The following is a 57671-nucleotide window of genomic DNA, read 5'->3' as shown; positions in this document are numbered from 1 at the left end:
GCGCGTTCGCCGCTGCTTACCGATGCCGATCTGGTCGAGCGCGTTGCCAGCGGCCAGAAGGCGACGCAGAAGCTGATCGCCAACCGGCCGGTCGTCTCGATGGCGCTGGCGGCCGCGATCGCCGAGATCGGCGAGCCTGAAGCCTGTGCCGTGTTGGTCGCCAACAGCGGCGCCGAGATCGCCTCGCTGAGCTTTCGCCGCATAGCCGAACGGCACGGCCATCTGGCGCTGGTGCGCGAGGCGCTGATCGCCGATCAGCGTTTGCCCGCCGACTGCCGGCACATGCTGCTGGTCAAGCTCGGCGACACACTGAAAGGCTCGCCGCTGGTGCTGGCGATGATGGGCGCCGCCCGCGCCGACCGCGTGATGCGCGACGCCTGCGTGAAGGCTTCGGTGACGCTGATCGAGGGAACGCGCATGGAGGAACATGCCGCCCTGATCGAGCATCTGAGGCTGCGCGGCGACCTTACCGCCAGCTTCATCATCCGCACGATCGCGCATGGCAAGGTCGACTTCTTCGGCTCGACTCTGGTGGCTTTGGCCCAGCAGTCCGAGCAGCGGGTAACGGCGCTGCTCGCCGGCGGCCACGACGTGGCGCTGCAGGCGCTGTTCCGCAGCGCCGGGCTAGCGCCGGCAACGCATGGCATCATCCTGCGCGCGCTGAAAATCTGGCGCGAGGTGGCCAATGGCCGGCGCGTCGCCGGCGTGCAGGAAGTCAGCTGGCTGATGCTGAAGGAGCTCGGCGGACAGACGGCCGAAGGCGATCTCGCGGGGTTGGTGAAGTCGATCCATCTCGACGCACTGCGCGAGAATGCCCGGGGTCATGCGCTGGCGATCGCAGCGGCATAAGAGCTAGCCGCGTCCCTTCGCAAAGAAATCCGGATGATCTTCCATCGCCGCTGCGATAATGCGCAGCGAGGCGGCGATCTGCAGCATTTCGAACCGGTCGCTGCGCTCGGCAATGGTGGCCGCGTATTGCCTTGCGACGGCGATGGTTGCGGTCTGGGGCTCGCCCGGCCTGCGGAACAGCAATTCGCGGGCCAGGCCGCGCAGGAAGTTGGCGATGGATTCCGCCGTTTCGCGCGGGACAATGGAGTTCAGCTGTGCATTGCGCAGCCTGAGCACTTCCAGTCCGACGGTAACGGCGGCGATGCTGCCGGCCAGCATCGGATCGCCCTTGCGGCCCGTCTGCTGTACCTGGGGCATCAGCTGGTTGATCCGGTCATAGGCCAGGCTTTCGAAGGCGAGGCGGCGCGGTATGCGCTCGTGCAGGCAAAGCCTCGCCAGATCCTCGCGCATCGCCTGGGCGATGCGCTCGACGGTGACCCAGGGATTGGCCGGCAGCACGACGATGAAGACGCCGATGGCGATCAGGATGCCGACCAGGATCGAGGCAGAGCCTGCGAAGAACGGGCCGGGATCGTAGGTCATCTGCTGGTGCGGGCTAAGGAAAGCTAGGAAGTTGATGGCGAAAGCGGTGGCGACGCCGACATAGCGCGGATTGGCCATGCCGAGCGCGGCGGGCACCATGATCGGCACGACGAACAGCATGAACCAGCCGAAGCCGTGCAGCGCCGGCAGCGCGACCTGGCCGACCAGGAAGGCAAAGGGCAGCGCGATCAGCGTTCCGGTGAAGAAACCCCAGGCCGACTGCACCGGATCGGGGCGTGATGCGAAGAGGCTCGAGACAACGGAAACGAGGATGACGGTGCCGGCGGCTTCCGACCATTTGGTCGTCAGCCAGAAGATGGCAACCAAAAGCGTGGCGAGTGCGGCCCGTATGGCGTTGCGCCATGCGGCCCGATGGTCGCGGTGCACGACCAGCGCCGGCTGGCCGCGCTCGCGCGATCGTGCGGACACTGGCGAGCGAAGCGCCTCCAGCCCGCGCATGACCTGCTTCAGCGCTTCGGCGAAGTCGCCGGCGATGGTGAGGCGGGTGATGGTGCCGAGCTTGTCCTCGTCGTCGGGGAGGCTTGGCATTTCCTTTGCCTTGCCGGCGATCGCGTCGAGCCGCGCCACCCAGGGGCCGGTGTCGTCGAGCGCGCCGGGCGTGGCCGCCAATTCTCCAACGAATGCCTTCAGTTCGCTGCGCATCGGGATAAGCGCGGCGTTCTTCGGCCGGCGATGGCTGTGCAGCGCGCGCGCGGCCGAAAGCGCCCACAGAAGCTGGCCGATCGTGCGGCGCACCGGATGGGCGCGGGTGGCGAGGCTCGGCGCCTCCAACCTGGCATAGGTGCGCATCTCGGCAAGTGTCTGCGCATCAGTGATCAGCTTGCGCTGGAGCGTGGCCAGGCTTGCCGGATCGCCGTCGGCAAAGGCCCCGCCGGCATATTCGGCGAGATCGATTATGCTGCGCTTCAGCCGTGAGATGATGGCATCCGCGGCAAGCTTCGGCAGGATCAGGCGGCTGGTGACGCCGGCGCAGACGATGCCGATGACGATCTCGGCGCAGCGCGCGACGGCCAGGTCGACGACGGCATGCGGCTGGCCGAAGGCCGGCAGGGCGATGATCATCGCCGTATAGCCGGCAAGGGCCGCGCCATAGGCTTCCGGGTTGCGCAGCAAGGACGACACCAGCGTGCAGACGCCGATCCACAGCGCCAGGATCGTGACCAGCAGCCACGGATTTGTGCCGAACAACGATGTGATGCCGACCGCCGCGAGGCCGCCGGCCAGCGTGCCGATCAGCCGGTAAAAGCCCTTCGCCAGCACCATGCCGGCGACAGGCTGGGCGACGATGAACACCGTCATCATCGCCCATTGCGGGTGGTCCAGTTTCAGGGCGTAAGCAGCAAGCAGCGCGATCAGTCCGGCCGAAACCGTGCGGAGCGCGAAAATCCAGTCCGAACGGGTCGGCTGCGTCAGACCGCTTAACGGTGTCTCGACAAGCTCTCTCAGGCGCGTCCAGGTCACATTCGTCTCCGTACCGGAGCCTTTATGGACCAGACGGCGATCAGATATCCAGCACGTCCGTCTCGGCGAATTCGGCGCGCTCCTGGATGAAGCGGAAGCGGGCTTCGGGCTTGGTGCCCATCAACGCGTCGACGGCGTCCTTGGTCGCCTGCTCGTGCTCGGCTTCGTTCACGTCGACCCTGAGAAGCGTGCGCTTCTTCTGGTCCATCGTGGTCTCCTTGAGCTGCGAGGCCATCATCTCGCCAAGGCCCTTGAAGCGGCCGATCTCGACCTTGCCGCGGCCGGTAAACTCAGTGCGCAAAAGCTCGTCCTTATGCGCGTCGTCGCGCGCATAGGCGACCTTGCCGCCCTGCCTGATCGAATAGAGCGGCGGCACCGCCATATAGAGATGGCCGCCACGGATCAGGTTCGGCATCTCCTGGTAGAAGAAGGTGATCAAAAGCGAGGCGATGTGGGCGCCGTCGACGTCGGCGTCGGTCATGATGATCACGCGGTCGTAGCGCAAATCCTCGTCGCGGTATTTCGAGCGCGTGCCGCAGCCCAGCGCCTGGATCAGGTCGGAAATCTGCTGGTTGGCGGCCAGCTTGTCGTTGCCGGCGCTGGCGACGTTGAGGATTTTTCCGCGCAGCGGCAGTACCGCCTGGCTGGCGCGGTCGCGCGCCTGCTTGGCCGAGCCGCCGGCCGAGTCGCCCTCGACGATGAACAGTTCGGCGCCGGCGGCCGCGTTCTGCGTGCAGTCGGCGAGCTTGCCCGGAAGGCGCAGCTTGCGCACCGCGCTCTTGCGCGAGACTTCCTTCTCCTGGCGGCGGCGCACGCGCTCGTCGGCGCGCGCGATCACCCATTCGAGCAGCTTCGAAGCCTCCTGCGGATTGTCGGCCAGCCAATGGTCGAACGGATCGCGCAAGGCGGTTTCGACGATGCGCATCGCCTCGATCGTGGCCAGCTTGTCCTTGGTCTGGCCGACGAACTCCGGCTCGCGGATGAACACCGACAGCATGCCGGCGGCCGAGATCATCACGTCGTCGGTGGTGATGATCGAGGCACGTTTGTTGCCGATCAGATCGGCATAGCCACGCAGGCCCCGCGTCAGCACATTGCGGAAGCCGGCCTCGTGCGTGCCTCCTTCGGCCGTCGGAATGGTGTTGCAATAGGAATTCAAGAACCCGTCGCCACCGAACCAGGTGACGGCCCATTCGAGCGATCCATGGCCGCCCTGCTTGTCGCTTTTTCCGGCGAAAACCTCGCGCGTGACCTGGAATTCGTCGCCGAGCGTCGCCTTCAGATAGTCCTTGAGGCCGCCGGGGAAATGGAACTCGGCCTTAGCCGGGGTCGGATCCTTCTCTTTGATCAGCGACGGATCGCAGCTCCAGCGGATCTGCACGCCGCCGAACAGGTAGGCTTTCGAGCGCGCCATGCGGTACAGCCGCGCCGGCTCGAATTTGGCGCCTTTGCCGAAAATCTGCTCGTCGGGATGGAAGCGGGTTTTGGTGCCGCGGCGGTTGTGCACTTCGCCAAGATGCTCCAGGCCGCTGACCGGAACGCCGCGGGAAAACCTTTGACGGTAGAGTTGACGACCCCGCGCGACTTCGACCTCGAGATGGTCCGACAGCGCGTTTACGACCGAAACGCCGACGCCGTGCAAACCGCCGGAGGTCTCGTAGGCCTTGCCATCGAACTTGCCGCCCGAATGCAGCACCGTCATGATGATTTCGAGAGCGGGTTTCTTGTATTTCGGATGCGGATCGATCGGGATGCCGCGGCCATTGTCGGTGACGGTCAGGAAGCCGTCCGCCGAAAGCTCGACATCGATGAAGGTGGCATGGCCGGCGACCGCCTCGTCCATCGAGTTGTCGATGACCTCGGCGAAGAGATGGTGCATCGCCTTGTCGTCGGTGCCGCCGATATACATGCCTGGACGCCGGCGCACCGGCTCCAGCCCTTCCAGCACTTCGATGTCGGCGGCGCTGTAGCCCTCGCTGCCATCGCGGACGGCCGTCGAACGCTTGGCGGCCTGGACGAGCGGATCGGCCGGACGCGAGGATGCGCGCGCCTGCTGGGGCTGCTTTTCCCGGTCGCCGAAAAGATCGCTTGTGTCGTCCATGCTGGCCATTCAGTCCAATAGTGCGAATCAGTGCTCGATACTGCCACGCTTTTGGCGGGCGAACGAGGTTCCTGTTCCGTTCAGGGATCAAACTGTCTCTTAATGCAAAACCATTCGATAACCAAGCCGGCTGAAATAGGGCAACCGGAGCATGCCGGGATTCCTGATTCTTTAACAATGAAGCCTAATGTGAGCCACAACTAACAAAAGACCACGGGCGTCAGGGGTTTCGTTGTGAGGGGCAGGGCCATAACCATGATCGGCATCGCCGCCGTCGTCGGCGCGATCTCGATCTTTGCCGCCGACTTCTGGGTCAAGAGCCAGGCGAAAGCCCAGCCCGAGGTCAAGGTCGTCACTGTCGAAGCGCCGCGGCAGCCCAAAGTCGAGTTCAAGACCATCGTGGTGGCAAGCGCGGCGCTGCGCTACGGGATGGAACTCGACAAGTCGCAGCTCGCCGAAATTCCGTGGCCGCAGGATGCGCTGCCGCAGGGCGCTTTCCCGACCATCGACAAGCTGCTTGGCGATGGCAGCCGGGTGGTGCTGTCGCCGATCGAGGTCAACGAGCCGGTGCTGCTGACCAAGCTGTCGGGGCCGAACGGCCGCGCCACACTTTCCAACAAATTGTCGCCGGGCATGCGCGCCGTCACCATCCGCACCGACGAGATCGCCGGCGTCGGCGGCTTCATCACGCCGGGAGACCGGGTCGATGTCGTCCTGACGCGCGACGCAGGCGATATCCAGGAAGTGGCCAAGAACGCGCAAGGTGCCGCCGGTTCGACGGTCACCTCCGAAGTCGTCGTTTCCGACGCAAAGGTACTTTCGGTCGGGCAGGGCACGGACGAACGCAAGACGGAGCCGCAGGTCGCCAATTCGGTGACCCTCGAGGTGACCAACGAGGGAGCTCAGAAGGTGGCGCTTGCCCGCACCGTCGGCAGCCTGTCGCTGTCGTTGCGCTCGGCGGCCGATGCCAGCGCCAGCAATGGCGGCCTCACGACGATCTCGTCCTTCGGCGGCTCGGTCGCCGCAAACGCGCAGGCGAGCGCCGCCTCGCTGGTCAACGCGGTGACGAAGGAATCCGACGAGCCGAAATTCAAGACAGTGATCGTGACCCGCGGCGAAAAGGTCGAGGAATACAAGGTTCCTTCGCCGGAACCGCCGCAGGAACAGCAGCAATAGCCGGTGGGGACCGGTCGGGGACGGGACAGATGATTGGGCTTAATGCATTTCGCACGACCAGAGGGTGGCGCCTTCTCGGCGCGATCGCGCTGGCGCTGGCCATGCTTGGTTTCGCCGCGCCGGCGAGCGCGGACAACGACATCGTCTATGTTTCGGCGAACAAGAACGCCTCGATCAAGGTGGCCAAGGGCAAGCCGAAGACGATCATGACGAGCGCGGCCTTCTACCAGATCGTCATCGGTGATCCGGAGATCGCCAACGTCAACCCGCTGACCGACAAGTCATTCTATGTGCTCGGCAACAATCTGGGCACAACCGGCATCGCGCTGTTCGACCAGAACAAGCAGCTTGTCGGCACCATCGACATCGAGGTGACGCTGGATACCGACCAGTTGGCCAGCACCATCCGCGCCAGCGTGCCCGACGCCAAGATCAAGGTCGGCTCGGCAAACGGCCGCGTCGTGCTATCGGGCGAGGCCGACGACGCGGTCGCGGCAGACAAGGCGAGCAAGATCGCGTCGCGCTTTTCCGGCAACGAGGAAGTGATCAACTCGGTCAACATCTCGTCCTCGCAGCAGGTGCAGCTCAATGTCCGCTTCGTCGAGATCAACCGCCAGGCGGGTCAGGACCTGGGCGCCAAATACGGCGCCAATTTCGCCTATGGCATCGGCAACCGCAAAGTCGTGCTGAATCCGGATGGCGCAGACGTACCGACCGCCGGGACGGGCGAGATCATCGGCAGCCTGCTGTCGAACGGCGTTTCGATCGACATCGCCATCAAGGCGCTGGAAGAACGCGGCCTGGCGCGGCGACTGGCGGAGCCGAACCTGATCGCACGTTCGGGGCAGACGGCGAGCTTCCTCGCCGGCGGCGAGTTCCCGATCCCGGTTTCGGAAGACAACGGCAAGATCAGTGTCACCTACAAGAAATACGGTGTCGGCCTCGATTTCACGCCGACGGTGCTGAAGGACGGGCTGGTCAGCCTCGACATCGCGCCGGAAGTGTCCTCAATCGACCCGTCCGCTTCCATCCAGGTCAGCAGCGGCATTTCCATTCCGGCCTTCATCGTGCGCCGCGCCAGGACATCGATCGACCTCAAGAACGGCCAGAGCTTCATGATCGCCGGCCTCCTGCAGTCGCAAAACGACATCACGACGTCGCGGGTGCCGGGGATAGGCAAGCTGCCGGTGCTCGGGCCGCTGTTTTCCTCGAAATCCTATCAGCGGCGCGAGACGGACCTGGTCATCATCGTCACGCCCTATCTGGTGAAGCCGGTCGATCCGTCGAAGAAGATGGTCGAGCCGACCGACGGCACGCGCCCGGCCAGCAATGTCGACTATTTCCTCAACAACACAGAGGAAGAGGATGCCTCGGCGGCAAAGCGCCCGGTGTCGGTCGCCGACAGCGGCGCTAGGCCCGTCGCCGCGACGACGTCCGGTCATTTCCTCGATCTGCCGAAGGACTGAGGCCATGCGCATCGCTTCCTGCATCGTTCTCTTGTTGACCGGCTTCGCCGGCGGCTGCACCAGCGACGACTATATCCGCACCGAGGGGGTGACACCGGCGGCAGGCAACGCGCAGGCGTCCAACACCGTCATGCAGATGGTCGACCCCTGGAAATACGGCGTGCAGAACACCCGGCTTCTGGTGCCGGCACAGCGCCCGGGTTCCGAGACCGCTGCCGTCGGTGCGAAGGCCGCCTCTTCGCCGTCGACGACATCATCATCGTCAACGACAACGGACTGATGGGCTGACGGCGATGGCATCTGGCACCAAGACCAAGAAGATCCTGCTTGTCTCCACGGACAGGGCGTTCTTGCAGGAAACGCGGACGGCTTTCGCCGCCTCCGAGATCATCGAGCTTCTGACGCTGGAAAAGAGCATCAACGAGCTTCGCGGCGAAGTTCTCGAAGCGGATTTCGGCGCCCTCATCGTCGACATGGATGCAGCGAAGCTCGAGGAGATCGAGTCGCTGCAGCGCGTCATGCGCCGGCTCGAAGGACGAATTCCTGTGGTTGTCGTCACCCAGGAGTTCAATGCGGCGGCGGTGCGAATCCTGGTGCAGCTCAAGGTCGCCGATTTCCTGGTCAAGCCGATCACAACAGCCGATCTCGTGCGTTCCGTCATCCGTGCGCTGCAAGGTCCGGGGCGCGAAGAGAACACGGAATCGCACATCTATACCTTCATGCCGGCAGCGGGTGGTGTCGGCACCACCACGCTTGCGCTGCAGACCGCCTTTCAACTGCATAATTCGGTGACGCGCGGCGCCTCGACCTGCGTGGTCGACCTCAACTTCCAGCAGGGTGCCTGCGCCGAATATCTCGACCTCGAACCGCGTTTCGACATCACCGAAATCGAGAACCAACCGGAGCGCCTCGACCGGCAGTTGCTGGACGTGATGCTGTCCAAGCATGCGAGCGGGCTCTGCGTGCTCGCCGCGCCAACGCGTCCGTCCGAAATGCGTTCGTTCAAGACCGATGTCGTGGTGCGTATGCTCGACCTCGTCGCGGCCTATTTCGACAATGTCGTCATCGACATGCCGCGCACCTGGTTTCCCTGGACCGAAACGGTGCTGCTCGGCTCCAACAAGCTCTATATCGTGGCCGAGATGACGGTGCCTTGCCTGCGCCACACGCAGCGTCTCATCCAGGCGGTGTATGAGACTGTCGGCAAGGAAGTGAAGCCCAACGTCATCGTCAACCGCTTCGAGCAGAAGATGTTCGACACCGGCATCAAGCAGGCCGATGTCCAGGACATTCTCGGCGAGCATTTCGTCGGCGGCATCTCCAACAACTATAGGCTGGTGCGCGAGGCCGTCGACCGCGGCGTGCCGCTGCACGACATCGATCCGAACGCCAATGTCGTCAACGATCTGAAGAAGATCATCCTGCCCGAGGAAGCCGTCCAGACCACGGTCAAGTCGAAGTCGCTGTTCGGCCTCGGCAAGGGCCTGCTCAAGAGGAAGGCAGGATGAATACCCGCTTCTCCAACCTGCAGAACCGCGACGCGCATCCGCAGCGGGCGCCCGAACCGGCGCCCGTCCAGCATGCCGCCGTGATCATCCCGACCACCCGCAAGCCCACCGCGCCGAAACCCGAGGCCGTGCAGCAGAAAAGTACCAACAAGGTGCTCGACGCGCGCGTGCGAATCCACCGCATGCTGCTCGAGGAGATCAACCTCGTGGCGCTGGAGCGGCTGCCGAGGGACGAGATGCGGCGCCAGGTGCACGACTTCGTCTCGGAAAAGACGCGCGAGGAGCGCATGGCGATCAACATCGCCGAACTCGACGGGCTGGTCGACGATATCGTCGACGAGATGGTCGGCCTGGGCCCGCTCGAGCCGCTGCTCAAGGATCCCGAGATCAACGACATCCTGATCAACGGCCACCGGAACTGCTTCGTCGAAAAGCGCGGCAAGCTGCAGCAGGTCCACATTCCGTTTAAGGACGAGGCGCATCTGTTGCGCATCATCAACAAGATCGTCGCCGCCGTCGGCCGCCGCGTCGATGAATCGCAGCCGATGGTCGACGCCCGCATGCTCGACGGCTCGCGCTTCAACGCCGCCATCCGCCCCGTTGGCGTCGACGGGCCGCTGGTGTCTATCCGCAAATTCTCCAAGAACAAGCTCGGCCTGCACAAGCTGGTCGAATTCGGCGCCATCACGCAGAACATGGCCGAAGTGCTGGCGGCGGCGGTGCATGCGCGCAAGACCACCATCATCTCCGGCGGCACCGGCACCGGCAAGACGACGATGCTGAACGCGCTGTCGGCCTTCATTCCGGAAGACGAACGCCTGATCACCATCGAGGACGCGGCCGAACTGCAGCTACAGCAGCCGCATGTCGCGCGCATGGAAACGCGCCCGGCCAACATCGAGGGCCATGGCGAGCTCAAGCAGCGCGATCTGGTCAAGAACGCGCTGCGCATGCGTCCCGATCGCGTCATCCTCGGCGAGTGCCGCGGCGAAGAAGCCTTCGACATGCTGCAGGCGATGAACACCGGCCATGAAGGCTCGATGGCGACCATCCACGCCAACACGCCGCGCGACGCCATCTCGCGTCTCGAACAGATGCTCGGCATGACCGGCATGCCGATGACGGTGCAGTCGATCCGCAGCCAGATCTCCAGCGCCATCGACATCATCGTGCAGCTGACGCGCCTGTCTGACGGCAAGCGCAAGGTGACCAGTGTCGCCGAAGTGACCGGCATGGAAGGCGACGTCATCCAGATGCAGGAGATATTCCGCTTCGTGCGCACCGGCATGGAGGCGGACGGCAAGATCCTCGGCCATTTCGAGGCGACGGGCATCCGCCCGCGCTTCCTCGAGGACCTGCGCAATATGGGCATCGAATTCCCGGGCAAGTATTTCGAACCCGGCCGGCCGCAGGACTAGGCCGGTGTTCGAGGGATTCAGCCCCGTCTATGTTGTCTACGCCGCAGCGGCGCTCACCGGCATCATGATCGCCGAGGGGCTGTTTCTGCTCTATGCCGGTCGCAGCGACAAACGCACGGCGATCAACCGCCGCATGAAGCTGGCGGAAAACAAGATCAGCCAGGAACAGGTACTGATCCAGCTGCGCAAGGAACGCGGACTGGAAGGCGGCGGCTCGATGTTCTCGCTCGACCGCTTCCGCACGCTGCGAACCCAGTCCGGCATGGTGATGCCGCAGTCCAAGTTCCTGACGATCACCTCGGGCATCGCCGCGGCGATAGCGCTGGCGGCGATCTTCAAGGGCTTGTCGCTGTTGTACGGCCTGGTCCTGTTTCTCGTGCTGGTCCCGGTGCTGCCGGTGATGGCCATGCGCTCGATGCGCAAGCGCCGGCACAAGCGGTTCGGCATGCAATTGCCGGAGGCGCTGGAGTTGATCACGCGCGGCCTCAAGGCCGGCCATCCGGTGCCGGTGGCGATCGCCATGGTCTCGCGCGAAATGGCCGATCCGATCGGCACCGAGTTCGGCGTCGTCGCCGACGAAGTGACCTACGGCTCGGATCTGGTCTCGGCGCTGAACAATCTGTTCGACCGGGTGGGCCATGAGGACCTGCCGCTGTTCGTCACCGCGGTGTCGATCCAGACCAGCTCAGGCGGCAACTTACGCGAAATCCTCGACGGTCTGTCCGTGACGATCCGCGACCGTGGCAAGCTGCGCCGCAAGGTGCGCGCCATCTCGACGGAAGGGCGCATGTCGGCCTACATCCTGACCGCGGTGCCGGTGCTTCTGTTCACCGCCATCATGGTGCTGATGCCGCAGTTCTATCGCGATGTCTGGGACGTGCCGAAGACCTGGTACATGCTGGGCGGCTCCATCTTTTGGCTGATGCTCGGCAACGCCATCATGTTCAAGATGTCGAATTTCAGGTTCTGAGATGGAAGACATCATCCGCTTTCTCGCTTCGCTCGCGCCGACATCGATGATGCCGGTGGCCGTGGTGCTTCTGGTGCTGGGCGGCGGCGCGGTCGCCTGGCCGCTGGTGCTTGCCAGGGGCGACCGCGGCGAGGTCAAGCGCCGGCTGAAGGTCGAGGTGATGCAGCCGGCCGAGCAGGCCGAGCCGGCGCCGAAGAAGAACACCAATGTCGTGCGCGAGAAGGCGTTGAAACGCGCGCAGGAATTCTATGCCAAGAGCGACCCGGAAAATGTCGCAAGGCTGCGCATGAAGCTTATCCAGGCCGGCTATATGGAGCCGCGCGCCGTCGGCATGTTCTTCCTGATCCGTTTCTCAACGCTGATCGGTGCGGCACTTGGGGCGTTCCTCGTCAATCGCTGGGCGGCCAGCGCCGATTCGACCATGACCAGCCGCTGGGCGTTCGTGATCCTTTCGGGGGCCGGCGGCTATTTTCTGCCGGGCCTGGTGCTGACACAGAAGGTGCGGGAGAAGATGCGGGAGTACCGCAACGGCTTTCCCGACTTCATGGATCTGATGATCGTATGCTCCGATGCCGGCATGAGCATGGAGGCCGGCATCGAGCGGGTCTCCAGGGAACTCGCCAGGACATACCCGTCGCTGAGCCAGAACCTCGTGCTGGTGTCGCTGGAATTGCGCGCCGGCCGCAGCCTCGACGACGCGCTGAAGGCGCTTGCCGACCGCCTCAGCCTCGACGAGGTGCGTTCCTTCGCCACGCTCCTGCAGCAGTCCAAGGAGCTAGGCACCAGCCTGTCGGGCTCGCTGCGCGTCTTTTCCGACGAAATGCGGCACAAGCGCATGTCGCTGGCCGAGGAGAAGGCGCATGCCTTGCCGGCCAAGATGTCGGTGCCGGTGACGGTCTGCATCCTGCCGGTGGTGCTGATGGTCGCCATTATTCCGATCATCGTGAAGCTGACGGCGCACTAGGATTCAGGTGAGGCCGGCCTGCAAATGGCGGCTTCCTGCGCTTCCGGTGCTCACGTACTTTAAGTACGCTCCGCTCCGGTTCTCGAAATCCACCCAGTTTGGTCGCTTCGCGCCCGTCTTCGACTCCGACTCGGCCTGACCTGAATCCAAGTATGGCGCTGGTTAATGCATTCTTGGCGCGCAACCGAAATTTAGCTGCATTTCGGCACCGAAGCTTAATCGCTCTCCTGTAGGCTCCTTTCCTGAAGAACGACCCGGCAAATCGGGCGATGGGGCAGGGGCATGCGTCAGAGATTTCCCAAGGCAGCGGTGGCGTTGGCAGCCGTCTTGATGATCACGGGCTGTACGACCAACAACGCCAGCAACAGCGTCGACAACACCAAGACCACCGCGATCCAGCCGGTGGCCAAGGATGTCAGCGCGGACGATCTGACGGAGGGCAAGGCGCAATTCCGCGAAGCGAATTTCGGCCTCGCCGAACAGCATTTCCGCAAGGCGGTCGAGCTCAAATCCGACAATGCCGAGGCCTGGATGGGGCTTGCCGCTTCCTATGACGAACTCGGCCGTTTCGACTTCGCCGACCGCGCCTACGCGCAGTTGCTGAAGGTCGCCGGGCGCAAGCCGCAGATCGTCAACAATATGGGCTATTCGCAGCTCCTGCGCGGCAACAAGAAAAAGGCGCGCGCGCTGCTGCTCGAGGCCAGGGCCGGCATGGCCGACCCGACAGTGGTCAACGCCAATCTGGCGCTGCTCGACAAGGGCTGATCCGTTCGCTTGCGTGCATCGTCGCCGGATTTCAGCGGGCATATCGACGCTTTGTAAACCCTGTGCCGAGGTAGCCCCGGGGCATCTGCCGAAAACGGTTTGCTCAGGCTAGCGGCAGCATACATTGAGCAGACGGCAACTCCCAAGAGGCTGTTCTTAACCGATGTTGGATTTCAGCTCGCTTCTGCTTGCGGCGGCGCTGTCGGGCACATGCCTCAGCGTCACCATGTTTGCGATCTGGTTCACCGCGCCACGCGCACGGTTCGTGCCGACTGTCGCATGCGGCATCCTCGTGCTCGTCGCCCATGTCGTGCTGTTCTGGCGCTACACCAAGGAGGCCAGCCCCTGGCTCTGCCAGATCGTGCTGGCGCTGCTAAGTGTCGGTTTCCTCGTCATTTGCCTGTCGGCAATGCAGTATCTCGGCGTACGCAACTATCGTCGCGCTATCGTGCCGGCGCTGGCGGCAATGGCGCTCTGCGCCCTGGTCACCTATCTCGGTTTTGACGGCGTCGGCTTCCTGATCACCTATTCGACGGTGACGGCACTGCTTGCGGCGATCGGGGCGATGTTCTGGATGGAGGGAGACCACGATCGCCGGATCCTGCTCGTCGTCTCGTTGCTGAGCGGCGTTTGCGGTCTGTCCTTCGCGCTTTGCGGCGCCGTTCTTCTGGTCAACGGGCAGTGGACGATCGGGGGCGCGCCCGACAATTGGGCCGAGCGGCTGAATTCCGTCGTGTCGGTTGCCTGCATGACCGTGCTGGGCGCGCTGACGCTGTCGCTGCATCATCTGCAGGCGCATCTCGAACTCAAGGCCGAGACCATGACCGATCCGCTGACCGGGTTGATGAACCGGCGCGCCTTGACCACGCTATTCGGCGAACGAAGCTTCGGTCCGTTCATGGCGATCGCGATGTTCGATCTCGACCACTTCAAGAGAACCAACGACGTTTACGGGCATCCGGTCGGCGACCTGGTGCTGTGCCGCTTCGCGTCGGTGGTCAAGAAATACGGCCGCACCGGGGTCGACGCGTTCCGGCTGGGGGGCGAAGAGTTCGCGCTCGTCCTATCGCGCATGACGCCGGAGAAAGCGCATGACACCGCAAGCCGGATCGGCGTCGCCTTCGGCACCGAAATCGTCTCCACTCATCTCGGCCCGCTGCGCAGCACCGTCAGCGGCGGCATGGGCTTCGGCAATGCCGCCGGCCGGCCGTTGGATGAGGTGCTGGCGGAAGCGGACGCGGCGCTCTACGAGGCCAAACGCGGTGGGCGCAACCGCGTCATTGTCCAAAACCGGCCCGATGCGGGGCTGGTCCTGAAAACCGCCTGAAGAACGTCAGCGGGATAGAGCGTTTTCACGGAAACGGTCAAACGCTCTATCTCTTTGTCTTACGCAATTCCGGACGGAAGGCTACGGCGAAGTCGCCGAGCCCAACCGCTCACACTTTTCCTGGAATTGCTCTATTCGGCGGCGCCGAGATATTCCGACAGCGGCGGGCAGGAGCAGACCAGGTTGCGGTCGCCAGCGACATTGTCGATGCGCGACACCGGGGGCCAGTATTTTGCCGACAGATCGGCGTCACCCGCCGGGTAGGCTGCTTCAAGCCGCGAATAGGGGTGCTTCCAATCGCCGGCGAGCGTCTCCGCCGCGGTGTGCGGGGCATTGACCAGCGGGTTGTCGGCGAGCGGCCATTCGCCCTTCGCCACCTTCTCGGCCTCGCCGGCAATCGCGATCATCGCCTCGCAGAAGCGGTCGAGCTCGCGCTTGGGTTCGGACTCGGTCGGCTCGACCATCAGCGTGCCGGCGACCGGGAACGACATGGTCGGCGCGTGGAAGCCGTAGTCGATCAGGCGCTTGGCGATGTCGTCGACGCTGATGCCGGCGCTGTCCTTGAGCACGCGGGTGTCGAGGATGCACTCATGCGCGACGCGATCGCTGCGGCCCTTGTAGAGGAGCGGGAAGTGCGGCGCGAGGCGGGTCGCCACATAGTTGGCCGAGACGATCGCCGTTTCGGTCGCCTGCTTCAGGCCGGACCCGCCCATCATGCGGATATACATCCAGGTGATCGGCAGGATGGAGGCGCTGCCGAACGGGGCGGCCGCCACGGCATGGGCCGAGCCCTCGGTGACATGTCCCGGCAGATAAGGCTTCAGATGCGCGCGGACGCCGATCGGTCCGACGCCCGGACCGCCGCCGCCATGCGGGATGCAGAAGGTCTTGTGCAGGTTCATGTGGCAGACGTCGGCGCCGATGTCGCCGGGGCGGGCGAGGCCGACCAGCGCGTTGAGGTTGGCGCCGTCGAAATAGACCTGGCCGCCATGCTCGTGGATGAGTGCGCACAGATGACGCGCGCCTTTCTCATAGACGCCGTGCGTCGAGGGGTAGGTGAACATCAGCGCGGCAAGGTTTTTCGAATGCTCGTTTGCCTTGGCGCGCAGATCGTCCATGTCGATGTTGCCGTCGTCCAGGCATTTCACCACCACGACGCTCATGCCGGCCATCGCCGCGCTTGCCGGATTGGTGCCATGCGCCGAGGACGGGATCAGGCATATGGTGCGATGGCCTTCGCCGCGCGCGCGGTGATAGGCGCGGATGGCGAGCAAGCCGGCATATTCGCCCTGGCTGCCGGCATTCGGTTGCAGGCTCACGGCATCGAAGCCGGTGATCTCCGACAGCCAGGCCTCCAGGTCGTCGACCATTTTGCGGTAGCCGGCCGAGTGGCCGGCCGGCGCGAAGGGGTGGAGATTGGCGACGCTCGGCCAGCTCACCGGCATCATCTCGGCGGCCGCGTTGAGCTTCATGGTGCAGGATCCGAGCGGGATCATGGTGCGATCGAGCGCAAGGTCCTTGTCGGCCAGCCGGCGCAGGAAGCGCATCATCTCGGTTTCGGAGTGGTTTTCGTGGAAAACCGGCTGAGTCAGGAACGTCTTGCCGCGCGGCTTGCCAGGCATGGAGCCGGCTCCCGCCGCGCCAGGCTTGGCGCCGAAAAGGTCGGCGATCGCTTCGAGATCGGCCTCCGTGGAGGTCTCGTCGAAGGCGACGCCGACATGGTCGGCATCGATGACGCGCAGCAGCCGTCCGGTCTTTTCGGCGGCGCCGGCGATCGAAGCCGCTTTGCCCTTCACTTCCGCCGTCACGGTGTCGAAGCGGCCCGCGCCGAGCACCGTGACGCCCGCCGCCTCGAGCCCGGAAGCCAGCCGGTGGGCCAGCCCATGGATCTGCCCGGCAATCGCCTGCAACCCGCTTGGGCCGTGCCAGATCGCATAGGCCGTCGCCATGTTGGCCAAAAGCGCCTGCGCCGTGCAGATGTTGGAGGTGGCCTTGTCGCGGCGGATGTGCTGCTCGCGCGTCTGCAGTGCCAGCCGGTAGCCCGGGCGGCCCTTTGTGTCGGTCGACTGGCCGACGAGGCGGCCGGGCATCAAACGGGTGAGCTTATCCGAGACGGCGCAATAGGCGGCGTGCGGGCCGCCAAAGCCCATCGGCACGCCGAAGCGCTGCATCGGGCCGACGGCGATGTCGGCGCCAAGGGCGGCGGGCGCATCGGTCAGCGTCAGCGCCAGCGGGTCGGCGATGAAGACGACCAGCGCGCCGGTGGCGCGGGCCTTGTCGATCGCCGCCTTGTGGTCGCCATAGACGCCAAAAGTGTCCGGCCAGGAAACCAGCAGGGCTGCGGTGTTTTCGTCGATCGTCTCGCCATCGACCTCGATGCCGAGCGGCTCGGCGCGGGTGCGCACCACGTCCAGCGTCTGCGGATGCGGCGTGCCGGCGATCGCCACCTTGGTGCGCTTGTCGCGGTGATGGCGCAGCGCAATGCCGACGGCTTCGGCGACCGCGGTGGCCTCATCGAGCAGCGAGGCCGACGCCACCGGCAGGCCGGTGAGCTCGGCGACCAGGGTCTGGAAGTTGAACAGCATTTCCAGCCTGCCCTGGCTGATCTCGGCCTGGTAGGGCGTGTAGGCCGTGTACCAGGCCGGGTTCTCGAACAAGTTGCGCTGGATGACCGGCGGCACCAAGACGCCGTGATAGCCGGCGCCGATGAAGCTCTTCATCACGGTGTTCTTGGCCATGATCGCCGACAATTCGCCCAATGCTTCGGCTTCGCTGGCCGCCGCCGGCAGGTTGAGCGGCTGGTCGAGGCGGATCGACCTTGGCACGGCCTGGCTGATCAGCGTCTCGACGGACGGAACGCCGAGCACGGCAAGCATGGCTCTGACATCATTGACGCCCGGGCCGATGTGGCGGGCCGAGAAGGGAGTGAGTGCTGCGGTCATGTCCAAAATCCCGGTGTCAGCCGATATGGGCTTTGTAGGCGGCCTCATCCATGAGGCCATCGAGCTGGCTTTCGTTGGAAAGCTTCATCTTCCAGAGCCAGCCGTCGCCGGTCGCGGCCGAATTGACCAGCGACGGGTCGGCCGACAACGAGCCATTGGCTTCGGTGATTTCGCCGTCGACCGGCGCGTAGACGTCAGAAGCCGCCTTGACGGATTCGACGACGACGGCGGTGTCGCCCTTGGCGAGCTTGCGGCCGATTTCCGGCAGTTCGACGAAGACGAGATCGCCGAGCTGCTCCTGCGCATAATCAGTGATGCCGACGGTGGCGACGCCGCCTTCGACGCGCAGCCATTCATGGTCTTCAGTGAAGTAGGTCTTTGCCATCGGAAATCATCCTTTGCGGTAGCGGTGTGGGGTGAAGGGCAGGGAGACGACGTCGATCGGGATTTTCGTCCCGCGGACGTCGGCGAAGAGTTTTGCGCCGGGCTTGGCGAGCGGGGCGTTGACGTAACCCATGGCGACGGGGTGGCCCGCCGAAGGGCCGAAGCCGCCGGAAGCGACGTGGCCGGCAGGATGGCCGTCGGCATCGACCAGCGCTGCGCCGGCGCGCACCGGCTGGCGGCCCTCGGGCTTCAGGCCGACGCGTTTTTGTGCGGCGCCGCGCTCGAGGATCGAGCGCAACGCATCGGCGCCGATGAAATGGCCGGAAGTGCGGAGCTCCTTGGGGATCGCCCACATCAGTCCGGCGCTAGCCGGGTCGATCTCAGGGGAAAGGTCCTGGCCGTGCAGGCAGAGCCCGGCCTCGAGGCGCAGGCTGTCGCGGGCGGCAAGGCCGATCCACTGCACGCGCTCGTCTTCCAGGAGCTTGGCGACGAGATCGCGGGCGTCCGCTTGCGGCAGGCCGATCTCGAAACCGTCCTCGCCGGTATAGCCTGAGCGGCTCATGAACCAGTTCGGCCGCGGCTCGACACCATGCATGAACAGAAGCGTGCCGGTCTCGATGCCGGCGCGCGCAAGGGCGGCCCAGGCATCCGGCCCCTGGATCGCCAGGAAGACGCGGTCGAGCGGCTCGACCTTGGCGTCGAAATCCGCGGCCAGCGCCGTGAGGTGCTCTTCGTCCTCGACCGCATTGCCGGCATTGGCCACGACCATGAAGCGGTCGTCACCGAGGCGTGTGACGATCAGGTCGTCGATGATTCCGGCGGCCTCGTTGAGGAAGAAGGTGTATTTGGATTGCGAGATATCGAGCGCGCCGGCATCGAGCGGGCAGGCGCGGTCGAGCAGCGCCGCCGCGCCCGGGCCGCTGACGACGAACAGCTTCATATGCGAGATGTCGAACAGGCCGGCATGCTCGCGCGTATGGAGATGCTCCTTCATCACGCCGGCCGGGTAGGTCAGCGGCATCGACCAGCCGGCAAAGGCGCCGAAACGCGCGCCTGCGGCGTTATGCAAATCCTCGAGGGGTAGGTGTTTGGTGTCTTCGCCCGTCATGTCTTCTCCAGAGTCGCACGCAATCGACCGCCACCTGGCGGCCTAGTCGTGCCCCTCTGTCTGAAGCCTGAGAGACTCGCGCAGCCGGAGCTCTGTCAGCGGCGCTTACACCTTCGGCGCGGGAAGATTCCCGACTTTCCAGAGTTGTCTTTCCCGTCCACGGTTCTTTTGCCTGAGAGATTTCGGGCGATTTCCCCTTCGGCGACAGCTTTCGCTGTTCTCTCCCGCAAACAGGTAGGACTCAGTCACCTGAGCCCTCGACGCGCCATCCATAGCCCGTCGGCGACACCTTGTCACCTCCCTGCGACATCAAAGGTGCATCGATATTCAGGTGAGGCCGGCCTGACCTGAATCTCGACGCACCTTGAGGCGCGCGCCGACAAGGCTTCGCTAACCAAGCCATTTGCCGGTTTCTCAAGACAATGCTGATAAACCGGCAGGACAACAAAGGCTCGCCGGCAACAGGCGACAGGGCAGGGACGGCAGATGGGCGAATTGATCATGAGCGCTCCGGTGGCGGGGCTGACCTCGAAGGGTCGAATCACGGCCGAAGATGTGACGATGCTGCGGCGGGAAGTGTTCGCCGACGGCGTGGTGAGCCGCGGCGAGACGGAAGCGCTTTTCGCGCTCGATCAGACGGCGCGCGACAAATGCGAGGAATGGGCGCCGTTCTTCGTCGAGGCGGTGAGCGACTACATCGTCCACCAGGAAAAGCCTGAAGGCTATATTTCGCAGGAGAATGCCGACTGGCTGGTGCGCACCATCTCGCGCGACGGCATGGTCGACAGCCGCACCGAGCTCGAGCTTCTGGTGCATGTGCTGGAGGAAGCCAAATCCTCGCCGAGCCAGCTTTCGGCTTATGCGCTGGAGCAGGTCGCCCATGCGGTGATCGACGGCAAAGGGCCGCTGATGCTCGGCGGCGCGCTGGTGCCGGGGCTGATCGCCAAGGCCGAGGTCGATCTCCTGCGCCGCATCCTCTACGCCTATGGCGGCGAAGGCAACATCGCCATCACCAAGGCCGAGGCGGAAATCCTGTTCGGGATCAACGACCGCACCGCGGCGGCCAGCAACGACCCTTCCTGGAACGACCTCTTCGTCAAGGCGATCGCCAATTACGTCATGTGCTCGGCCGGCTACGAGCCGCCGACGCGCGAGGTCGCTTTGCGCCACGAGAACTTCCTCGACGAGGCGGCGCCGACGCTGGGCGGCTTCTTCAGCCGCATGGTGTCGGGCGGGCTCGCCGGCATCCGCGAAGCCTATCAGTCGCCCGGCGACATCGAAGCCGAATGGGAAGCCAGGAACCGCGCTTCCGAGGCGCTTGCCCGCCGCGCCGAGACTATCGACGCCAGCGAGGCGAAGTGGCTGGCCGAGCGCGTGGGCGACGGCCAACGCCCGCTGCGCGACAACGAGCGCGCGCTGCTGACGCTGATCAAGCACGCTTCGCCGCAGATACATCCGGCGCTGAAGCCGCTGCTGGATAAGGTGGCCTAGGCGTTTCCTGCAAGCGTCTTGCACAGGATGATGTTGGAATGGCCTTCGGGCCATCCCGCCAGTTCGGCCATGCGCTGGAAGCCGGCCCTTTCGTAGAGGTCGGGCGCCTGGAAGTCGTGCGTCCAAACCCAGACGCGCCTTGCGCCTCGATTGGTCGCCTCGGCAACGAAGGCATCGAGAAGGCTCCTGCCATAGCCAAGACCTCGGCAGGCTTCATCGACCCACATCAGCTTGAGCTCGGCGATGCCGGCCCAGGAATAACCGGCGGCGGCGCCGACTACTTGGCCGGCGTCGTCCCGCAGCACATAGACGAGGCTTCGATCATCGTTGCGGGCCGTCAGACGCCGGTTGTCGCTGTTGAGCCGTTCCTCAAGCTCGGCCAGTTCGTCTGAAGCGAGATCGTGCTCGGCCTGCACGCGCGGGGCCATCAGATGCCGCCGTACCAGTCGTAGCCATTGTCTTCCCAGTAGCCGCCGCGGCCGCCGCCGACATTGGCGAAGCTATCGACCAGTTCGATCTTGTAGAGATATTTCGGCATCTTGTAGCCGAGCTGGCGCTCGACGCGAACCCGTAGCGGCGCGCCGTTCTCTACCGGCAACGGCTTGCCGTTGAGCCCATAGGCCAAAATCGTCTGCGGATGGCGGGCGTCAATGAGATCGATCGTCCCGTAATATTTGATGTCGCCGGAAAGACTCTGCTCGATCGTGTCGAGGCAGTGAAACATGACGTAGCGCGCCTGCGGCTTAACCACGGCCTGGTCGAGCACCAGCGACAGCGGCGTGCCGGTCCATTTGGCGATGCAGCTCCAGCCTTCGACGCAGTCGTGGCGGGTGATCTGGGTGCGGCTCGGCATGTTCTGCAACTGCTCGCGGCTGAGCGAGAGAGGCTTTTCGACGAGGCCGGTGACCTCCAGACGCCAATCGGCGAAATTGTTGGCAAGCAGGCCCTTATAGGTGTCGTCGTCAGGCGCGGTGACGCCGTTCGGCCGCTGCGGCTGGCGGATGTCGGCCTCGGTGAATTCGGGTGCCAGCGCGTCGCGGCCGGCGAGCAGGCGCTGAGCGCGGTAAGTCAGCCCATTGGCGTTTTCGAGGAAGCTGCGCAAGCCGCCGCCAATGCCGAGTCCGCTGTCGAAGGCGTCGCAGCCCGACAGCGCGATGCCGGACAGGCCAAGGCTGCTTGCGGTCAAGAATTTGCGGCGGCTGATCTGGAACTTGGCCATGTCAGGCGCTCCTTTCGGTCGGCTGGTCGTGCTTGGCGGGCGGGTCGGTGCGGTACCAGCCGGTGATGATGGAGCGCAGCTCGTTGATCGGGCCGGCGGCGAGGATCATCAGGATGTGGATGATGAAGAAGCCGACAAGCATCAGCATGACGGTAAAGTGGATGGTGCGCGCCGTCTGCCTGCCGCCGAGGATTTCGTTGAGCCAGGGCAGCACCGAATTCATGCTCGGCGACATGGCGAGCCCGGTGATTATCATCAGCGGCAAGAGCACGAAGAGCACGCCGCCATAAGCCATTTTCTGCAGCGTGTTGTATTCGCGGGTGTGGTGGAATTTGAGCTTCGCGTGGTCGACGATGTCGCGCGGCAGCTTGCGCAAATCATCGACGCGCGGCGCCAGATCGCGGCGGATATGGCCGTTGATCAGCCCGGCGATCAGCCAGATCAGCAGGGTCGTGGTCAGCACCCAGGCGAAGAAGAAATGCACGACGCGGGCGGTGCCGAGATCGTAGTAGGACGGGATCGTCAACCAGGAGGGAAAGGCGCGCTGCGTCTCCTGTCCGGGCGGCCCCGACCAGCCGAGCACGCCGGTGGTGTCGAAGCGGTGGCCGAAGATCTCGGTGAAGCCGCGCGGACCGTTCGCGGTGTTTTCGGCGCCAATCTCTAAAATGGTGTTGTGGAATTCGAAGCCGGACTGCTTGCCGATGTAAAGCTGCGGCCGTGCGTTGAAGATCTGCAGGCCGGATAGCAGCATGAAGAACAGCGAGAACGCCCAGAGCCAATGGGTCAAGCGCGTCCAGCCCGACTGCCGGTAGATGAGCGGCCCGTTTTTCGGCACAGGTTTGTTGGTTTCGACTACCGGCTCGTTGCTGGCAATGGCTTCCATCTTCTTCTCCGGCCGTGCATCGCTCGCCGCTTTCCGGCGTCGCGTTCTTCCTCCCAATACGCGGTCAGGCAAAGCGATGTTTCATGCGATCACGTTTTTATTACGGAGCGCCGAGACTGACCGCGAGATTGACCGCCGCCGCGACGATCACCGTGTTGAAAAAGAACGACAGGATGGAATGGACCAGCACGACCATGCGCATATGCGAGGTGGTGATGCCGGTGTCGGCGGTCTGGGCGGTCATGCCGATGACAGTTGCGAAATAGAGGAAATCCCAGCCTTCCGGCCGCTTGTCGCCCGGGAAATCCAGGCCGCCGACCGGTAGTTTTTTCTTGGTTTTCTGGTCGATATCCTCGCCGTCCTGCCAATAGACATGCGCGTAGTGCAGCGACGCCATGGTGTGGATGGTGAACCAGCCGAGCGGGATCGACAGCATTGCGAAGCCGAGCTGCCAGGGGTGGGCGGCGTCCTTCTGGTTGATCAAAATAAACAGCGAGACGATGGCCGCAACGACGACGAAGAGCGTGACGGCGAAGATCAGCAGCACCGGCATGTCGGTGGCGCGCGCGTTCTTGCTGAGGTAGCGGCCGCTAAGCCTCGGCATCAGGGCAAGCACGAGTGCGATGTAGGCCGCGAAGAAGACATTGGCGCCGATCGAGTAGGGAAGCGGCGCGTGCAGCAGCAAGGCAAGCAGCAGCGCGACAATGCCGATGGCAAAAGCGAGAGCGAACTGCATATGCCGATGCATCGGCGTCTTGAGGGGCGTGTCATCGCCCATGGACCGGCCCCCTGAAAGGCGTTCGGATCAGTCCGGTGTGACGGATTTGAGCGCCCGCCGCAAGATGCGGTCGAACTCGCCGAGGAAGTTCGACCTGTCCTTTGGCGTGAAGGAGGCATTGAAGCCGCGGCTTTCGCCGGTTTCGCGCAGATGCTGCTTCAAATCGCGCATCGCCACTGCCATGCCGATGGTTTCCGGTGTGAACGGGCGTCCGGTCGGACCCAGGACATGCGCGCCGAGCGCCACAGTACGCGCCGCAAGCGGGATATCGGCCGTCACCACGATGTCGTTGGCCCTGGCGTTCTCGACGATCCAGTCGTCGGCGGCGTCTGCGCCCTTGGAGACGACGACGTTGCGGATCATCGGATCGCGCGACGGGCGCAAGCCGCCATTGGAGACGTAGGTGACGACGACGCCGTGGCGTTCGGCAACTTTCTCCACTTCGGCTTTAACCGGGCAGGCGTCGGCATCGACGTAGATGATGGGCGCGGGCAAACGTTTCTCCAAATGCACGAAAGGGCCGACATCAGCCGGCCCTTTCGCATGAAATTCCGGATTTGTCAGGCCGCCAGCGCGCCGGACTTCTTCGCCGTCCAGGTGGCGATATAGTCCATCAGCGGCGGATTCAGGCAGTCATAGGGTTCGAGCCCGATTGACTTCAATTGCGCCCGGATACCGTCCATGCGTTTCGGATCGACACCGGATTCGATGATCGAGGAGACGAAGGCCGTGAAACCCGGCGGCGACCAGCCATCCTCCTCGAAGCGCTCGGGATGGATGAAGGTCAGGCCCTTGAAGGGATGGTCGCGCTCGACCGGACCGTGCATGTGGACGCCGCAGCCGGTGCACGCAAAGCGCTGGATCAGCGCTGCCGGATCGACCACCTTCAGCTTGTCGCCGTTTTCGGTGACAGTGACGTCGCCGGTGCCGGCAACGGCCACCACCGAGAAGGTAGCGCCGTCGGGCTTCCAGCATTTGGTGCAGCCGCAGGCGTGGTTGTGGGCGATCTGGCCCTTGACCTTCACCTTCACCGGCTTGCTGGTGCAGAGGCACACCAGCGTGCCGCCGGAGAAGCTCGCGCTTTCCTTGGGCAGGCCATTATCGATCGAATGATGCAGTTTTTCAGCCATTCCTACTTCCTCCCATGTTGACCACAGAGGTCGCGGGCGATCGGCCGGCGGCCTGGTGGCATTGCTTCAGTAAACGACGACGCTGCGGATCGACTTGCCCTCATGCATGAGATCGAAGCCCTTGTTGATGTCCTCCAGCTTCAACGTATGGGTGATCATCGGATCGATCTGGATCTTTTTCTCCATGTACCAGTCGACGATCCTCGGCACGTCGGTGCGGCCGCGCGCGCCGCCGAAGGCAGTGCCCATCCAGGTGCGGCCGGTGACCAGCTGGAACGGCCTGGTCGAGATCTCCTGGCCGGCGCCGGCGACGCCTATGATGACCGACTTGCCCCAGCCGCGATGCGAGGCTTCGAGCGCCTGGCGCATCACCTTGGTGTTGCCGGTGCAGTCGAAAGTGTAGTCGGCGCCGCCGATCTGGTCGGCGCCGCGCTTGGTCATGTTGACCAGGTAAGGGACGATGTCGCCGTCGATCTCCTTCGGATTGACGAAATGCGTCATGCCGAACTTCTCGCCCCAGGGCTTCTTGTCGTTGTTCAGATCGACGCCAATGATCATGTCGGCGCCAGCAAGCTTCAGGCCCTGGATGACGTTGAGGCCAATGCCACCGAGGCCGAAGACGACAGCGGTGGCGCCTTGTTCGACCTTTGCCGTGTTGATCACCGCGCCGATGCCGGTGGTGACGCCGCAGCCGATATAGCAGATCTTGTCGAAGGGAGCGTCCGGATTGACCTTGGCCAGCGCGATCTCGGGCAGCACGGTAAAGTTGGAGAATGTCGAGCAGCCCATATAGTGGAAGATCTTGTCCTTGCCGATCGAGAAGCGCGACGAGCCGTCCGGCATCAAGCCTTGCCCCTGCGTGGCGCGGATCGCGGTGCACAGATTCGTCTTGCGCGACAGGCAGGACGGGCACTGGCGGCATTCGGGCGTATAGAGCGGGATGACATGGTCGCCCTTCTTGACCGAGGTGACGCCCTTGCCGACATCGACCACAACGCCGGCGCCCTCATGGCCGAGAATGGCCGGAAACAGGCCTTCCGGATCGGCGCCTGACAGCGTGAACTCGTCGGTGTGGCAGATGCCGGTCGCCTTGATTTCGACCAGCACCTCGCCGTCACGCGGCCCTTCGAGGTCCACCTCCATGATCTCCAGCGGCTTTCCGCCGGCGACAGCAACGGCGGCACGCGTTTTCATGAGGCACTTCCTCCCAGACTTGATGCGCCGTGACTAAGCCGCTGCGGACTGGTCCAATTGCGGTCGGGATACGCGTTTGGATTGGGCTTCGTGTCTCATCAGGTAGCGTTCCACCGACCGGATCAGTGCAATTAACACCAGATTGACAACCAGATACAGTACCCCGGCGATGGCAAATATCTCGAAGATCGCGAAGGTCTGGCTCATCAGCCGCTTGGCGTAGCCGGTGATTTCGAGCACGGTGATCGTAGAGGCTAGGCTTGTGCCCTTGACGACAAGAATAAGCTCATTTCCGTAGGCCGGGAGGGCCTGGCGGATCGCCAGCGGAAATTCGATGCGGCGAAAGCGCAAAAGCCGTGACATGCCGCAAGCCTGTGCCGCCTCGACAAGGCCTAGCGGCACTGACATCAGGCCTCCGCGTAAGATCTCGGACGTGTAGGCGGCGGTGTTGAGCGCCAGCGCCAGTACGGCGCATCGTGAACCGTCGCTGATCACCCACCATAGCAGCGCATTGTCTCTGACGAGGCCGATCTCGCCAAGCCCGTAGTAGAATATGAATATTTGAACCAGCAACGGAGTTCCGCGAAACATGTTGCTGTAATATTTGGCAAATCCGGCCAGGAAAGCGTTCGACGACAATCTCATCAGCGCCAATCCCAGGCCGAGATTGAAGCCTATGAGCACAGAGATCAGGGTCAGTGCGACCGTTACCCAAAGGCCCTTGAGGAGAACTGGAACCGCGAGCTGGATAAGGTCCATTTTTCTACCCTCTCGTCCTGAGGCGGGCCAGACGCTCAACCCTGTCGAAGCCGGCCTGGCTGACAAGCGTGATGATCAGATAGACACCGCCGGCTATCAGGTAAAAGATGAAGGGATGCCGGGTGGAGTTCGCGCCGATGTAGGAGATGCGCAAGAGCTCCTGAAGCCCTACGACCGAGACCAGAGCCGTATCCTTGATAGTAGTCTGCCAGACATTGTTTATACCGGGAATTGCGATACGCAGCATTTGCGGAGCAATGATGCGGCGAAAAATGCGACGACCGGAAAGACCGAGGGCTCGGGCGGCCTCGATGTGCCCATCGGGGATCGATGCCAGCGCTCCGCGCACGACTTCGGTCGAGTAGGCGCCGGAAATCGCGCCGATGGCGATGACCGCGATGACGAAGGCATAGCCGCTTTCCGCCGCCTGGGTGTAGCCGAAAGCGGTGACGATCCTGGTCACGAATTCGACCGAGCTGAAGAAAAGCAGGTAGATGACGAGCAGTTCAGGAACGCCGCGCACGACCGAGGTGTAACCATCCACCAGAAGCGAAAGCGGAAATATCTTGGCCCATTTGATGAGGCCGCAGACAATACCGATGATGATGCCGGCCACCATGCTGAAGAGGCCGACAGCAACCGTCACCGCCGCGCCCCGCAGGATGGCAAGCACCCAGCCGGCTTCCCAAAACTGCAACAGGCCGAATTCCATCTGACTGCCTTGATCCGGAGAATGAGAATGACGGGAGTTCGAAACGGCTGTCCGCCATCACCGCATGCGCCTGCTTGGCGCATGCGGTGCCGCGATTCAAGCCGCGTCAGTTGCAGGGACGGGAAATATCCGTCTTGAACCATTTCTGGCTGGCCTTGCCGACCGAGCCATCGGCGATCAGTTCGCACAAGGCCTTATCGATCTTGGCTTTGAGTTCCGTGTTTTCCTGCGCGATGCCAACGCCGACGCCCTCGCCAAGAGTCGGATCGGCACTACTTTTTATCTCGACATTGACCAGTTGGAAGTTCTTGCCATCCGGCTTGTCAAGGAAGTCCTGCAGCGCAGATTTGTCGGCGAAAGCCGTTTCGATACGCCCACTGGCGAGATCGATCTGCATCTGGTCGAGCGTGTCGTAGGTCTTCAGGTCGGCATCCGGCGCGCGCTTTTCGAGGAAATGCGCATGGGTCGTTCCGGCCTGTACACCGACCTTTTTGCCGGCAAGCGATTTCAACAGCGTATCGATGTCGGTGATCCCCGTGAGATCCGAGCCCTTGGGGGCGACGAACATGTTGGCCAGTTCGGCGTAACCAACGCTGAAGTTGATTTCCTTCTTGCGGTCGGCGGTGATCGACATGCCGGAAATGATGACGTCGAAACGCTTCGCCTTCAGCGCCGGGATGAGGCCATCGAACGCCTGCACGACGAAATGGCATTTCACGGCGAGCTTGGTGCAGAGCAGGGCGCCCACGTCGGCGTCGAAACCGGTGACGTTGCCGTTGGCGTCGGACATGCTCCAAGGAGGATAGGCGCCCTCTGTCCCGATCGACAATTCGCCTTCGGCGGCAAGCGCATTGCTCGTGCCTGCCACGAGAAGAGCGAGCAACGACAAGACTTTCAGTTTCATTTTCAGTTCCCCTTTTTGATGTTCATTGGGCTCGGCCTTTCCGGCACCGGCGGGAGGCTCGAGGGTTTTGCTCACAGTGTACGGGCCAGAAACTGGCGCAGACGCTCCGAGCGCGGACTGCCAAACAGCTCCGCCGGTGCTCCCTCCTCCTCCACCTTTCCCTGGTGGAGAAACAGGATCTTGTGCGAGACCTCGCGCGCGAACTGCATCTCATGCGTGACGAGGATCATCGTATTGCCTTCTTCCGCCAGTTGGCGGATCACCCGCAGTACCTCTCCGACCAGTTCCGGATCGAGCGCCGATGTCGGCTCGTCGAAGAGGATGACCTTGGGTCGCATCGCAAGCGTGCGGGCAATCGCCGCGCGCTGCTGCTGTCCGCCGGACAACTGGCCGGGGTAATGGGCATGCTTGTCGGAGAGCCCGACCTTCTTCAGCAAGGCGTGCGCGTGGTCTACGGCCTTATCGCGAGGTTCCTTCAGGACATGGCGGGGGGCCTCGACGATGTTTTCCAGCACCGTCATGTGCGGCCAGAGATTGAAGCTCTGGAACACCATCCCCACACGGGCGCGAATTCGCTCGACCTGGGCCATGTCGGCTGGGCCCGAACGTCCGGTCGACAGCTGTTTCATCTTGATGACTTCGCCGTCGATGGAGATTCTGCCGCCATCCGGCTGTTCCAGCAGATTGATGCAACGCAAAAACGTGCTCTTGCCGGAGCCCGATGAGCCGATCATCGAGATCACTTCGCCAGCGTGTGCGCTGAGATTGACGCCCTTCAGGACGAGAAGGGAGCCAAAGCTCTTGTGAAGGTCTTCGATCTGTACGGCCGGTGTCGCGGCCTCGACCGAAGCCGCCGGCGTATTGCCGACCAGGTTCAACCGGGAAGCCTGCGGCGTCTGGATCGCTTCGCTGGTTCGGTCTTTCGCCATATCGACGGCTTGAAGTGCCGCCAGCGCACGGTCGAGGTAACGCAAGCTGCTAGACAGGCAGGTCCGCTGCCAGTCCGGATCGTCCGGGATAAAGGCTCCGCGCAGCGTTTCCTTGATCCGCTTGCCGATCGCAGACTCGATCCTGCCCGACAGATGCAGCCAATTGTCGGCGCGCACCGCGTCCATGACGGCAGCGCTGTCCAGCGTACCGCATTCTATGACGAGCGGCAGGACGCGCGCATTCGGCAGTGCTTTGACCACCGTGTCGGAGATATAGCCGGCAGCGGTCGCAGCGATGCCGGTGTTGGTCGTGGCGCCGGGTCCGGTGATGATGCTGGCAAGGGCAGGGCCGAAAACAGACGCGCCCCAGGCGAGGCCTGGATGTTGGGAACTGGCGACGGAGAGCAAGGCGGGGTAACCATAAGGACCGGCGCCTGTGTGCAGGTCAAACACGATTGCGTGACGCGCGTCGGCGGCAAAGGTTCGCAGGATTTCGTGCAAGGTGCGATTGGACCAGACGGGCCCCGCGCCGCCATAGTAGAGCCCATCGGCGAACTCATATTGACCGGCCGCGACGATGGCCTCCAGGCCCGTTTGACCTAGCCTTTTTTGGATGACGGCCAGTTTCTCGTCCGCGGCCGTGCGGTCGGGACCTTCCCAGTCCCGGTATGCGATTGCGTCGTGGAGGCCGGCATAGCCGTTGTTCTCGGGTGGGTTGCCGGCCGACCAGTCGACGAAATTGCGGTTGAGATCGACGTTGTCCTCATTGACACGCCGAGACCACGCGGCTCCCCAGGGATTGATCAGGTGGATCGCCAGGACCGCCGTGTCCTCGTCCAGTTTCCAGGGGGTCTTCTGGCTGAGCCATGCGGATTGACAGGCCGAGCCGAACGGCCCCTCGACGCCATGCGTGCCGGAGATGAGCACAATCAGTTTCGCGGCGCCCCGACGTCCCAGCAACGCGACATCCGTCGCCAAGGTCTTCCCATCCGGCCCGTTCAGCGGATGCACAAATTCGGACAGTTCGGCACCGGCGCGCTGTGCGGCCCGGCGAAAGCTTTCGCGCATTGCCGAGAAGGTCACGGCATAAGACTGGGGCGCATGATCGGGGCGTGTTCCAGGGCGAGCGGCTTGCGGGGCCAATTCGCCTGATACATTCAGTTTCGCCATTGGGCTATCCATTGGTGGGATTGCTCTCGTTTTGAATTTGGGGTCGGCGCGATTCGCCTGAGGCAGGCCGTTCGGGAGACCGCACGAACCAGCCAGGGCAAGGCAGTACCTTGTCGGGGTTCATGATCGATTGATCGTCCAGTGCCTTCTTCACCTTTTCCATCGTGGCGAGCTTTGTCCGGTCGGCTGTGGCCAAAAGCGCATGGATGCGCTTGGAACCGATCCCGTGCTCTGCGGAGAAAGACCCTCCAAGGTCCCGAAGGCCGCCATACAGGACGTCTTCGACCGCGGCAGTCATCGGCTCGGAAAGCGGGCCTGCGCGGTTGAGGATGATGTGCAGGTTTCCGTCCGCGAGATGCCCGAAAACATATGGAAACAGATCGGGCTCGATTGCAGCAAAGCCGGTCAGAACCCGTTCGAGATAGTCCTGGATTTCGGTCAGCGGCACCGACACGTCGAACGAGGGCGCGTTGGAATGGGCGCGATAAAGCACGCTGGTGTCCTCGCGCAGCCGCCACAGGTCGCTTTCCTGCTGGCGTGAACTGGCGACGATGCCTGTCGCCAGCGGAAATCGCTCCAACGTTTCCGAATAGATACGCTCGAACTCTTGCTGGAGCGCATCTTCGTGCGCGCCGCCAAGCGACATCAAAAGGAATATCGGCTGGTCGGGCGTCACGCCGGCGTCGGTCCAGCCAAGCGCCGACGCGGCCAGCCCGAAATAAGAATTCCACATCGCCTCGGCGGCGCGCAAATGTCCTGCGTTTGATTGAAGGGCCATGCCGATCGTAGCCAGGGCGGCGTCGACCGAAGGCAGTCCGAAAAGTGCGGTGGCGGTGGCCCGGGGCGCATCGTCGAGCTTGACGACGACGCGCGTGACTATCCCGAGCGTTCCCTCGGCGCCGATGAAAAGATGCTTGAGATCGTAGCCGGCCGAGTTCTTCACCACCCGTGTCAGATCGCGATAAATGCAGCCGTCGGCCAGCACGGCTTCGAGCCCGAGAACCCGATGGCGCATGACGCCGTTGCGAAAGGCCATCATGCCTCCGGCGTTGGTGGAAACCATGCCTCCGATCGTCGCCGAACCGCGTGCGGCAAGATCGATTCCCGGCTCCAGACCATGAAGTCCCGCGGCGGTTTGCAGTTCCTCCAGGGTGACCCCGCTGCCGACCACGGCAACGCGCTCGACTGGGTCGAGCCGCTCGATCCTGTTCATGCGTGCCGTGGACAGAACGATTTCGTCGGGGCTCGAAACGCTTCCCCCAACAAGACCGGTTCCGCCGCCTAGCGGCACGACTGGGATTTCATTCTGGCGACAGACTCGGACGATCGCGGCAACCTCGTCCGTGGTGGCTGGAGACACGACGATCGAGGCGTCCCGGCCAATTTCCGGAGCAGCCTCGGCGATGCGCACGTTCGACACGCCGACGATGTGACGCAAGGCTTCGATTGCCGTCAGAGGCAGCGAATGACGAACGCACGCGTCCGGATTTCCGATGGCGATATCTCTCATCGGCCCGCCAACCCGGCGAGTTCCTCTACGAACCGATCGTTGTCAGTGGGTGATCCGATCGTGACGCGCAGATAGCGCTCGTAGCCGTGTTCGCGCCACGGCTTGACGATGATGCCCCGCGCCAGCAGCGATGCCGCAAGGCGGGCGCTGTCGCCGCTGCAATCGAAGAAAAGGAAATTCGTTTGCGATGGAGCGACCCGAAAGCCGAGATCGGCAAGGGCCGACGCAACCTGCTGGCGCTGCGCCCTCGCGCGACCGGTCGATGCTTTCATCCAGTCTTCGTCGGCGAGCGCCGCGATGGCCGCGATCTGCGCAGCTCCATTGACGTTGAATGGCGTTTTCGCGGCGGAAACCACCGCGGCGATCTCCAAACTGGAACACACCGCATATCCTACCCGCAATCCGGCGAGCCCATAGGCTTTAGAGAACGTCCGCAGGACAACGCAGTCGATGCCGCTGTCCCTGAGCATCTCAATGCCGTCTGGCGCACCTGGATCGGAGAATTCGAAATAGGCCTCGTCGAGGACGAAGAGCGTTCCGGGACGAACCGCCGCGATTAGGCGTCGCAAGGCAGCGTGATCGAGTCCCGGCCCGACGGGGTTCCAAGGTGACGAGATGAAAACGATGTTCGGCTCGGCGGCGAATGCGGTCTCAAGGCCGGGAAGGTCAAATCCCATGCCGTCGGTCATCGGGATCTTGATCACCTTGGCGCCCATCGCCAGGGGCTCGATTTCGTGCAAGCCGAAGCTCGGCGCCGTCGTGACGACCGAGCCGCCCGGCGCAAGCACTGCGCGAGAGATCGCGGCGATCATTTCCTCGGATCCGTTGCCGGCAACGATCAGGCCGGGGTCGACAGCCAGCTTCTCGCCCAGCGCGGTGCGCAGCGCCGTGCAGGCCGGATCGGCATAGCGCCAGGGCTCGAACGATGACGCCGCAAGCGCTTCCATGACATTTGGAGAACAGCCGTCCGGGTTTTCATTGCTGGCAAGCCGAGCGATGTCATGACGTCCGCTAAGCGTTCGCGCCACCGCGATGTTCATGCCGGCATTGTAAGGCGGTAGCGCCGCGATATACGGGTTGAGGCGGAGCCTCGATCCTGAGTTGATTGAATTGTCCAATTCAGACTTCCCTACCGATACGTTGGTTTTAGCGGAATGCCATGCATCAAATGTCCAGGACGATCGACCCGCGCGGCCTGGAGCAGCACAACAGCACTTCTCCAGGCTCGAGTTCATCGAGCGGGTCTTCGAAATAGTCGACTTCACCGCCGATCAACCGCGACTTGCATGTGCTGCAAACACCGGCGCGGCAGCTGAATTCCGGCTGCAGGCCTTGGTCTTCCGCCAACTCCAGGAGCGATGACGTGCCGTCCCATGCCGCCTTGATACCCGATCTGCGGAACTCCACCGTCACGGTTGTCCCTTGCGGCTCGATCTCTGCGGCGGGTGAGGCGACAATCGCCGGCTGTCCGCCATCGAGCACCGTAGCCGGACCGAAAAATTCGTAGGCGACGCGCTCCTTCGGCACGCCAAGTTCGCGCACGGTGGTGTAGACGGCCTGCATGAAGGGCGGCGGGCCGCACAGATAGAAATCATAGTCGTCGAGCGGCAAGAGAGCCTGTAGCAAGTCGCGCGAGACTAGGCCTTCGCTGTTGAACCGGCCTTCGGATCTGTCAAGGTCGGTGGGGCAACGGTAGCAGAAATGCACCGTGATCCCCGGTCGCAAGGCCGCCAAGTCCGATACCTCGTCGCGGAACGCATGAATGTCGCCGTTTTCGCACGCGTGAATGAAGATCACGCGCCGGGCGTCATCGGAAGCCAGGGCGTGCAGCATGGAAACCATGGGCGTGAGACCGACACCACCGCTCAGCAGCACCACCGGCCGGTTGCCTTTGGTGTCGAGAACGAAGTCGCCACGCGGTCCCTCCGCCGTCAGGACATCGCCGACCTGGATTTCGTCATGCAGGAAGGTCGAGCTTATTCCGTCCGGAAGTCCGGGCCTGGGCGATGCCTCGCGCTTGACGCTGATCCGATATCTGCCCACGTCGCTCGTCGACCCGGACACGCTGTAATTTCGCAGCACATATCCGTTGGGTGCCGACGCTTCTTTCGGACCGGGAATGCGGAATACCAGGAATTGGCCCGGCTCGTACGGACGCCAGTCCCGCGCGTCTTTCGGCTCGAGCAGAAACGATGTGATGATCGCGCTCTCCCTGGTTTTCGCGACGACTTTCAGGTCGCGAAAACCGCTCGATTTCGTGTTGGCGCGGGCGGACAGTGAACTCATTCGGCGGCGGCCAATTGCTGGCTCTCGGCAGCAATGAGCTTCGAAAGGTTGCGGCGGAAGCGCATTGGTCCGACATCGATCTTGAGATCGAGATTCGGCGTGCGCATGTTGGCCATCCCCTTGTGCACCGCGGTCAAGACGACACGGTCCTCGTCGAACGCGCCGCGTACGGATTTGGCGAACTGCCGGGAGACTTCCTGATCGTCGGGCGCGAAATTGCGCATCTGGAACCAGTAGTATTTCGTCTGGTTCTCATCGACCGGCGTCATGAAATTGTAGCTGTCCATGAGGAACACATCCTCATGGTACGGCTTGCCTTCGCCGCCGGTATGGGACGGCACGAAGATGGCTTTGATGATGGCGTTGCTGGGGTAGCGCACCTCGTAGTGCTGCTTGCGGTCGCAATGGCCCGAGAATTTGAGGAATGGCGCGTAGAATGGCGCCGGCTCTACATCCACCATCCAGCGCCAGACGGTCACTCCGTCCGAACCCACGGTGGTCTCAAGCGCCACGTCTTCCATTGCCGCGACACCGCCGAAGGATGACTGATGAACCCAGGAGACGTGCGAGGGATCAAGCAGATTGTCGGTCATGTAGAGGTAGTTGCAGTCGAGCGTCATGGACTCGCCGCGATTGACGCCCCATGCCGGGTCACCCCAATGCTCGACTTGAAAAATCAAGGCTGGATCGGCCTTCTGCGGCTCGCCCATCCAGATCCACAGCAGGCCGTAGCGCTCGGCAATCGGGTAGGAACGCACGCATGCGACATGCGGTATCTTTTCCGCTCCGGGCACTCGGGTACAGGTACCGGTGCTGTCGAACGTCAGCCCGTGATAGCCGCATTCCACCGTGTCGCCTTTGATGCGGCCCATCGACAGAGGCAGTTTGCGGTGCGGGCAGGCGTCCTCGAGCGCTGCCACGACGCCATCCGTCTTGCGGTAGAGGACGATGTCATCACCCAGAATGCGCACGGGCTTCAGCCCTTCGGCGACTTCCTCATCCCATGCGGCTACATACCAACAATTTCGAAGAAACATGGCGTCCTCCCGAGCTTCTAAGCGTTGAATTGTTAGCGCTCGGGCAGGGGGCGACAAAGTGCTTGCATCTGCGTTCTATTTTAGAAATGCTAAAACAAACCGACCCCAGGATCATTCCCAGGTGAAGAACACGCTCCCGCTTCGCGCGATACAAGCTTTCGAAGCTTTCGGCCGATGCGGCAGCGTTACGGCGGCCGCGGTTGACCTGGGTGTTTCCGTTGGTGCGGTCAGCCAGCAGATCCGCAAGGCCGAAGAAGCACTCGGTCTCAGCCTGCTCGAACGCCGCGGCAGGAGCGTCGCCTTGACGTCTTGGGGACGGACCTACCACGCGGCTATTTCATCAGGATTCGAACAGATCCGCGATGCGCAGCACATCGTGGAGCGCGCGCGTTCGGAAAGCGCGCTGACTATCTCTTGCCTGCCGTCGCTTGCAAGCAAATGGGTGGCACCTCAGCTGCTGGATTGGCAGATAGGCCATGCCGGCGCAAAAGTGCGCCTGATCGGCTCCGAGCAGGAGCCGAATTTTAGCGCCGACCAAGTGGATTTCCGCATCTCGTACGGCACGAAAGTCCATGAGTTCGACCACTACGTGGAACTGTTCAGGGATTGGGTGGTGCCGGCTTGCGCGCCAACGCTGGTGGCCAATCGTCCGCTCAGGCGGCCTTCCGATATTCTTGATTTTCCCCTGCTCGGCATTGAATGGGCCAGGGATCATCAATCGCCGCCAAGCTGGGCGGAATGGGCCCACCGGATTGGCGTGCCACACCGGAAAGCCTCGGGCGAAGTGGCGTTCTCGCTGTCGAGCGCCGCCATAGACGCTGCGATAAATGGCAGAGGGTTTGTCCTTGCCCAACTGTCGATGGCTGCCGAAGACATCATGGCTGGCCGGCTGGTCGTGCCATTCGACGAGCGCATGCAATTGCCCGCCGCCTATTTCCTGGCTTGGGACCGAGTGGCGCTGGAAAAGCCATTCGGACCTGATCTGCGCAGCTGGATCGTTTCGATCTCGAAGCGCGTCGACGCTTTTTCGGCCAATCGAGGCTGGTCGACGGCGATTTAATTTCCTTCGCTTCGCGGCCGACCGTCTCAACGGGTGTGGCTGGGGTCAGGTGATCAGTAAACGACGACGCTGCGGATCGACTTGCCCTCATGCATGAGATCGAAGCCCTTGTTGATGTCCTCCAGCTTCAACGTATGGGTGATCATCGGATCGATCTGGATCTTTTTCTCCATGTACCAGTCGACGATCCTCGGCACGTCGGTGCGGCCGCGGGCGCCGCCGAAGGCGGTGCCCATCCAGGTGCGGCCGGTGACCAGCTGGAACGGCCTGGTCGAAATCTCCTGGCCGGCGCCGGCGACGCCTATGATGACCGACTTGCCCCAGCCGCGATGCGAGGCTTCGAGCGCCTGGCGCATCACCTTGGTGTTGCCGGTGCAGTCGAAAGTGTAGTCGGCGCCGCCGATCTGGTCGGCGCCGCGCTTGGTCATGTTGACCAGGTAAGGCACGATGTCGCCGTCGATCTCCTTCGGATTGACGAAATGCGTCATGCCGAACTTCTCGCCCCAGGGCTTCTTGTCGTTGTTCAGATCGACGCCGATGATCATGTCGGCACCAGCAAGTTTCAGGCCCTGGATGACGTTGAGGCCGATGCCGCCGAGGCCGAAGACGACGGCGGTGGCGCCTTGTTCGACCTTTGCCGTGTTGATGACCGCGCCGATGCCGGTGGTGACGCCGCAGCCGATATAGCAGATCTTGTCGAAGGGAGCGTCCGGATTGACCTTGGCCAGCGCGATCTCGGGCAGCACGGTAAAGTTGGAGAATGTCGAGCAGCCCATATAGTGGAAGATCTTGTCCTTGCCGATCGAGAAGCGCGACGAGCCGTCCGGCATCAAGCCTTGCCCCTGCGTGGCGCGGATCGCGGTGCACAGATTCGTCTTGCGCGACAGGCAGGACGGGCACTGGCGGCATTCGGGCGTATAGAGCGGGATGACATGGTCGCCCTTCTTGACCGAGGTGACGCCCTTGCCGACATCGACCACAACGCCGGCGCCCTCATGGCCGAGAATGGCCGGAAACAGGCCTTCCGGATCGGCGCCTGACAGCGTGAACTCGTCGGTGTGGCAGATGCCGGTCGCCTTGATCTCCACCAGCACCTCGCCGTCACGCGGCCCTTCGAGGTCCACCTCCATGATCTCCAGCGGCTTTCCGGCGGCGACAGCAACGGCGGCACGCGTTTTCATGAGGCACTTCCTCCCAAGGTAATCGACAATCTTTTTGATGTGGCCGGCCTTTTGAGCCTGCCCGGCGAGGCGAACCGCCTGCCGGCCCTCCGCAGTGAGCCTAGCGCACTCTAACGGGTTCCTTTATGGCGGCCAACGTCCCTTGCGACGTTTTTCGGCGCGGTTTCTGCAATTGGGTTCGGGTCCAAGCGGCAGTCCACGGACACTTGAGGCCAGCCGGAATTCTCCATAGAACTGGACCGCTTCGCCGGAGGAACGAATGTTCAAAAAGATCCTGATCGCCAATCGCGGCGAGATCGCCTGCCGCGTGATCAAGACGGCGCGCAAGATGGGGATCGCCACCGTCGCGGTCTATTCGGACGCCGATCGCGATGCGGTGCATGTCGAGATGGCCGATGAGGCGGTGCATATCGGCCCTTCGCCGGCCGCGCAAAGCTATCTGCTGCCGGAGAAGATCATCGCCGCCTGCAAAGAGACGGGCGCGCAGGCCGTGCATCCGGGCTATGGTTTCCTGTCGGAACGCGCCGCCTTCTGCGAGGCGCTCGAGGCGGAAGGCATCGTCTTCATCGGTCCGAAGCCCCGGGCGATCAAGGCGATGGGCGACAAGATCGAATCGAAGAAGTTCGCCAATGAGGCCAAGGTCTCGACTGTGCCTGGATGGCTTGGCGTGATCGAGAATGCCGATCATGCCGAAAGGATCGCCGGCGAGATCGGCTATCCGGTGATGATCAAGGCCTCGGCCGGCGGCGGCGGCAAGGGCATGCGCATCGCCTGGAGCAAGGCGGAAGTGCGCGACGGTTTCGATCGGGCGCGTTCGGAAGCGAAGAGCTCCTTCGGCGACGACCGCGTCTTCATCGAGAAATTCGTCGTCGACCCGCGCCATATCGAGATCCAGGTGCTGGCGGACGCGCATGGCACCGCACTTTATCTCAGCGAGCGCGAATGCTCGATCCAGCGCCGCAACCAGAAGGTGGTCGAAGAGGCGCCGTCGCCGTTCCTCGACGCCAAGACCCGCAAGGCGATGGGCGAGCAGGCGGTGGCGCTGGCCCGGGCTGTCGACTACCAGAGCGCCGGTACGGTCGAATTCATCGTCGACAAGGACAAGAACTTCTATTTCCTTGAAATGAATACGAGATTGCAGGTCGAGCACCCGGTGACCGAGCTTGTCACCGGCATCGATCTGGTCGAACAGATGATCCGCATTGCCGCCGGCGAAAAGCTCGCCCTCAAGCAGAGCGATGTGAAGCTGAACGGCTGGGCGGTGGAGAGCCGGCTTTATGCCGAGGACCCATATCGCAATTTCCTGCCTTCGATCGGCCGGTTGACCCGCTACCGGCCGCCGGAAGAGGGCATATTCGGCGACATCGTGGTGCGCAACGATACCGGCGTCACCGAAGGCTCGGAAATCTCGATGTTCTACGATCCGATGGTCGCAAAACTCTGCACCTGGGCGCCGACCAGGCTCGAAGCGATCGACGCCATGTCGGAGGCGCTGGACAGCTTCGTCGTCGACGGCATCGAGCACAACATTCCGTTCCTTTCGGCGCTGATGCAGCATCCGCGCTGGCGCGAGGGGCGGCTGTCGACCGGCTTTATAGCCGAGGAATATCCGCACGGCTTCGCGCCGGTCGAGCCGGATGGCAAGGAGAGGGCGGTGTTTGCCGCCATCGCCACCGCGATCGAATTGCTGCGCCGCGACCGGCTCGATCGGTTGAGCGGGCGGCTGGCGCCGCATTCCGGCCATCTCAAGCGAGACTGGGTGGTCAAGATCGGTTCCGGATACCTTTCCGCCGCCATCATTGACGGCATGGTTTCGATCCCGATGGAGGTCGACCTGTCGATCGACGGCGGCAAGCCGCTGACCGTCGCCTCCGACTGGCGGCCCGGCGACGCGATCTGGCACGGCACGGTCGGCGGCGAAACCATTGCCGCCCAGATCCGCCCGGCGCTGAACGGGTTGCGCATTGCCTGGAAGGGCATGTCGGTGACGGCGCAAGCCATGTTGCCGCGCACGGCGGAGCTCGAAAGGCTGATGCCTGAAAAGCTGCCGCCGGATACGTCAAGGATGCTGCTCTGCCCAATGCCGGGCCTCGTCGTCTCGATCGCGGTCACGGAAGGCCAGGAGGTCAAGGCCGGCGAGACGCTGGCCGTGGTCGAGGCGATGAAGATGGAAAACGTGCTGCGGGCCGAGCGCGATCTGACGGTGGCGAAACTCAACGCTAAGCCGGGTGACAGCCTGGCGGTCGACGCGGTGATCATGGAGTTCGCCTGAGCCTGTGCACAGCTCATCGCTGGACTCGCAAGACGCGCTCCCGGACAATACATCTTCACCGATGCTGAGTCTTTTCGAGCGACACTAAGCCCCATGGCGGATGAACGACTTCCCCGCGACCCACTGCAGCGCGAAGCGGCCTTGAAGACCGCGCCGCCGGAAGCGCCGGCGCGCACCTTCATCCATCTGCGCGTGCATTCGGCCTATTCGCTGCTCGAGGGCGCGCTGCAGCTCGGCGCGATCGTCGGCCATGCTGTCAAGGATGCGGCGCCGGCCATCGCCGTCACCGACACCAACAATCTTTTCGGCGCGCTCGAATTCGCTCAGAAGGCGGTCAAGGATGGCATCCAGCCGATCATCGGCTGCCAGATCGACCTGGCTTTCTCCGGCGAGGCGGTCGAGGCCCAGCGCGACCGCCGCCGGCAGGGCCCGGAAATGTCGCCGGTGGTGCTGATCGCCGCCAGCGAGGCCGGCTACGGCAATCTGGTGCGGCTGATCTCCAAGGTCTATCTGGAGACGCCGCCCGGCGAGCCGGTGCACCTGACCAGCACCATGTTTGAAGGCAAAAGCGACGGGCTGATCTGCCTGACCGGCGGACCGCGCGGACCGATCGGCGCCGCGCTCAAGGCCGACCGGCGCGACCTCGCAGAACAGCGGCTGCTGTTCCTCAAAGGTCTGTTCGGCGACCGGCTCTACATCGAGCTGGAACGGGTCGCCGGCTATGACCGTATGGTCGAAAAGTCGACGGTCGATCTCGCCTACAGGCATGAATTGCCGCTGGTCGCCACCAACGAGTCCTTCTTCTCGAAGCGCGACGACTATGAGGCGCATGACGCGCTCATCGCCATTGCCGAAGGCTCGGTGGTCGCCGCCGACAACCGCCGCCGGCTTGCGGCGGACAATTTCCTGCGCAGCCAGGCCGACATGGCGCGTCTTTTCTCCGACCTGCCGGAAGCGATCGACAATACCGTCGAGATCGCCATGCGCTGCTCCTACTACCCAAAGAACCGAAGCCCGATCCTGCCGCGCTTCACCGGCGCCGACGCCGCCGACAAGGACGCGGCCGAAAAGGCCGAGGCCGCCGAGCTCGCCCGCCAGGCGCGCGAAGGCCTGGATGCGCGGCTGGCCGCACATGGTCCGACGCCCGGCTACACGGTCGAGCAGTATCGCGAGCGGCTCGAATTCGAGCTCGGCATCATCGAAAAGATGAAGTTCCCGGGCTACTTCCTGATCGTCGCCGACTTCATCAAATGGGCGAAGGCGCAAGGCATTCCGGTCGGGCCTGGGCGCGGTTCGGGCGCCGGCTCGTTGGTCGCCTATTCGACTACCATCACCGACATCGACCCGCTGCGCTTCTCGCTGCTGTTCGAGCGCTTCCTCAACCCCGACCGCGTCTCGATGCCGGATTTCGACATCGACTTTTGCCAGGATCGGCGCGAGGAGGTCATCCGCTACGTCCAGCAGAAATACGGTCGCGACCAGGTCGGCCAGATCATCACCTTCGGAACGCTGCAGGCGCGCGCGGTGCTGCGCGACGTCGGCCGCGTGCTGCAGATGCCCTACGGCCAGGTCGACAAGTTGTCGAAAATGGTGCCTCAGAACCCGGCCAATCCGGTCAAGCTGGCGGACGCCATCGCCAACGAGCCTCGCTTTGCCGAGGAGGCGGAGAAGGAGCCGATCGTGCAGACGCTGCTCGATACGGCGCAGAAACTCGAAGGCCTCTACCGCCACGCATCGACACATGCCGCCGGTATCGTCATCGGCGATAGACCTTTGTCCGAATTGGTGCCGATGTACCGCGATCCGCGCTCGGACATGCCGGTCACCCAGTTCAACATGAAATATGTCGAGCAGGCCGGGCTGGTGAAGTTTGACTTCCTCGGCCTGAAGACGCTGACAGTGCTCGAAACTGCGGTGAAGTTGATCCGCCGGCGCGGCGTCGACATCGATCTGGCGACCATCCCGCTCGACGACCCCGACACCTACGCCATGCTGTCGCGCGGCGAGGTGGTCGGCGTGTTCCAGGTTGAAAGTGCCGGCATGCGCAAGGCGCTGATCGGCATGCGGCCGGACTGCATCGAGGACATCATCGCGCTTGTCGCGCTCTATCGTCCAGGCCCGATGGAGAACATCCCGACCTACAACGCCAGAAAGCATGGCGAAGAGGAGATGGCCTCGATCCATCCAAAGATCGACCATCTGGTGAAGGAAACGCAGGGCGTCATCGTCTACCAGGAACAGGTGATGCAGATCGCGCAGGAGCTGTCGGGCTATTCGCTCGGCGAAGCCGACCTTCTGCGCCGCGCCATGGGCAAGAAGATCCGCGCCGAGATGGACAAGCAGCGCGAGCGCTTCGTCACCGGTGCGGTCGAACGCGGCGTCGGCAAGCCGCAGGCCGACTTCATCTTCGATCTTCTGGCCAAGTTCGCCGACTACGGCTTCAACAAGTCGCACGCGGCCGCCTATGCGGTCGTCTCCTACCAGACCGCCTATCTCAAGGCGCATTATCCGGTCGAGTTCCTCGCCGCGTCGATGACGCTCGACATGGGCAACACCGACAAGCTGGCCGATTTCCGCCAGGATGCGCTGCGTCTCGGCATCGAGGTGCTGGCGCCGTCGGTGATGTCGAGCTTCAGGCCGTTCGAGGTCGGCGAGAACCGCATCTATTATTCGATGGCGGCGCTCAAGGGCGTCGGCGACGCGGCGGTCGAGCACATCGTTGCCGTGCGCGGCGAGAAGCCGTTCAAGAACCTCGCCGATTTCTGCGAGCGGGTCGATCCCAAGATCGTCGGCAAGCGCGTCTTCGAAAGCCTGATCATGGCCGGTGCGCTGGATTGCTTCGGCCACGACCGCGCGCAGATGATGGCCGGCGTCGAGCGAATGATGGGCCTTGCCTCGCTGGCGCAGCAGAACGCCATTTCGGGCCAGCACGATATTTTCGGTGCGTCTCTCGGCGCGCAGTCGCAAGCGCTCAACCTGCCGGCGACCGACCCGTGGCTTGCGGCGGACCGGCTGCACCGCGAATTCCAGGTGGTCGGCTTCTATCTCTCGGCGCATCCGCTCGACGAGTACAAGGCGGCTCTCCAGAAGATGCGGGTGCAGAACTGGGGAGAGTTTGCGGCGGGTGTCAAACGCGGCGCGACCAACGGCCGGCTTGCCGGGACGGTCACTTCCAAGCAGGAACGCAAGACCCGTACGGGCAACAAGATGGGAGTGGTACAGTTCTCCGACACCACAGGCCAATATGAGGCTGTTCTGTTTTCAGAAGGCTTGGCGCAATTTCGCGACATGCTAGAACCCGGCAACTCGGTAGTTATCATGGTTTCGGCCGAGGATAGGCCCGAGGGCATCAATCTGCGCATTAATGCCGTGCAATCATTGGACGACGAAGCTAGTCGCATCCAGAAGGCATTGCGCATTTTTGTTAGAGACGATCGCCCATCTCCTACTATTCAATCACAGCTCAAACAGCGCGGTGAGAGTCAGGTCAGCATTATAGTGCTTAAGGGTGCAGAGGGCGAGGTCGAGATCGATCTGGGCCGATATCGTATCTCACCACAAATCGCATCGGCTATGCGCGCCGTGCAGGGTGTCGTCGAAGTAGAGCTGGTTTAACTTAAGGCGTCGCCGCTTCCGCCTCCGCTACCTGTGGCGTCTTGCGCTGCAGGTTGAGCAAATTGCCGGCCAGGATCAGGGCCGCGCCGCCGGCGGTGAAGACGTCGATCTGCTCGTGATAGAGCAGCCAGCCGACCAGGGCCGACAGCGGCACGCGCAAAAAGTCCATCGGCGAGATGATGGTGGCGTCGGCGTGGGTGAGCGCGCGCGCCAGGCAGAAATGCGACGACATGCCGGTGAAGGCGATCAGGAAGATCCAGGGCCAGAGGCCGGGCGAAGGGTTGCGCCAGTCGTAGAGCGCCGGGATCAGGCCGACCGCCGACTGGATGATCAGCATCCAGAAGATGATGCGCACCACGCTTTCGGTCTTGGTCATCGACTTCACCAGCACCATCGAGGTGCCGAAGCACATGGCGGCTCCCAGCACGACCAGATGACCGGGATCCATCGAGCCGGCGCTGGGGCGTACGATGACGACCACGCCGATCAGGCCGAGCACGACCGCCGCCAGCCTGGACCGCGACAGCCTTTCGCCGAGAAAACTCACCGCCAGGATCGCCGTCCAGATCGGCGTCGTGAATTCGATCGAGATCAGCACGGCCAGCGGAATGAGCGTCAGCGCGTAGAGCCAGGCCGCCTGGCCGGAATAGTGGATGACGTTGCGGGCGATATGGGCGAACGGGCGCTCGGTGCGCATGGCGGCAAAGCCGCCGCTCATCATCACGACCGGCAGGAGAATGAAGAAGCCGATCACCGAACGCAGTTCGAGCACCTGGAAGACGTTGAGCTCGGCGGTCGTCGCGCGGCCGGCGATGGACATTGCCAGCATCGATGCGATCGACAGCGCCATCCAGAGCGCGGCTTTCGGGATTGAGGGAGCGGGTGCCATTGCCGCTATCTCGCAAGCCGGCGCTTCTGCCGCAACCCATAGTGGCGGCATTCGACTGGGCCAGCCGGCGCGTCTATCGAGCGATCGTTCGGCCGGGATCGAAGCATCCAGGGCTCTCAAGACTCTAAGAAGGGGCTCGAGGAGATGCCCATGATCGACAAAAATGCTTCAAGGATTGGCTGGACCACGCTGGCGGCAAGCTTTGGCTTCGCGCTCATTCAGCTCGACGTGACGATCGTCAATGTTGCGTTGCCGACGATTGCACAGGCGCTTCAGGTCGAAGTCGCCGGCCTGCAATGGGTCGTTGATGCCTATGCAGTCACCTTCGCCGCGACTCTGCTGAGCGGCGGTTATCTGGGCGACCGTTTCGGAGCCAGGCGGGTTTATCTCGCCGGGCTGGCAATTTTCGCGGTGGCCTCCCTTGGCTGCGGCCTGGCGACGAATGCTGCATTGCTGATCGCGGCGCGCGTGGCGCAGGGCATCGGTGCCGCCGCGATGCTGCCGTGCTCGCTCGCCTTGATCAACCATGCCGCGGCGGGCGACCCGCGACGCAGGGCGCAAGCGATCGGCTGGTGGACCGCCGCCGGAAGCATAGCCATTGCTTCCGGGCCGGTCGTGGGCGGATTGTTGCTCGGCATTGCGAACTGGCGCGGCATCTTTCTCGTCAACCTGCCGGTCTGCCTGGTTGGCTTTGTCCTCACATTGCGCGCGCCCGAAACGGACCTGCCTCAGGCTGAAGAAGGCTTTGACCTGCCTGGCCAGGTCTTGGCCGTTGTCGCGCTCGGTGCGGTTTGCGCCGCGGTGATCGAGGCCAAGCCGCTCGGCTTGGCGCACGGCATCGTCCCGGCACTCGCCGTCGCCGGCCTTACCGCTGGGCTCGGCTGGCTGCGGCGGGAAGCGCGCGCGGCACAGCCGATGCTGCCGCTGTCGCTGTTCCAGGCGCGTGCGTTTCCCGCCGCGGTCATCTATGGCGCGGTCGTGAATCTCACCTACTACGGCACGATCTTCTTGCTCGGCCTCTATTTGCAGGACGTGCTGGGCTATTCGCCCGTGGCGGCCGGACTTGCCTTCCTGCCACTCACAGCGACACTGTTTGTCGTCAATATCGTCAGCGGCTGGTGGGTCAGCCGCGCAGGATCGCGTCTACCACTGATCGCGGGCGCGATCATCGATGCCGGCGGCTTTGCGCTGCTCGCCCTGACCGCCGGCGCGGCTGCGCCTCAGTGGCAGCTTTCGCTGGCCTTCGTGCTGATTGCGGGCGGCATGGGGCTCGGCGTGCCGGCGATGACAGGTGCGGTGCTGGCAAGCGTGCCGCGCAACCGTTCCGGCACCGCCGCGGCCGTGCTCAACGCCGCGCGGCAAGCCGGCGGGGCGACGGGCGTGGCAATCTTCGGAGCCCTGGCCGGCAATGCACCGATGCAGCTTGTCTCAGGCCTGTGTTTGTCCGCGCTGATCTCTGCCATGTCGCTTGTCGCCGTGGCGGCACTGTCGACGACCGCGATCAAGCCGCGCTGGCATGGAGCGCCGGCTGAGTAGGCGGCCTTTGCTTTCCCAGTACTCAGGCCGACAAGCCTGTTGATCAGCCACCGGCTAGCGAGAGCCCTTTGGCGCGCTCGCGCAAAAGGTCGAGCAGTTGGTTGCGCCGCGGTTCCGGCGTGTCGACGGGCAGTACGAAGCAGAGCGTCCTGTTGATGGCGCCATGGCCGTCCCGGATCGGCGCGGCCATGCACCAGGTGAAGCGGTCGGCCAGCGCCGAGGTCTCGCTGAAACCCTGCAGGCGCGCCTGCTCGACATCGCGGAAGAAATCCTGCGGCGCGATGGCTCGGCCGTCCGGCAGCTTGTAGTCGTCCGCTGGAATGAAGCTTTTCAGCTCGGCCTCGCTCATATGGCCGACCAGCAGCCGCCCCGAAGCCGTCCACGGGATAGGCACCTCGACGCCGACATCGCTGGAGATGCGGAACGGGCCGGGCGAGTCGCGGCAGTCGAGCACGACATATTTGTGGCCGCGCAGCCCACAGAGCTGGACGGTCTCGCCGGTTTCGGCGGCCATCTTGTCCAGCGTTTCGAGGATGCGGCGATAGTGGGCGTTGTGATGCGAATAGGCCCAGCCGAAGAGGTGCATCGAGCGGCCGAAATAGACATAGCCTTCGGAACCGACCGTCTCCAGCATCTCGGCCTCGAGCAGGCTGTTGACGATCTCGTAGGTGGTCGAGCGCGGCGCGCCGATCATCTTGGCGAGGTCGCCGACGCGCACCGGGGCGCGGTGCCTCAGCAGCGCCTCCAGGAGCATGATGACACGGTCGATGCCGCGACGCCGCTCGCCGCCCTGCGGCTGCGCGCCCGCTTCGATCAAATCGCTCGCCCCGTCACTCATGCGAAGTCCACTCACGCCAGCCGCCCACGATCATTTTTCAGGTCCTCGTCTCAAGACGCTTGAAAGATGTCAAGGCTCAGATTAGCATCTGCCTTGTCCGATATACAGACACTATGTCTGAAATATCGGACGAACTAACGAGCCGGACAGGAAAGTCCCGACGAGAAAGCAGCGGTCTCCGCGACGCGGCGACCGACGGCTTTCGTCGTCCCGACGCCGCACGTCCGGACACAGCCACTGAAGGGGAATAGTCCATGATGAAATCGTCGTTTTTCGCATCCGCCAGCGCATTTTGCCTCGGTCTCGTCCTGGCCGTGAGCGCCGGCTCCGCGGCCAACGCGGCCGCCAACTGCATCAAGGGCGACCGCAAGCCGCCCTATACGATCGGCTGGGCCGACATCTATTCGGTGCCGACCTGGATGAAGCAGACTCAGGGCACCATCGAAGCCGAGGTCGAGACGCTGAAGAAGCAGGGCCTCGTCGACAAGCTGGTGGTAACCGACGCCCAGGGCGACGCCAACGTGCAGATCCAGCAGATCCAGTCGATGATCGATTCCAACATCGACGCCATCATCCTGATCGCCGGCTCCTCGACCGCGCCGGCGCGCGTGCTGGCCGACGCTTGCTCAAAGGGCATCGCCATCATCAATTTCGACAGCCTCGTCGACACCGACAAGGTGACCGCCAAGGTCAACACCGATTCCGCGCAATGGGGCGACCAGGCCGCCAAATTCCTGATCAACGCCATCGGCGGCAAGGGCAAGATCCTCATCCTCAACGGCCCGGCCGGCATTTCGGTCAGCGACGATCGCCGCAAGGGCGCGGATGCGGAGCTGAAGGCTCATCCCGATGTGAAGGTTCTGGCCGAGACGAACACGCCCTATAACGTCGCGCCTGCCCAGGAAGCGGTCACCAGCCTGCTCTTCGCCAATCCCGAGATCGACGGCATCCTGTCGCTCGGCGGCGCGCTGTCGGCCGGTGCTGTGCTGGCGCTCGACAAGCAGGGCCGCGAGCAGGTGCCGATCACCGGCGAGAATGCCCGCCAGTTCCTCGAACTGTGGAAGGAAAAGGGCCTGAAGAGCTGGGCCACCATGCAGCCGAACTGGCTGGGCGCCTTCGCCGCCTACACCGCGGTCCAGGCGCTGCAAGGCAAGGACGTGCCGGCCTTCGTCAAGATCCCGCTGCCGGTCATCGACAATTCCAACATCGACGAATACCTCGCCCGCGCCAAGGATTTCCCGGCTGACGGCTACATCTATTCGCCCTACGATGAGGAGCTGTTCAAGAAGCTGCTGGCGCAGAAATAAGCCGGAAGGGTTGTAGCATTGACAACCGTGGCTCCGCTCCTGGCCGCGCGGGGTGTGTCGAAGGCGTTCTTCGGCAACCCCGTCCTGCGCGGCGTTTCCATCGCTCTCCAGCCGGGCCGCGTGCATGCGCTGCTCGGCGAGAACGGCGCCGGAAAGTCGACCCTGATCAACCTGTTGTCCGGCGCGCTCAGGCCGGACGGCGGGGAGATCGAAGTCGACGGACGCGCCGTGCCGCGCATGACGCCTGTGCTTGCCCGCCAGGCCGGCATCGCCGTCGTGCAGCAGGAGCTGAGCCTGACCGCCAGTCTTTCGATCGCCGAAAACATCGGGCTCGGCGCCTATCCGAAACGCTTCGGCCTGATCGACTACAACGAGCTGGCCGCGCGGGCGAAAGCCGCCTGCGAACTGGTCGGGCTCAACGAGCCGCTGTCGACGCCCGTCGGGCACCTCGCGCTCGGGCGCCGGCAAATGGTCGAGATCGCCAATGCGCTCTATCGCAAGCCGCGGGTTCTTATCCTGGACGAACCTACATCGTCGCTGTCCGCTACTGAAACCAAGATCCTCATGGACCTTTTGGAGCGGCTGCGGGGTGAGGGCATCGCCATTCTCTACATCTCCCACCGGCTGAACGAAGTGATGGCGCTCTGCCAGCATGTCACCGTGCTCAAGGACGGCACTTGCACCGCCGACCGCCCGCTGGCGGGAACCGACGCCGCCGGCCTGGTGCGGCTGATGGTCGGGCGCGATCCCGGCGATCTTTTCCCGAAATGGCAGCCAGCCGTATCGACGACCACGGCCATCACAGTTCGCAAATTCTCGGCCGGCCTGATGCGCGATGTCGATCTCGATATCAGGACCGGAGAGGTGCTGGGCATTGGCGGCCTGGTCGGGCAGGGGCAGGAGGATTTGCTGCTCGGGCTCTATGGCGCCATTCCGGCGAGGACCGCATCGGCCACGGTCAACGGCGTATCGGGCCTGCCGGGCGGCGTGCCCAAGGCCAACGCGCTTGGGCTCGCCTATGTCCCGGCCGACCGCAAGCGGGAAGGGTTGCATCTGATCCATCCGATCCTCACCAACATGATGCTGCCCGCTTTCGCCAGGTTGCCGGCGCTGAAGCTGCGCAGCCGCAAGGCCGAAGGCGAGACGGGAAGAAGCCTTGCCGCCCAGCTGGCCATCAAGGGCGACCTGCAAAGGCCGGCGCAAGCGCTCTCCGGCGGCAACCAGCAGAAGGTCGCGCTGGCGAAATGGATGCCGCATGACCCGCTGGTGCTTCTGCTCAACGACCCGACGCGCGGCGTCGATGTCGAGACCAAGCGCGAGGTCTACCTGATGCTGCGCGCCTTCGCCGCCGCCGGCAAGGCGGTCGTGCTGCTCAGCTCCGACACGCCCGAGCTTGTGCATCTGTGCGACCGGGTCGCCGTGGTGCGAGAAGGCCGCGTTGCGGCCATGCTCGAGCGGGCGGCGCTGAGCGAGGAGACGATCGTGTCGGCTGCGATGGGCGCCGGAAAGCAGAAGGTCGCGGCATGAGCATCGTTCCTTCCGCAAAACCTGCCGGCGCTCTCTATTGGCCGGTGCAGGCGCACCGCAACATCGGCGTGCGCGCGCTGTTCCTCGTCGTGCTGGCCTTTCTCGTCGCTTATGGAGTGCTGTTCCCCGGCCTGTTCACGGCCTCCGGTTTCGCCAAGTTCACGCAGAGCTGGTTCCCGCTGGCGCTGGTGGCGATGGCGCAGGCGATCCTCATGCTGACCGGCGGCATCAGCCTGGCGATCGGCGCCACCGTCAGCCTCGGCGCCGTCATCGCCGCGACCACCATGGCCGGGCCGCTCGGCGTCGCCGGCGGCACCGCTGCGGTCGCGCTGACCGGGCTCGGCATCGGGGCGGCGACCGGCTTCATCGTCGTCAAATTGCGCCTGCCGGCGATCGTGGTGACGCTTGCCGGCTCCTTCATCATCGGCGGCGCGGCGCTATTGATCCTGCCACGGCCGGGCGGCGTCATTCCGGCATGGCTGTCGGACCTGCTCGCCGGCGATACACCGGCGGCCTTTATGCTTCTGGTGGTCATCGTTGTCCTGTGGAAGCTCTATCTCGCCACGCCGCTGGGCCTCAGCCTCTATGCCGCCGGCGAGAATCCGGTCGGCGCCTATCGATCCGGCGTGCCGGTCGACGCGGCGCGCGTCGCCGCCTATGCGATCAGCGGGCTCCTGTCGACCGGCGCCGGCCTGTTCGTCGCGGCACAGACGGGTTCGGGCGATCCAGTGATCGGCACGGCCTTCACGCTGAACTCGATCGCCGCCGCCGTGCTCGGCGGCATCGGCTTCCTCGGCGGGCAGGGAACGATGCGCGGGGCGCTCGCCGGCAGCCTGCTGCTCAGCCTGATGATCAGCGTCATGTTCTTCCTCGGCTTTACGCCGGTCGCGCAATATGTCGCGCAAGGCCTGATCATCATCGGCGCCGTCGCCATCCCGCAAATCCGCAAGGTGCAGAAATGACAGCCTGGAACGATAGCGCCGGCGGCAAACGCGTCAGCGCGATCCTGAAAAGCCGGCCGTTTCTCACGCTCGCCATCGTCGCGGCGGTCTGGATCGTGGCGAGCTTCGTCTCACGCGGCTTCGGCGCTTACGGGCACCTGCGCTACCTGGTCGAGCTCGGCGCCGTCATCGGCCTCGTCGCGGCGGGCCAGACCTTCGTGGTGATCGCCGGCGGCATCGACCTGTCGGTCGCGGCGATCGTCACCGTCAGCGCCATCAGCCTGCCGCTCTTGTCATGGCAGGCCGATACGACGGGACTTGTGTCCGTACTCGCGGTGCTTGCATTGACCACAGCGATCGGCGTGGTGAACGGCCTGGGCGTGGCGCTGCTGCGCGTTCATCCGATGATCATGACGCTGGCCATGGCAACGTTCCTGCAGGGCCTTTTGATCATCATCGCCGGCGGCAGCGCCGTCACCGCCGAGAACCCGCTCGTCCACTGGCTCGGCAATGCGCGGCCGGCCGGCATTCCGGCGGGCATCATCCTGTGGATCGCCGTCTCGGCCATCGTGCTCACAGTCATGCACGCCACGCCTTTCGGCGCGCGCATCTTCGCCATGGGCGCCAATCCGCTGGCGGCTTCCCTGTCGGGCGTTCCCATCACGTCGACGACACTCGCCGTCTACGGCATCAGCGGTTTCACCGCCGGGCTGGCCGGGGTGCTGGTGCTCGGCATGAACGGCCAGGGCTATGTCGGCATCGGCGATCCGTATCTGCTTGCCTCGATCGCCGCCGTGGTGCTCGGCGGAACCTCGATCCTGGGTGGGCTCGGCACCTATGCCGGCACCATTCCAGGCGCGGTCCTGCTGGTGACGATCACTGCGCTGATCACCGTCGTCAACGCTTCGCCCGGCTGGCGCAGCATTCTGTTCGGCTCGCTGATCCTTGGCCTGCTGCTTCTCTCAGGCCGTGAGCAGGCCCGCCGATGAGAGGTCGTCCAGCCGGTAGATGCGCCTGGCGTTGCCGCAAAACAGCGCCGTCTGCTCGTCTGCTGAAAGGTCTGCCGTGATGGCCTTGAAGCTGTCATACACCTCGTCGAACGAGGCATGCAGGCCGGCGACCGGGAAGTCGGAGCCGAACATGGCGCGCGCTGTGCCGAAGCAGTCGATGCAATGCAGCACCACCGCCCGCAGACTGTCGAGCGTCCAGTCATGATCGTAGGCGACGAGGTCAGATATCTTGATGGCGACGTTTTCGCGCTCGGCGAGAGCTCGAAGTCCGTCGCGCCATCTCAGCATGCCCTCGGTGTCGCGGTCGATCGGGCTGCCGCAATGGTTGAGGACGAATTGCAGGTCCGGAAAGGCCGCCGCGAGGCGCGCGGCGTCGGCCAGCTGGCGCGGGAAGACCATCAGGTCGAAGGAGAGATCGTGACGGGCAAGCAGGCCGAGGCCGGCGCGCCAGGCCGGATCGTCCATGATGCCGTCGCGGGCGGCGAAGCGCCGGGCGGGATCGGGATCCCAGCTCAATATGTCGCGCACGCCGACGACGCGGTCGAAAGCGGCATGCGCTTCGAGCAGCGCCGGCGCCTGCGGATTGGCCAGCGGTACGTGGACGACATAGCGGGTGGCGACGCCTCGCGCCTTGTCCAGCGTCTCCAGCCAGCGCGTCTCGCCGATGCTGTCTCCAGTGGCCCAGTTGGCTTCGACGTGGATGGTGGCGACGATGTGGTGCCTTGCGGCATCGCGAAGATAGTCGCCGGGAAGATAGTTGCGGCGCAGCGGCCCGAGATCGCCAAGGCCGCCGCGCTCGCCAGCGGTGGCCGTGAGCCAGGGATGCCGTCCAAGGCCGAGATCCCACAGATGATGATGCGCATCGACGATCGGTCCGGAATAGGGATTGGGCACGCGTGTCTCTCAAGCCTTGACGGATTGTTCGGCGGCGAAAGGGTTAGCATCGGATGAGCGATAACACACCGGCCCAATCTCTTGTCGTGCATGAAAATTTCGTGCTCGACGACCGCATCCGCGGCGTGCCTCCGGGCACGTCCGGATTGGACAGCAGCCTGGTCGGATCGCAAGGCTGGCATCCGGCCGATGGCCGCATGGCGCTGCCGCTGCTCACGCTCGACGAGGCGGCCTTCGCTTCCAACCGCGACCTCTTCCTGCGCTATGCTCGCGAGCATGGCGCCGCCATCGCGCCGCATGCCAAGACGCCGATGGCGCCGGACCTTGCCCGCTCGCTGGTCGAGGCGGGCGCCTGGGGCACGACCGTCGCCGACATCAGGCAGGCGACTGTGATGTTGAAGGCAGGTCTGACGCGGCTGATCATTGCCAATGAGGTCGGCGGCGCCGGCGGTGCGAGCCGGCTGGCGAAGCTGATCGGCGCCTGGCCGGACGCCGAGCTTTACGTCTTTGCCGACTCGGTCGCGATCGTGCGGGCACTGGCCGATGCCTGGCGCGGCAATGCCGACCTTGCGCCGTTGCGCGTCCTGGTCGAGCTCGGCGCGGCGCGGGCGGGCGCGCGCACAACGGCCGAGGCCGAGGCGATCGCCGATGCCATCGCCGCCACCGGCGGACGGCTGCGGATCGCCGGCGTCGCCACCTATGAAGGCGCTGCCGCCCAACCCGATCCGGTGCGCACCGACGAAGCGATCTCCGCCGTGCTGGCCAATGTCGGCGACATGTTGCTGAGGCTGCGCGCGCGCGTCGGCGGCGATGCGCCGCTGGTCGTCACGGCCGGCGGCTCGGTCTTCTTCGACAAGGTGGTGGCGGCGCTTTCGCCGCTGGTCGAACGGGATGCCAAGGCGACACTGGTGCTGCGCAGCGGCGCCATCTTCTTCCACGACCACGGCATCTACGACCGGTCGCTCGGCGCGGTCGACGCCCGCAACGGCTTTGCCGTCGGCGGCGCCGGCGCTTCGGCGCGGCGCTTGTTCCGTGCTGCGCTGCGCGTCTGGGCCGAAGTGCTGTCGCGGCCGGAACCGGGCCTGGCCATTTGCGGCATGGGGATGCGCGACGTCTCGTTCGACCAGGGTTTTCCGAAACCGCTCGCGGTCTATCGCGGCGGCCAGAAGCTGCCCGCGCCGCCGATGCAGCCGCAGGTGATTAAGCTCAACGACCAGCACGCTTTCCTGTCGCTGCAGCCGGGCGACGACATCGCCGTCGGCGACGTCATCGAGTTCGGCATCTCGCATCCCTGCACCTGCCTCGACCGCTACCGCGTCATCTTCGGCGTGGATGAAAGCGGACATGTCGTCCACGCCTTCCCGACCTATTTCGGCTGATCCAGCCGCAAGAAGAAAACCTCGAAAGGATCCGATATGATCAAGTATTTCCAGTCCGGCTCGCGCATGTCGCAGGCCGTCGTCTATGGCGGCATGGTGCACATAGCCGGCCAGGTCGCCAACGACCGCAAGGCCGGCATCGAGGCGCAGACGAGCGACGTGCTGGCCAAGGTCGAGGCGCTTCTGCATGAGGCCGGCAGCGACAAGTCGAAGCTGGTGGCGGTCAACATCTTCCTGCCGCAGATCGGCGACTTCGACGCGATGAACAAGATCTATGACGCCTGGGTCGATCCCGAGCGCCTGCCGGCCCGGGCCTGCGTCGAGGCGCGTCTGGCCGATCCGGACCTGCGCATCGAAGTTACCGCCGTCGCGGCCGTCTGAGGCAGCCATGCATACCGGCCTCGTCCACACGCTCGATTTCGACCGCGACGGCAAGACGCTCACCCATCTGAGCATTCCGTTCTCGATCGACCGCTCGCCCTATTTCCAGGTCAAGGTGCCGATCTGCCTGATCCGCAACGGCGAGGGTCCTTCGCTGCTTTTGATGGCCGGCAACCACGGCGACGAGTATGAGGGCGAGCTGTCGCTGGCGAAGCTGGTGCGGCGGCTCGATCCCGGCAGGATCCGCGGCCGCATCACCATATTGCCGATGGCGAACGCGCCGGCGGTGATGGCGGCCAAGCGCTGCTCGCCGCTCGACGGCGGCAATCTCAACCGGGCGTTTCCGGGCGATCCGTCGGGTACGCCGACGAGCCGGCTTGCGCATTTCCTCGAGACGGAGCTGTTTGCCCGTCACGACGTCGTCTTCGACATCCATTCCGGCGGCACCTCGATGGAACACCTGCCGACCGCGCTGGTCGAGCGCAATGCCGATCCCGAGCGCCATAGGCGCGGGGTGGAACTAATGCGCACGCTCGGCATGCCTTACGGCTTCGTCGCCGACAACGGTCCGGCGTCACCGACCTCGATGGGCGCAGCGCGCCGCGCCGGTGCCATCGGTGTCAGCGGCGAGTTCGGCGGCGGCGGCACGGCGACGGTCGATTCGATGGCTCTGACTGCCCGCGCGCTCGACAGGCTGATGATCGCGCTGGGGGTGGTCGAGGCGCCGGTGCTCGCGCCCGCCGCCGAGCCGGCGACACCGACGCGGCTGCTTTCGCTGTCGCGGCACAGCCAGGGTCTTTATGCGACGCGGCGCGGCTGGTTCGAGCCGGCGGTCAAGCTTGGCGACAGCGTCAGCGCCGGGCAGGTCGCGGGCTGGTATCACGATCTCGAGCGGCTCGACGCCGCCGAGGAAGCCCTGCATTTCGCCGAAAGCGGCATCGTGCTGTCGCGCCGTTTGCACACGATGTGCGAGGCTGGCGACTGCCTGATGCAAGTGGCCGAGCCGGTCGACGGCTGAGGACACCACAAAGCCAAGAGGATGAGCATGCAACTGTCGATGTGGACCTATCCTTGGGATATCCAGGATATCGGCCTGGAGACCGTCGAGCGCGAGCTTACGCAACGCGCGGGGCTCAACATGGTGAGCCTGGCTACTTCCTACCATGCCGGACGGTTCCTGCAGCCGCGCAGCCCACGGCGGAAAGCCTATTTCCCGGAAGACGGCACCATCTATTTCCAGCCTGAGGCGGCGCGCTGGGCCGACCTCGCTATCCAGCCGAAGGTTGCAGATGCAATCGCCGAGTGTGGCGACGTGCTCGGCCAGATCGTCCGTCGCCGCGAGGCGGGCGGGCCCGCAGTATCGTGCTGGACCGTGTGCCTGCACAACACGCGCCTCGGCATGCTGCATCCGCAGGCCGTCACCCGCAACGCTTTCGGCGATCCCAACTATTACAATCTCTGTCCTTCGAACCCGAACGCGCGCGCCTATGTCCGCGCGCTGGTGGCGGATATCTCACATGGCTACAGGCCGGACAGGATCGAGCTCGAAAGCCCATCCTTTATGGGTTTCGCGCATGAATATCATCACGAAAAGGACGGCGTCGGACTGACGCCGGAGGACGATTTTCTGCTCTCGCTGTGCTTCTGTCCGTCCTGTCTGGAGCGCGCGGCTAAGGCGGGCGTCGACGGCGAAGCGGCGCGGAAGCTGGTCGCGCAATGGATCGTGGAAAGCTGCGAGCGCGCGGTGCCGGAACGGCGCTTTGCCGATTTTCCGACGGCGGGACTTGATGTTTTCCGGCCTTGGCCCGAATTGCACGCCTATCTCTTGTGGCGCTTCGAGCCGGTCACCAGCCTGGTCGCAGAACTGCGCGAGGCGGCGCATCCGGCGACGAAGGTGCTCATCATCGACCTCAAGGATGGCTGGCTGGGCGGCTGCGATCTTGCGGCGCTCGGCAAGGTCTGCGACGGCGCGATCCTGTGCGCCTACGACATGCAGCCGGGCGATGTCGCAAGCCTGCTGGCGCAGGGGCGGGCGGCGCTCGGGCCTGAGAAATTCCTCGGCACGGGCTATCGGCTGTTTTATCCCGAGATGTCCGGCGCCGACGTGCTGGCCGCGAAGGTGAAACCGGCGAGGGAGCCCGGCGTCGACGGCATCAATTTCTACAATTACGGCCTGGTGCCCGCCGCGCGGCTCGATTGGGTCGGCACCGCGCTTTCGGGCTGAGCGGCCGATCCTCACAACCTGGCATTGTTGCAAAACGGTCATGCCGATGGCGGAACCTGCCGTCGGCGCTGGCGTTTTGAGTCTCCTGTCGCCTATACAGCCGCAAGCTGCTTTCCAACCCACCGGAGACATGAATCGATGAGGTCAATCGCCTCGCTTGCCCTTGCCGCCTGCCTGCTCAGTGTAACGGGCGCTCATGCCGACGAGGCGAGCTTTCTGCATTCACTGCAGGGAAAGTTTGCCGGCAAAGGAATGGTGAGGATCAGGACCAATTCTCCCGCTATGAACATCAGCTGCACGTTCACCTCGGTCGCGACTGCCAACTCGCTTTTGCTCGACGGCACCTGCCGCGCCCTGCTGATCATGTCGCGCGAGATCAAGGCCGATCTCAAGGTCAGCGGAACGAAGTACACCGGCACCTATATCGGCTCGCGCAGCGGACCCGCCGGCCTCAGCGGCAGCCGGGAAGGAAATGCCATCAAACTCGACATCCACTGGGCGAAAATCATCAACGGCGACCGCGACGCCGACATGACCGTGGAGAAGACCGGACCGGACAGCATGCGCATGATGGTGATCGACATGGACCCCGCGACCAAGAAAATGGTCGTGACGAGCCAGATCGACCTCGAACGCACCAAATAGCATCCGGAAGGACCAACTTCCGGCGCTACTCCTCCACCGGCTCCGGCGGATTGGCGTCGCGGCCCTTGCCGAAAGTGTAGCCGGTCTCGACCGCCTTGCGGCCGAACTTGTCGCGCAACGTGTCCATCGCGCCTTCGGCCAGCGCGCGTTTGCGAGACTGGATGTCGACCAGATCCGGCGGGTCGGCCTTCTCGTCGTCGGACAGATCGCTGACGCCGATGCCGAGCAAGCGGAATTTCGTGCCGTCCGTCTCGCGGCGCAACAGATCGAGACCGGTCTGGAAGATGCGGTCGGCGAGACGGGTCGGATCGCCGAGCTGGCGGTTGCGGGTGCGGGTCTTGAAATCCTGCGTCTTGAGCTTCAGCACCACCGTGCGCCCGGCGATGCCCGATTTCTTCAGCCGCGCCGAGACTTTTTCCGACAGGCCGCGCAGCACCGGCACCAGTTCGGACAAGGCGCCGATATCGTTGTCGAAGGTGGTTTCCGCCGACACGCTCTTGGCGTCGCCGCCAGGGTCGACGGGGCGATCGTCCTCGCCGCGCGAGAGCCGGTAGAGCCGGTCGCCCATCACGCCATAGCGGCGCATCAGGTCGCCGCGCTCCATGCGCTGCAGCTGCGCGATCATGCGGATGCCGTCGCGCTCCAGCGTCGCGGCAAGCGCCTTGCCGACGCCCCAGATCAAGGTCACCGGCTGCTCGGCGAGGAAGCTCGGTGCTTCGGCCTCGCCGATCACCGAAAAGCCGCGCGGCTTGCGGAAGTCCGAGGCTATCTTGGCGAGGAACTTGCAATAGGAGAGGCCGGCCGAAACGCTGATGCCGAGTTCTTTCTCCACGGTCTGCGCGAAGCGCGCCAGCACCAGCGCCGGCGGCATGCCATGCAGTTTTTCGGTGCCGGCGAGATCGAGGAACGCCTCGTCGATCGACAGCGG

At 64.0% G+C, this 57671-nt stretch carries 49 protein-coding genes and 1 riboswitch (2 of these 50 only partly in view); of the genes, 24 read left to right on the top strand and 25 right to left on the bottom strand.

Features of this window, described 5'->3' with window-relative positions; translation table 11 throughout:
* On the top strand, positions 1 to 849 hold the 3' portion of the coding sequence (locus FJ988_RS05320) for a DUF2336 domain-containing protein (protein ID WP_140815709.1). 273 nt of this gene lie to the left of the window's left edge; the window shows 849 of its 1122 coding nt (coding positions 274-1122); its start codon lies beyond the left edge, outside the window; its stop codon occupies positions 847 to 849.
* A 3-nt stretch (positions 850 to 852) separates the two neighbouring features.
* On the opposite strand, the gene FJ988_RS05315 is transcribed toward FJ988_RS05320, so the two are convergent.
* Positions 853 to 2913, bottom strand: a complete 2061-nt coding sequence (locus FJ988_RS05315; protein WP_140815708.1) for an FUSC family protein — start codon at positions 2911 to 2913, stop codon at positions 853 to 855.
* Between the two features lie 40 nt (positions 2914 to 2953).
* Positions 2954 to 5014, bottom strand: coding sequence for a DNA topoisomerase IV subunit B (parE, locus tag FJ988_RS05310; RefSeq protein ID WP_140815707.1), 2061 nt, complete (start codon positions 5012 to 5014; stop codon positions 2954 to 2956).
* A gap of 255 nt (positions 5015 to 5269) precedes the next feature.
* Here parE and cpaB point away from each other — a divergent pair, with 255 nt between their 5' ends.
* The 9 genes from cpaB to FJ988_RS05265 all read left to right on the top strand — a co-directional run bounded on the left by cpaB (position 5270) and on the right by FJ988_RS05265 (position 14608).
* Complete coding sequence (gene cpaB, locus FJ988_RS05305; RefSeq protein ID WP_140815706.1) at positions 5270 to 6190, top strand: Flp pilus assembly protein CpaB; 921 nt, start codon at positions 5270 to 5272, stop codon at positions 6188 to 6190.
* Between the two features lie 29 nt (positions 6191 to 6219).
* Positions 6220 to 7656 (top strand): type II and III secretion system protein family protein, encoded by a 1437-nt coding sequence (locus FJ988_RS05300; protein WP_140815705.1) that lies wholly within the window; start codon positions 6220 to 6222, stop codon positions 7654 to 7656.
* 4 nt (positions 7657 to 7660) lie between these two features.
* On the top strand, positions 7661 to 7936 hold the full coding sequence (locus FJ988_RS05295) for a hypothetical protein (RefSeq protein WP_140815704.1): 276 nt from the start codon (positions 7661 to 7663) through the stop codon (positions 7934 to 7936).
* Positions 7937 to 7949: 13 nt separating this feature from the next.
* Positions 7950 to 9164 (top strand): response regulator/pilus assembly protein, encoded by a 1215-nt coding sequence (locus FJ988_RS05290; RefSeq protein ID WP_140815703.1) that lies wholly within the window; start codon positions 7950 to 7952, stop codon positions 9162 to 9164.
* On the top strand, positions 9161 to 10582 hold the full coding sequence (locus FJ988_RS05285; protein WP_140815702.1) for a CpaF family protein: 1422 nt from the start codon (positions 9161 to 9163) through the stop codon (positions 10580 to 10582). Before FJ988_RS05290 ends, FJ988_RS05285 begins: the two co-directional genes overlap by 4 nt.
* Positions 10583 to 10586: 4 nt before the next feature.
* Positions 10587 to 11552: a type II secretion system F family protein gene (locus FJ988_RS05280; RefSeq protein WP_140815701.1), complete on the top strand. Its 966-nt coding sequence runs from the start codon at positions 10587 to 10589 to the stop codon at positions 11550 to 11552.
* A gap of 1 nt (position 11553) precedes the next feature.
* Positions 11554 to 12516 (top strand): type II secretion system F family protein, encoded by a 963-nt coding sequence (locus FJ988_RS05275; RefSeq protein ID WP_140815700.1) that lies wholly within the window; start codon positions 11554 to 11556, stop codon positions 12514 to 12516.
* Between the two features lie 282 nt (positions 12517 to 12798).
* Entirely contained in the window at positions 12799 to 13281 is a 483-nt protein-coding gene (locus FJ988_RS05270; RefSeq protein ID WP_140815699.1) for a hypothetical protein, read from the top strand.
* Between the two features lie 163 nt (positions 13282 to 13444).
* The gene (locus tag FJ988_RS05265) at positions 13445 to 14608 is read left to right on the top strand and encodes a GGDEF domain-containing protein (protein ID WP_140815698.1); all 1164 of its coding nucleotides are present in this window, start codon (positions 13445 to 13447) and stop codon (positions 14606 to 14608) included.
* A 131-nt stretch (positions 14609 to 14739) separates the two neighbouring features.
* Here FJ988_RS05265 and gcvP read toward each other — a convergent pair whose 3' ends face one another.
* From gcvP to gcvT, 3 genes are read right to left on the bottom strand one after another with little or no spacing between them, the layout of a single operon-like run.
* On the bottom strand, positions 14740 to 17550 hold the full coding sequence (gcvP, locus tag FJ988_RS05260; protein ID WP_140815697.1) for an aminomethyl-transferring glycine dehydrogenase: 2811 nt from the start codon (positions 17548 to 17550) through the stop codon (positions 14740 to 14742).
* A gap of 16 nt (positions 17551 to 17566) precedes the next feature.
* Positions 17567 to 17935, bottom strand: a complete 369-nt coding sequence (gene gcvH, locus FJ988_RS05255) for a glycine cleavage system protein GcvH (RefSeq protein WP_095815249.1) — start codon at positions 17933 to 17935, stop codon at positions 17567 to 17569.
* Positions 17936 to 17941: 6 nt separating this feature from the next.
* A complete protein-coding gene (gcvT, locus tag FJ988_RS05250) occupies positions 17942 to 19042 on the bottom strand; it encodes a glycine cleavage system aminomethyltransferase GcvT (protein WP_140815696.1) in 1101 nt (366 codons plus the stop codon).
* Between the two features lie 150 nt (positions 19043 to 19192).
* Positions 19193 to 19279, bottom strand: a riboswitch (glycine riboswitch).
* Positions 19280 to 19528: 249 nt separating this feature from the next.
* On the opposite strand from gcvT, the gene FJ988_RS05245 reads away from it, so the two are divergent.
* Complete coding sequence (locus FJ988_RS05245) at positions 19529 to 20533, top strand: hypothetical protein (protein ID WP_140815695.1); 1005 nt, start codon at positions 19529 to 19531, stop codon at positions 20531 to 20533.
* On the opposite strand, the gene FJ988_RS05240 is transcribed toward FJ988_RS05245, so the two are convergent.
* From FJ988_RS05240 to FJ988_RS05170, 15 genes are all read right to left on the bottom strand, one after another.
* On the bottom strand, positions 20530 to 20961 hold the full coding sequence (locus FJ988_RS05240) for a GNAT family N-acetyltransferase (RefSeq protein WP_140815694.1): 432 nt from the start codon (positions 20959 to 20961) through the stop codon (positions 20530 to 20532). The two genes, FJ988_RS05245 and FJ988_RS05240, sit on opposite strands and share 4 nt — an antisense overlap.
* Positions 20961 to 21752 carry a molybdopterin-binding protein gene (locus tag FJ988_RS05235; RefSeq protein WP_140815693.1) on the bottom strand — a complete coding sequence of 264 codons (792 nt, stop codon included), beginning with the start codon at positions 21750 to 21752 and terminating at the stop codon, positions 20961 to 20963. The genes FJ988_RS05240 and FJ988_RS05235 overlap by 1 nt, the downstream gene beginning before the upstream one ends.
* A 1-nt stretch (position 21753) precedes the next feature.
* A complete protein-coding gene (locus FJ988_RS05230) occupies positions 21754 to 22635 on the bottom strand; it encodes a cytochrome b/b6 domain-containing protein (protein WP_140815692.1) in 882 nt (293 codons plus the stop codon).
* A gap of 100 nt (positions 22636 to 22735) precedes the next feature.
* Complete coding sequence (locus FJ988_RS05225) at positions 22736 to 23413, bottom strand: DUF1345 domain-containing protein (RefSeq protein WP_140815691.1); 678 nt, start codon at positions 23411 to 23413, stop codon at positions 22736 to 22738.
* Between the two features lie 27 nt (positions 23414 to 23440).
* On the bottom strand, positions 23441 to 23908 hold the full coding sequence (locus FJ988_RS05220; RefSeq protein WP_140815690.1) for a YaiI/YqxD family protein: 468 nt from the start codon (positions 23906 to 23908) through the stop codon (positions 23441 to 23443).
* A 65-nt stretch (positions 23909 to 23973) separates the two neighbouring features.
* On the bottom strand, positions 23974 to 24543 hold the full coding sequence (gene gfa, locus FJ988_RS05215; protein WP_140815689.1) for an S-(hydroxymethyl)glutathione synthase: 570 nt from the start codon (positions 24541 to 24543) through the stop codon (positions 23974 to 23976).
* A 66-nt stretch (positions 24544 to 24609) separates the two neighbouring features.
* The gene (locus FJ988_RS05210; RefSeq protein WP_140815688.1) at positions 24610 to 25737 is read right to left on the bottom strand and encodes an S-(hydroxymethyl)glutathione dehydrogenase/class III alcohol dehydrogenase; all 1128 of its coding nucleotides are present in this window, start codon (positions 25735 to 25737) and stop codon (positions 24610 to 24612) included.
* Between the two features lie 33 nt (positions 25738 to 25770).
* The gene (locus FJ988_RS05205) at positions 25771 to 26496 is read right to left on the bottom strand and encodes an ABC transporter permease (protein WP_140815687.1); all 726 of its coding nucleotides are present in this window, start codon (positions 26494 to 26496) and stop codon (positions 25771 to 25773) included.
* 4 nt (positions 26497 to 26500) lie between these two features.
* Positions 26501 to 27208 (bottom strand): ABC transporter permease, encoded by a 708-nt coding sequence (locus FJ988_RS05200; protein WP_140815686.1) that lies wholly within the window; start codon positions 27206 to 27208, stop codon positions 26501 to 26503.
* Positions 27209 to 27314: 106 nt separating this feature from the next.
* On the bottom strand, positions 27315 to 28112 hold the full coding sequence (locus tag FJ988_RS05195; RefSeq protein ID WP_140815685.1) for a transporter substrate-binding domain-containing protein: 798 nt from the start codon (positions 28110 to 28112) through the stop codon (positions 27315 to 27317).
* A gap of 71 nt (positions 28113 to 28183) precedes the next feature.
* Positions 28184 to 30211: a DUF2817 domain-containing protein gene (locus tag FJ988_RS31350; protein ID WP_140815684.1), complete on the bottom strand. Its 2028-nt coding sequence runs from the start codon at positions 30209 to 30211 to the stop codon at positions 28184 to 28186.
* 4 nt (positions 30212 to 30215) lie between these two features.
* The gene (locus FJ988_RS05185) at positions 30216 to 31721 is read right to left on the bottom strand and encodes an FAD-binding oxidoreductase (protein WP_140815683.1); all 1506 of its coding nucleotides are present in this window, start codon (positions 31719 to 31721) and stop codon (positions 30216 to 30218) included.
* A complete protein-coding gene (hisC, locus tag FJ988_RS05180) occupies positions 31718 to 32839 on the bottom strand; it encodes a histidinol-phosphate transaminase (protein WP_140815682.1) in 1122 nt (373 codons plus the stop codon). The genes FJ988_RS05185 and hisC overlap by 4 nt, the downstream gene beginning before the upstream one ends.
* 46 nt (positions 32840 to 32885) lie before the next feature.
* On the bottom strand, positions 32886 to 34007 hold the full coding sequence (locus FJ988_RS05175; protein ID WP_140815681.1) for a 2Fe-2S iron-sulfur cluster-binding protein: 1122 nt from the start codon (positions 34005 to 34007) through the stop codon (positions 32886 to 32888).
* Complete coding sequence (locus FJ988_RS05170; RefSeq protein ID WP_140815680.1) at positions 34004 to 35044, bottom strand: aromatic ring-hydroxylating dioxygenase subunit alpha; 1041 nt, start codon at positions 35042 to 35044, stop codon at positions 34004 to 34006. The genes FJ988_RS05175 and FJ988_RS05170 overlap by 4 nt, the downstream gene beginning before the upstream one ends.
* 121 nt (positions 35045 to 35165) lie before the next feature.
* Here FJ988_RS05170 and FJ988_RS05165 point away from each other — a divergent pair, with 121 nt between their 5' ends.
* A complete protein-coding gene (locus FJ988_RS05165; protein WP_140815679.1) occupies positions 35166 to 36104 on the top strand; it encodes a LysR family transcriptional regulator in 939 nt (312 codons plus the stop codon).
* Between the two features lie 53 nt (positions 36105 to 36157).
* Here the strand turns inward: FJ988_RS05165 and FJ988_RS05160 are convergent, their stop codons facing one another.
* On the bottom strand, positions 36158 to 37285 hold the full coding sequence (locus FJ988_RS05160; protein WP_140815678.1) for an S-(hydroxymethyl)glutathione dehydrogenase/class III alcohol dehydrogenase: 1128 nt from the start codon (positions 37283 to 37285) through the stop codon (positions 36158 to 36160).
* Positions 37286 to 37544: 259 nt separating this feature from the next.
* Here FJ988_RS05160 and FJ988_RS05155 point away from each other — a divergent pair, with 259 nt between their 5' ends.
* Together FJ988_RS05155 and dnaE are read left to right on the top strand one after the other, a co-directional pair.
* On the top strand, positions 37545 to 39557 hold the full coding sequence (locus FJ988_RS05155; protein WP_140815677.1) for an acetyl/propionyl/methylcrotonyl-CoA carboxylase subunit alpha: 2013 nt from the start codon (positions 37545 to 37547) through the stop codon (positions 39555 to 39557).
* A gap of 93 nt (positions 39558 to 39650) precedes the next feature.
* Entirely contained in the window at positions 39651 to 43172 is a 3522-nt protein-coding gene (dnaE, locus tag FJ988_RS05150) for a DNA polymerase III subunit alpha (RefSeq protein ID WP_140815676.1), read from the top strand.
* Between the two features lies 1 nt (position 43173).
* Here dnaE and FJ988_RS05145 read toward each other — a convergent pair whose 3' ends face one another.
* A complete protein-coding gene (locus FJ988_RS05145; RefSeq protein WP_140815675.1) occupies positions 43174 to 44061 on the bottom strand; it encodes a DMT family transporter in 888 nt (295 codons plus the stop codon).
* Between the two features lie 150 nt (positions 44062 to 44211).
* Here FJ988_RS05145 and FJ988_RS05140 point away from each other — a divergent pair, with 150 nt between their 5' ends.
* On the top strand, positions 44212 to 45597 hold the full coding sequence (locus FJ988_RS05140) for an MFS transporter (RefSeq protein ID WP_140815674.1): 1386 nt from the start codon (positions 44212 to 44214) through the stop codon (positions 45595 to 45597).
* Positions 45598 to 45640: 43 nt separating this feature from the next.
* Here the strand turns inward: FJ988_RS05140 and FJ988_RS05135 are convergent, their stop codons facing one another.
* Entirely contained in the window at positions 45641 to 46435 is a 795-nt protein-coding gene (locus tag FJ988_RS05135; protein WP_140815673.1) for an IclR family transcriptional regulator, read from the bottom strand.
* A gap of 254 nt (positions 46436 to 46689) precedes the next feature.
* Here FJ988_RS05135 and FJ988_RS05130 point away from each other — a divergent pair, with 254 nt between their 5' ends.
* The 4 genes from FJ988_RS05130 to FJ988_RS05115 are packed head-to-tail and all read left to right on the top strand — an operon-like array spanning position 46690 to position 51199.
* Entirely contained in the window at positions 46690 to 47742 is a 1053-nt protein-coding gene (locus FJ988_RS05130) for an ABC transporter substrate-binding protein (protein WP_140815672.1), read from the top strand.
* Between the two features lie 18 nt (positions 47743 to 47760).
* Complete coding sequence (locus FJ988_RS05125; protein ID WP_140815671.1) at positions 47761 to 49269, top strand: sugar ABC transporter ATP-binding protein; 1509 nt, start codon at positions 47761 to 47763, stop codon at positions 49267 to 49269.
* A complete protein-coding gene (locus FJ988_RS05120) occupies positions 49266 to 50231 on the top strand; it encodes an ABC transporter permease (RefSeq protein ID WP_140815670.1) in 966 nt (321 codons plus the stop codon). Before FJ988_RS05125 ends, FJ988_RS05120 begins: the two co-directional genes overlap by 4 nt.
* Positions 50228 to 51199, top strand: coding sequence for an ABC transporter permease (locus tag FJ988_RS05115; protein WP_140815669.1), 972 nt, complete (start codon positions 50228 to 50230; stop codon positions 51197 to 51199). The genes FJ988_RS05120 and FJ988_RS05115 overlap by 4 nt, the downstream gene beginning before the upstream one ends.
* Here FJ988_RS05115 and FJ988_RS05110 read toward each other — a convergent pair.
* Positions 51173 to 52114 carry an amidohydrolase gene (locus FJ988_RS05110; RefSeq protein ID WP_140815668.1) on the bottom strand — a complete coding sequence of 314 codons (942 nt, stop codon included), beginning with the start codon at positions 52112 to 52114 and terminating at the stop codon, positions 51173 to 51175. The genes FJ988_RS05115 and FJ988_RS05110 overlap by 27 nt on opposite strands.
* A 53-nt stretch (positions 52115 to 52167) precedes the next feature.
* On the opposite strand from FJ988_RS05110, the gene FJ988_RS05105 reads away from it, so the two are divergent.
* From FJ988_RS05105 to FJ988_RS05085, 5 genes are all read left to right on the top strand, one after another.
* Complete coding sequence (locus FJ988_RS05105; RefSeq protein WP_140815667.1) at positions 52168 to 53493, top strand: alanine racemase; 1326 nt, start codon at positions 52168 to 52170, stop codon at positions 53491 to 53493.
* A 36-nt stretch (positions 53494 to 53529) separates the two neighbouring features.
* The gene (locus tag FJ988_RS05100) at positions 53530 to 53874 is read left to right on the top strand and encodes a RidA family protein (protein WP_140815666.1); all 345 of its coding nucleotides are present in this window, start codon (positions 53530 to 53532) and stop codon (positions 53872 to 53874) included.
* Between the two features lie 7 nt (positions 53875 to 53881).
* Entirely contained in the window at positions 53882 to 54892 is a 1011-nt protein-coding gene (locus FJ988_RS05095) for a succinylglutamate desuccinylase/aspartoacylase family protein (protein ID WP_140815665.1), read from the top strand.
* A 27-nt stretch (positions 54893 to 54919) separates the two neighbouring features.
* Positions 54920 to 56098 carry a hypothetical protein gene (locus FJ988_RS05090; protein ID WP_140815664.1) on the top strand — a complete coding sequence of 393 codons (1179 nt, stop codon included), beginning with the start codon at positions 54920 to 54922 and terminating at the stop codon, positions 56096 to 56098.
* Positions 56099 to 56236: 138 nt separating this feature from the next.
* Positions 56237 to 56743 (top strand): hypothetical protein, encoded by a 507-nt coding sequence (locus FJ988_RS05085; protein ID WP_140815663.1) that lies wholly within the window; start codon positions 56237 to 56239, stop codon positions 56741 to 56743.
* A 25-nt stretch (positions 56744 to 56768) separates the two neighbouring features.
* On the opposite strand, the gene FJ988_RS05080 is transcribed toward FJ988_RS05085, so the two are convergent.
* On the bottom strand, positions 56769 to 57671 hold the 3' portion of the coding sequence (locus FJ988_RS05080) for a DNA polymerase IV (RefSeq protein ID WP_140815662.1). 426 nt of this gene lie beyond the right edge of the window; 903 of the gene's 1329 nt are visible here — the last part of the coding sequence; its start codon lies beyond the right edge, outside the window; its stop codon occupies positions 56769 to 56771.

Source organism: Mesorhizobium sp. CU3 (assembly GCF_006442965.1).
Taxonomy (GTDB): Bacteria; Pseudomonadota; Alphaproteobacteria; order Rhizobiales; family Rhizobiaceae; genus Mesorhizobium.
This window is presented reverse-complemented; position numbering and strand designations above follow the sequence as displayed.

Bases quoted from the DNA above. Each gene is read 5' to 3' on its own strand.
- FJ988_RS05140 (WP_140815674.1), top strand. From the start codon at position 44,212: ATGATCGACAAAAATGCTTCAAGGATTGGCTGGACCACGCTGGCGGCA.
- FJ988_RS05230 (WP_140815692.1), bottom strand. From the start codon at position 22,635: ATGGAAGCCATTGCCAGCAACGAGCCGGTAGTCGAAACCAACAAACCT.
- FJ988_RS05095 (WP_140815665.1), top strand. From the start codon at position 53,882: ATGCATACCGGCCTCGTCCACACGCTCGATTTCGACCGCGACGGCAAG.
- FJ988_RS05155 (WP_140815677.1), top strand. From the start codon at position 37,545: ATGTTCAAAAAGATCCTGATCGCCAATCGCGGCGAGATCGCCTGCCGC.
- parE (WP_140815707.1), bottom strand. From the start codon at position 5,014: ATGGACGACACAAGCGATCTTTTCGGCGACCGGGAAAAGCAGCCCCAG.
- FJ988_RS05275 (WP_140815700.1), top strand. From the start codon at position 11,554: ATGGAAGACATCATCCGCTTTCTCGCTTCGCTCGCGCCGACATCGATG.
- FJ988_RS05100 (WP_140815666.1), top strand. From the start codon at position 53,530: ATGATCAAGTATTTCCAGTCCGGCTCGCGCATGTCGCAGGCCGTCGTC.
- FJ988_RS05130 (WP_140815672.1), top strand. From the start codon at position 46,690: ATGATGAAATCGTCGTTTTTCGCATCCGCCAGCGCATTTTGCCTCGGT.
- FJ988_RS05210 (WP_140815688.1), bottom strand. From the start codon at position 25,737: ATGAAAACGCGTGCCGCCGTTGCTGTCGCCGGCGGAAAGCCGCTGGAG.
- FJ988_RS05295 (WP_140815704.1), top strand. From the start codon at position 7,661: ATGCGCATCGCTTCCTGCATCGTTCTCTTGTTGACCGGCTTCGCCGGC.
- FJ988_RS05240 (WP_140815694.1), bottom strand. From the start codon at position 20,961: ATGGCCCCGCGCGTGCAGGCCGAGCACGATCTCGCTTCAGACGAACTG.
- FJ988_RS05185 (WP_140815683.1), bottom strand. From the start codon at position 31,721: ATGAGAGATATCGCCATCGGAAATCCGGACGCGTGCGTTCGTCATTCG.
- FJ988_RS05195 (WP_140815685.1), bottom strand. From the start codon at position 28,112: ATGAAACTGAAAGTCTTGTCGTTGCTCGCTCTTCTCGTGGCAGGCACG.
- FJ988_RS05115 (WP_140815669.1), top strand. From the start codon at position 50,228: ATGACAGCCTGGAACGATAGCGCCGGCGGCAAACGCGTCAGCGCGATC.
- FJ988_RS05145 (WP_140815675.1), bottom strand. From the start codon at position 44,061: ATGGCACCCGCTCCCTCAATCCCGAAAGCCGCGCTCTGGATGGCGCTG.
- FJ988_RS31350 (WP_140815684.1), bottom strand. From the start codon at position 30,211: ATGGCGAAACTGAATGTATCAGGCGAATTGGCCCCGCAAGCCGCTCGC.
- FJ988_RS05120 (WP_140815670.1), top strand. From the start codon at position 49,266: ATGAGCATCGTTCCTTCCGCAAAACCTGCCGGCGCTCTCTATTGGCCG.
- gcvH (WP_095815249.1), bottom strand. From the start codon at position 17,935: ATGGCAAAGACCTACTTCACTGAAGACCATGAATGGCTGCGCGTCGAA.
- FJ988_RS05090 (WP_140815664.1), top strand. From the start codon at position 54,920: ATGCAACTGTCGATGTGGACCTATCCTTGGGATATCCAGGATATCGGC.
- FJ988_RS05085 (WP_140815663.1), top strand. From the start codon at position 56,237: ATGAGGTCAATCGCCTCGCTTGCCCTTGCCGCCTGCCTGCTCAGTGTA.
- FJ988_RS05270 (WP_140815699.1), top strand. From the start codon at position 12,799: ATGCGTCAGAGATTTCCCAAGGCAGCGGTGGCGTTGGCAGCCGTCTTG.
- FJ988_RS05290 (WP_140815703.1), top strand. From the start codon at position 7,950: ATGGCATCTGGCACCAAGACCAAGAAGATCCTGCTTGTCTCCACGGAC.
- gcvT (WP_140815696.1), bottom strand. From the start codon at position 19,042: ATGACGGGCGAAGACACCAAACACCTACCCCTCGAGGATTTGCATAAC.
- gfa (WP_140815689.1), bottom strand. From the start codon at position 24,543: ATGGCTGAAAAACTGCATCATTCGATCGATAATGGCCTGCCCAAGGAA.
- FJ988_RS05205 (WP_140815687.1), bottom strand. From the start codon at position 26,496: ATGGACCTTATCCAGCTCGCGGTTCCAGTTCTCCTCAAGGGCCTTTGG.
- FJ988_RS05235 (WP_140815693.1), bottom strand. From the start codon at position 21,752: ATGGCCAAGTTCCAGATCAGCCGCCGCAAATTCTTGACCGCAAGCAGC.
- FJ988_RS05285 (WP_140815702.1), top strand. From the start codon at position 9,161: ATGAATACCCGCTTCTCCAACCTGCAGAACCGCGACGCGCATCCGCAG.
- gcvP (WP_140815697.1), bottom strand. From the start codon at position 17,550: ATGACCGCAGCACTCACTCCCTTCTCGGCCCGCCACATCGGCCCGGGC.
- FJ988_RS05225 (WP_140815691.1), bottom strand. From the start codon at position 23,413: ATGGGCGATGACACGCCCCTCAAGACGCCGATGCATCGGCATATGCAG.
- FJ988_RS05170 (WP_140815680.1), bottom strand. From the start codon at position 35,044: ATGTTTCTTCGAAATTGTTGGTATGTAGCCGCATGGGATGAGGAAGTC.
- FJ988_RS05265 (WP_140815698.1), top strand. From the start codon at position 13,445: ATGTTGGATTTCAGCTCGCTTCTGCTTGCGGCGGCGCTGTCGGGCACA.
- cpaB (WP_140815706.1), top strand. From the start codon at position 5,270: ATGATCGGCATCGCCGCCGTCGTCGGCGCGATCTCGATCTTTGCCGCC.
- dnaE (WP_140815676.1), top strand. From the start codon at position 39,651: ATGGCGGATGAACGACTTCCCCGCGACCCACTGCAGCGCGAAGCGGCC.
- FJ988_RS05300 (WP_140815705.1), top strand. From the start codon at position 6,220: ATGATTGGGCTTAATGCATTTCGCACGACCAGAGGGTGGCGCCTTCTC.
- FJ988_RS05175 (WP_140815681.1), bottom strand. From the start codon at position 34,007: ATGAGTTCACTGTCCGCCCGCGCCAACACGAAATCGAGCGGTTTTCGC.
- FJ988_RS05200 (WP_140815686.1), bottom strand. From the start codon at position 27,208: ATGGAATTCGGCCTGTTGCAGTTTTGGGAAGCCGGCTGGGTGCTTGCC.
- FJ988_RS05105 (WP_140815667.1), top strand. From the start codon at position 52,168: ATGAGCGATAACACACCGGCCCAATCTCTTGTCGTGCATGAAAATTTC.
- FJ988_RS05135 (WP_140815673.1), bottom strand. From the start codon at position 46,435: ATGAGTGACGGGGCGAGCGATTTGATCGAAGCGGGCGCGCAGCCGCAG.
- FJ988_RS05160 (WP_140815678.1), bottom strand. From the start codon at position 37,285: ATGAAAACGCGTGCCGCCGTTGCTGTCGCCGCCGGAAAGCCGCTGGAG.
- FJ988_RS05245 (WP_140815695.1), top strand. From the start codon at position 19,529: ATGGGCGAATTGATCATGAGCGCTCCGGTGGCGGGGCTGACCTCGAAG.